Here is a 57,385-nt window from a genome sequence, read left to right as displayed (position 1 = left end):
ACCAGTCGATCCCCTTCAATGCCGGCCGCCCCTCAGACCCCGGCCGCCACGACCTCGCCGACGTCATGCAGAAGGTCGCCCACGGCGACAAAGAGGCCTTCTCCGCCCTCTACGACGCCCTCGCACCCATGGTCTTCGGAATCGTGGTCAAGGTCGTACGCGACCGGGCCCAGTCCGAGGAGGTCGCCCAAGAGGTCATGATCGACCTGTGGCGGCAGGCCGCCCGCTACCGCCCCGACGCCGGATCCGTCAGCACGTGGGCGGCGACGATCGCCCACCGGCGGGCCGTGGACCGGGTCCGCTCCGCCCAGGCCGCCATCGACCGTGAGCACGCCCAGGCCGCCCGCGAGCACACCACCGCCTTCGACGAGGTCGCCGAACAGGTCGAGACCCGCCTCGAGTCCGAGCAGGTACGCCGCTGCCTGCGCGGGCTGACCGAACTCCAGCGCCAGGCGGTGACCCTGGCCTACTACCGGGGGCTCACCTACCGTGAGGTCGCCGAAGCCCTGCGCACTCCTCTTCCCACCATCAAGACACGCATGCGCGACGGGCTCATCCGGCTCCGCGACTGCATGGGGGTGACCACATGAACCACCACGCCAACGACGCCCACACCCTCGCTGCCGCCTACGCCCTCGGCGCCCTCGATGATGGCGAGCGCCAAGCCTTCGCCGACCACCTTCAAGCCTGCGAGGCCTGCCGGCAGGAAGCCGCCGAGTTCGAGGCGACCGCCGCCCGCCTGGCCGCAGCCGTTTCCCAGCCACCGCCGCCCGCGGCCAAGGCGCAGGTCATGGCCGCCATCGACGAGGTGCGTCAACTGCCGCCGCGCGTTCCCGGCCCAGCCCCCGCCGCGCCTGCGCCCGGCGGCATCCTGCGTCGGCGGGCCGTGCCCTTGGCGCTGGCCGCCAGTGTGGCCGCCGCCGCGCTCGGCGGCGTCGCCGTGTGGCAGGCGCAGAACGGCCAGGACCTCAAGCAGCAGGCCCGCCAGGCCCAGCGGCAGCTCGACACGGTCAGCGCCGTCCTGGCCGCCCCGGACGCGCGCACCGTCCACGGACGGGCCGCCAACGGCGCGTTGACCACCGTCGTCGCCTCCGACCGGCAGAACAAGGCCGTCTTCACCGCCGCCGACCTTCCCGCCCCCGGAGCGGGCAAGACCTACCAGCTGTGGCTCGCCCACGGCGGCACCATGCGCCCCGCCGGCTTCATCGACCACGACGGCACGGTCGTCCTCACCGGCAACCCCGCCGACGCCGGCGCCGTGGGCCTCACCCTCGAACCCGCGGGAGGCTCCCCCCAGCCCACCACCGACCCCCTGCTCCTGATGACCCTTCCCGCCTGATCGGGGCACCCACCGCAACCACCGGCGGGGCTGCCCGCACCGACAGCTCGACGCGCTCACCCCCTGGACACGTCCCGACTCCCGAGGCGTGGCGCCACGCCGCTTCAGATCTCCTCCAATCCGGCCGCCGGTCCGCTGCGAAGTACAGGTGAAACGCAGCAGCCTGGCGGCGTGTCGAGTGGCGGGAGCGGTTGTGGTGCAAGACCGGACAGTGGCGGTCATCGGCGCGGGGGTGGCGGGCCTGACCGCTGCCTACATCCTGTCGTCCTCGTACGAGGTCACCCTGTACGAGGCGGACGGCCGGCTCGGCGGGCACGCCCACACGCGTGAACTGCCCGGCCCGGGCGGACGCGGGGTGGCTGTGGACTCGGGGTTCATCGTCCACAACGAGCGCACCTACCCCAATCTGCTGCGGCTGCTCCGGGAGCTGGGGATCGGCACGCAGGACGCCGAGATGAGCATGTCGGTGCGGTGCGACGGCTGCGGTCTGGAATACGCCGGGGCCCGCGGCCCGGCGGGGCTGTTCGCCTCCAGGGCCGGACTGCGGGGCCGCCACCTGCGGCTGCTGGCCGAGGTGCCGGTCTTCCACCGGGGTGCACGCCGCCTCCTGGCCCACGGAGCCCCCGCGCGTACGACGTTCGGGGACTTCCTGCGCGAAGGAGGGTTCTCCCGCTACTTCGTCAGCCACTTCGCCCTTCCGCTGGTCGCGGCGGTGTGGTCGTGCCCGGCGCGCACGGCGCTCTCCTACCCGGCCGCCTACCTCTTCGCCTTCCTCGACCACCACGGCCTGCTGTCCGTCACAGGCTCCCCACAGTGGAAGACCGTCACCGGCGGCTCGGCCGCGTACGTCGCAGCAGCCGCCAAACACGTGCAGCGCGTCCACACCTCCAACCCCGTCGATGCGGTCCGGCGCAGCGGCCGGGGCGTACGGATCACCACCCGGGAGGGCGGCACCGACACGTACGACGCCGTGGTCATCGCCACGCACCCCGACCAGGCGCTGCGCCTGCTCGCCGACCCCACCGCCGACGAGAAGCGGCTCCTGGGCGCGTTCACGTACTCGCGCAACCCCACCGTGCTGCACACCGATACCCGGATCCTGCCGCGCTCGCCACGCGCCCGCGCCTCCTGGAACTACCGCATGACCAGCTGCGCCCCCTCCGCGGACCCCGTCCGCGTCAGCTATGACATGCGGCGCCTGCAGCACCTGCCCGAGGGCGCCGACTACGTCGTCACTCTGGGCGGGGAGGACGGCATCGCCGCAGACCGGGTGCTGGAGCGGATGGTCTACGAACACCCGGTGTACACCCCCGCCTCCGTCGCCGCGCAGAAGCAGCTGCCCCGCCTGAACGACGGGGTGACCGCCTACGCCGGGGCCTGGCACGGCTGGGGCTTCCACGAGGACGGCTGCCGCTCCGGAGCCGCGGCCGCCCGGTCCCTGGGAGCGCGCTGGTGACCAGAACCGAAGGGCCTGCCGCCCGCACCGTGCCCGCACCACCCGCCGCCGCGCTCTACGAGTGCGTGATCACGCATGCCCGCACCACACCGCTGCGCCACTCCTTCCGGCACCGCACCTACCTGTGGTGCGTGGACCTCGACCGGCTGCCCGTCCTGCCCCTCCCGGTACGCCCGCTCGCCCGGTTCGACGCCCGCGACCACTTCACCGGGGACGCCGGATCCATCCGAGCCGGACTCGACGCCTACCTCGCCACCTGCGGCATCGACCTGGCCGGCGGGCGCGTGACCATGCTGGCGCACGCCCGCGTCTTCGGGTTCGTCTTCAACCCGCTCAGCGTGTACTGGTGCCACAACCCTTCCGGCGCGCTGGTGTGCGTGGTCGCCGAGGTCCACAACACCTACGGGCAGCGCCACTGCTACCTGCTGTGCACCGACGGGGCCGGCGAGGCGGAGGTGGACAAGGACTTCTACGTCTCGCCGTTCTTCGCGGTCGAAGGCCGCTACCGGATGCGGCTGCCGCTGCCGGGGGAGCGGCTGGCGCTGACCGTTCACCTGGAGAACGAGAACGGCCGCGCCTTCACCGCAGTCGTGCGGGGCCGTCGCCGCCCCGCAACCCTGCCGGCGCTGCTCTCCGCCGCCGCCCGCAGGCCGTGGTCGACCCTCGCCGTCTGGGCCGGCATCCGCAGTCAGGGCATCCGCCTGCTCCTGCGCGGCCTGCCCGTACACCCCCGTCCCCAGCCCGACCTGCAGGAAGGCCCGCTGTCATGACCCAGCCCGCCACCACGTCCCACGGCCGCGTCCGGACGTCCGGCCGCGCCGCCGGGATTCCCCCGCAGACCCGGACGCAGAGGCGCACACAGCCGGCCCGTGGCGCCGGTCCCGGCGTGCCAGGCGTGCCCGCCGTGCCCGGCCTCCGCCGTACCGATGTCGATGCAGGCCGCTGGCCGGACGTGGCACGACTCCCGTCCGCCGGGCCCGCCCGGACCGCCGTCGCCGGACACCTGGTGGACCGGGCCCTGGAGCGGCTCGGCCTGACCGCATCCCCCACCGGCGCCCCCGCAGGTGCCCCAGGCCCGATGCTGACCGTCCACGATCCCGAAGCCTTCCACCGGCGCATCGGCCGCCACGGCCTGATCGGCTTCGGCGAGTCGTACATGGCCGGCGAATGGGACAGCGACGACCTGGCCGGCGTACTGACGGTTCTGGCCGAGCACGTCGACGACCTGGTGCCCGCCCCGCTGCGCCGGCTCCGCAGCCTGTGGGTGTCCCGCCGCCCGGCCAGTGACGGCAACACCCGCGCCGGCGCCCGCGACAACATCCAGCGCCACTACGACCTGTCCAACGACCTGTTCTCCGCGTTCCTCGACCCCACCCTGACCTACTCCTCCGCGGTCTTCGACGCCTTCCCCGCCCGGTTCGAATCCCTGGCGTCCGCTCAGCACCGCAAGATCGACCGGCTCCTGGACCTCGCCCGCGTCGGTGAGGGCACACGCCTGCTGGAGATCGGCACCGGCTGGGGCGAGCTCGCCCTGCGGGCCGCCGCACGCGGTGCCCGGGTCACCACCCTGACCCTCTCCGCCGAGCAGGCCGCCCTCGCCCGCGAACGCATCGCCGCCGCCGGACTTACCGAGCGGGTGGACGTCCAGCTGCGCGACTACCGCGACGCAGAAGGCCGCCACGACGCCGTGATCAGCGTCGAGATGATCGAAGCGGTCGGCGCCGAGTACTGGCCCGCCTACTTCACGGCCCTGCGCCGCGCGCTCGCGCCCGGCGGCAGGATCGCCCTGCAAGCCATCACCATGGGCCACCAGCAGATGCTCCACACCGCCGCCACCCACACCTTCATCAGCAAGTACGTCTTCCCCGGCGGCCTGATCCCGTCCCGCAGGGCCATCGCCGAGCACTCCGCCGCCGCCGGCCTGTGCACACGCGCCGACCACGGCTGCGGCGCGCACTACGCCGAGACCCTCCGCCTGTGGCGGGAACGGTTCACCGCCCACCGGGAAGCCGTCACCGGCCTCGGCTTCGACCCGGTCTTCCAGCGCATGTGGGAGTTCTACCTCGCCTACTCCGAAGCCGGCTTCCGCTCCCGCTACCTCGACGTACGCCAGCTCCTCCTCACCGAAGGGACCCACCGATGAAGGCCGCCGCCGACCGACTCGCACGGCTCCTCGGCCACTTCCTGCCCGGCCCGCTGCCCGTGCGCATCCGGGCCTGGGACGGCAGCCGTACGGGCCCCGCGGACGCGCCCGAGGTGCACCTCCGCTCGCCCGGCGCCCTGCGCCGCCTGCTGTGGCAGCCTGGCGAACTCGGGCTCGCCGAGGCGTACGTCACCGGGGACCTCGATGTCGAGGGCGACCTGGCCGACGCGCTGTCGCGAGCCGGCCGGGCCGTCCGCGACCGGCCCGCCGTACGCCCGGGACCGGCGGGCATGGCCGCGGCCGCCACCCTCGCGGTACGCCTGGGTGTCGCCGGCCCACCCCCCAAGCGCCCCGACGGGCGGGCACGCCTGACCGGCAGCCTGCACAGCGCCTCACGGGACCGAGCCGCGATCAGCCACCACTACGACCTCTCCAACGACTTCTACGCCCTCCTCCTCGACGAATCGATGGCCTACTCCTGCGCCTACTGGACCCGGCCCGACGACCCCGCGTACACACTGGCCGACGCCCAGCGCGACAAACTCGACCTGATCTGCCGCAAACTCGCCCTGCGCCCCGGGGACCGGCTGCTCGACGTCGGCTGTGGCTGGGGATCCCTCACCCTGCACGCGGCAAGGGAGCACAAGGCCCGCGTCACCGCGGTCACCCTCTCCCGCGCCCAGCACGACGCCGTCACCGAGCGCGCCGTACGCGAGGGGGTGGCCGATCTCGTGGACGTCCAGTTGCGGCACTGGCGGGACATCGACGGCGGCGGCTACGACGCGGCCGCCGCGATCGAGATGGGCGAACACGTCGGCGACGCCGAATACCCGGCATTCGCCACGAAGCTTCACAACGCCCTGCGCCCCGAGGGCCGGCTGCTGATCCAGCAGATGTCCCGCGGCGCACACGCACCCGGCGGAGGCGCCTTCATCGAGACATACATCGCCCCCGACATGCACATGCGCCCCGTCGGCCGCACCGTCGACCACCTGGAGACCGCAGGCCTGGAGACGCGCTCCGTCGAAGCGCTCCGCGAGCACTACACGACCACCATCGACGCCTGGCGCGCCACCCTCGAACAGCGCTGGAACGACTTCGAGGCCCTCGTCGGAACGACAACTGCGCGGGTCTGGCGCCTGTACCTCGCCGGCGCCTCACTCGCCTTCGCCGAACGCCGCATGGGCGTCGACCAGATCCTCTCCGTGCGGCCCAGCCGTGAGGGGGCCTCGGCCATGGCGTCCACCCCCGCAGACTGGTACGGCCCGGCGAGCACGCCGTGAACGGAACCGACTGGGGCGCCCTCGCCGTGAACCTCGCCGTCACCGCGGCCACGGCGGGGGCGGTACTGATCGCCACCTTCGCCGTCGCCGTACGCTGCGGCCTGCACCGGATCGTCGACATCGCGTGGGGCATCGCCTTCAGTGCCGTCGCCGCCGTCACCTGGCTGCTCTCCGCCGGACACGGCGACGACGGCCGGCGCCTGCTCGTGGCGGCGGCAACCGTCGTCTGGGGGCTGCGCCTGTCCGTACACATCGCGCGGCGCTCCCGCGGCCACGGCGAGGACCCGCGCTACACAGCCCTCCTCGACAAGGCACCCGGCAACCGGACCCGGTACGCGCTGCGCACCGTCTACCTCGGCCAGGCCGCCCTCGTCTGGCTGATCTCCCTGCCCGTCCAGGCCGCTTCGTACAGCTCCGAACCCTTGGGCGCCCTCGCCTTCTGCGGGATCGCGGTGTGGGCGCTCGGGCTCGGTTTCGAGGCCGTCGGCGACCACCAACTCGCCCGCTTCAAGGAGGATCCGGCCAACCGGGGACGGATCATGGACCGGGGCCTGTGGTCCTGGACCCGCCACCCCAACTACTTCGGGGACAGCCTCGTCTGGTGGGGCCTCTACCTGCTCGCCTGCACCGCCTGGCAGCCCGCCCTCGCCGTCCTGGTCTCCCCGGTCCTGATGACCCTGCTGCTCACCGTCGGCAGCGGCAAGCGCCTCCTGGAGAAGCACATGGCAGACCGCCCCGGCTACGCTGAGTACGCCGCCCGCACCAGCGGCTTCCTGCCGCTGCCACCCCGTCAGCGCGGCGCCGCGCAGCGGAGGTGGTGAATGAACGGGACACCGGACGATGGCGCAGGGGTGGTGGGGCGTGCCCTCGTACCCGTCCCAGGCGGCCAGCCGCCACACGGAGCGAAGGCCGCCGTCCTGCTGCTGCACGGAGGCCGTGCGGACGACCTGGAACCGCCTACGCGCCTGAACCTTCCCGCCCGGCGCATGCGGCCCTTCGCGGCCGCGCTCGTGCGGTCGACCGCCGCCGACGGCGTGCTGGTCGCCCACGTCCGCTACCGCCACCGGGGCTGGAACGGCCACCACGCCCATCCCGTCACCGACGCACACCGTGCCCTGGACGAACTGCGCGCACTCACCGGCCCCGTGCCCGTCGTACTGGTGGGCCACTCCCTCGGCGGCCGGGCCGCGCTCCGCGCCGCAGCGGACCCCCAGGTCACCGGAGTGGTAGCCCTCGCCCCCTGGTGCCCACCCGACGAACCCACGGCGCACCTGCACGGCCGTAGGGTCGTCGCGCTCCACGACGAAACCGACCGGGTCACCCGGGCGGGGGACACCTGGGCCTTCCTCACCCGCGCCCAGCGCGCGGGCGCCTCGGTCTCCGGCCTCGCCATGCCCAAGGGCGGCCACACCATGATCCGCGATGCCTTTCGGTGGCACCGCTTCACCACGGAGGCCGCCGCGGCACTGCTCGGGCTGCAACCCGGCTCTGCCGCGCCGGCCCAAGGCGTTCACCGGGACGTCCGCCCGCGCCCGCCCGCAGGCTGAGCCACCGACCGGAGGACGGGCGGCTCGCCGAAGCGGCGTGGTCCTCATGCGTGATGCGGTCGACGGCTGCGCGGAATTCCTCGACGAGCCTGCGGGCGGACGCCGGGTCGACTTCGCTGCCGCCGCGGCGCGCGGCGGTGATGCGCCGTCACGCAATCGGCGCGGAGTTCCCTGACGGTGGCCAGGGCGACCGCTTCCGGCGAGAGCCTGTACCGCCTGGTGGTCCAGGCGAAGGCGGCCGCCGGCGGGACGGCGCTCACCGTGGCAGCTCCGCTCGTGCTCATGGCCGTGGCAGGGGTCCTGGTGCGCCTGTCGGCACTGGAACTGGCACGCCCGAACGGTTTGCTGCCCGTCCTCACGACCGGTGAAGTCGATCGCCTCCTGAGCGCGGCACACCGGATTCACCGGTTGGGCGACGGCGTCATGGTCGACAGCCGCACCACGGACGTGACGATCGACATGGCCCGCACCAAGGACGGCTCCCTGGTCGTCTTCCCCGCACTGCCCGCTTAGGCACGGGCACGCCGACTACTCGGTTCGTCCGGCCTCCTTCTCCGGCTCGCCCCCACGGCCCGGGAGCCTCGGGCGGCGGTCGCCGGCGGTGGCCTTGGCCACCATGTCGGCCAGCAGCCCGCAGGCTCGGGCGATCTCGTCCTGGGTCTGGTTGCGCTGGCTGACGGCAGCCGCGACCAGCAGCGCGGTCAGGGAGGACGAACCGTTGAACGCCTGGAGGGTGATCATGTTGGTGAGCAGGTCATGACCGGCGAACGGGCCTGAGCCGCGGGCAGCGGCGACGATGGCGAAGGTCGACACGGACAGGGCGCAGAGCGCCGCCCCGGCCAGCTGGAAGCGGAAGGCCGCCCAGATCAGCAGCGGGAAGCCGAGGAAGAGGAGAGGCGCGTTGCTGATCTCGAGGAAGCCCACGAAGACGGTGGCGGCCGCGAGGAGCAGCCCCTCCGCCCAACGGGACGGCGGCGCGCCCTTCGGCCAGCGTGCGAAGCGGAGCACGAGCAGGACGGGCGTCACCACCAGTACGCCCATCGCGTCGCCGGTCCACCAGACCGACCACGTCGGCCAGAATTCCCCGGCGCTCAGCTCACCGGAGACGGCCAGGGTCCCGCTGCCCACCGTCGCGCTGACCAGCATCCCGGTGAGCGCACCGAGGAAGATCAGCCCCAGCGCGTCCTGCAAGCGGTCCAGTTCCGGGCGGAACCGCGTACGCCGGAGCAGCGCGTACGAGCAGACGGGCGCGAGGGTGTTCCCCGCCGTGATCGCGAGGACGGCCAGGAGCGACGGGCCGAGCGGGACGTTGACCAGGAACGCGCCCAGCGCGATCCCGGGCCAGACCCGCAGACCGAGCAGGAGCAGGCTCGCCACGGCGATGCCGGTCGGCGGCCACAGCGGGGTGACCTGGCCTCCCACGAGCTGCTGGACCAGGCCCAGCGTGGCCGAGCCGTAGTACAGCGCGGCAACGACGCAGATCTGCAGGACGGCCGGGCCGGCCTGCCGGAGACGTCCGGGCCGCGCGACACCCATCAGGCGATACCTCCACATCGATATCGCCCCGAACTCCATCATCCCTCGGATCCCTCGGATCCTCCATGCCGCCGTCGGCCGGGCTACGCGCCACGGGCATCCGGGCGCGGGGTGCGCAGGGCGAGGATGGCGAGGTCGTCGTGACCGTCGCTGGGGTGGTGATCGGCCAGGGCCTGGACGAACTCCTGCAGGGGCAGGCCGGCATGGACGGTGGCGAGCTCGGCGAGCCGGTCGAGACTCTCGTCGATGGAGTACCCAGGGTGTTCGACCAGCCCGTCCGTGAAGAACACCACGGTGGACTCCGGCGGCAGGAAGCGGGAATGGTCGGGGCGCGGCTCGTCGGGGTCGACGCCGAGCGGCAGCCCGGGCTCGGCGAAGAGGTACTCCGCCGGGCGCCCGGGGGCGATCAGCAGCGGTGGTACGTGGCCCGCGGTGCTCCAGCGCAGTCGCCAGCCCGGTTCCTCGGGTTCGATGCGTGCCAGGGTCGTGGTGGTGACGGGGTTGCTCGTGATGGCGTGCAGGGTGCGGTCGAGCTGGGCGAGGACGGTGCTGGGCGGACGGGTCTGCTCGAACAGCAGAGCCCGCAGCATGTTGCGGGTGGAGGCCATGGAGGCCGCGGCCTTCAGATCGTGACCGACCACATCGCCGATGACCACCGCCACGGTGTCGTCGGCCAGCGGGATGGCGTCGTACCAGTCCCCGCCGAGCTGGCTGGGCTCGGCCGCGGGCCGGTAGATGGCGGCGGCGGTGAAAGGCCGCAGGTCCGGCAGGGTGGGCAGCAGCAGCCGCTGGAATTGCTCGGCCCCGAGGCGCACCCGTTCGAACAGGCGGACCTTCTCGATCGCGATTCCGGCGGCACTGGCCAGGGCGAGGACGACGTTCTCGTCGTGGACGTCGAACGGCTGCCCGTCACGCCGCTCGGAGAGGTAGAGGTCACCGTAGATCTCGCCGCGGACGCTGATGGCGACGCCGAGCAGGGTGTGCATGTGCGGGTGGCCGGACGGGAACCCGACGGACGACGGATGGTCCGAGATGCTGTCGACCCGCAGGGGTTCGGGGTGGTGGATCAGGTGCCCGAGGACACCCCGGCCGCGGGGCAGACCGGTCGCGGCCAGATCGGCGCGTTCCTGCTCGGACAGGCCGGCGGTGATGAACTGCTCCAAGTGCTCGCCGGACTCGCCGAGTACGCCCATGGCCCCGTAGCGGGCGCCGACCAGGTCCATGGCGGTGGTCACGATGCGCAGGAGGACGTCGTGCAGCTCCACCTCCTGGCTGATGGACACCACCGCATCGAGGAGGCCCTGCAGCCGGTCCATGGCGGCCAGCAGGGAGAGGAGTTGCTCGTCGATCCTGGCCAACTCGGTACGCAGGCGCAGGTGCAGGTCGGGAACGTGCGGCTGCCCCGGGTGGTTCCCCTCCTCGCTTCCCGCCATTACGGGCGCCCGGCGCCAGGACTGCGCCGCGTCCGCACCGATGCCTTCGGTTCTGCCCGCAGGGCAGGACGGATCCGCTCACCCAACCCCTCACCCGAGCGGTGCATTCGGTCTCCTGACACGACCCTGATCAATCGGGACCACAGCGTGGCACGGCCGAACAGGGAGAACGGTCATTACTCCGAAGGCGGCATGCCCATCCGGGCCGCCCCCCCGGCACCCGCCACGGCGCGCAAGTCCGGCGGCCGCCGGACGACCCTCTGCCGACCTGCAGCCGCGCGGCGATACTGAAGAGGAGCCGACTGCTCGAGCCCTGAACTCCGGTCACTGCGAGTAGTCGCCGCGGCATTGCCCGCCGTGCGGTCCGCTGGGAAGGCAGAGCAGGTCGAGCAGGTCGAAGGGTGGCAGTCATGGACGCACCGGCGCCGGGATCGGGTGAGCTGCCCGAGGACCCGTTCGCGCTGCACAACTCTGCCTCGGCGGTCCTGGACGACCACGGCAGGGTCGTCGGCTGGAGCGGGCGCGCACAGGAGCACCTCGGCTACCCGCCCGACGAGGTGCTGGGCCGCACGGCCCTGGAGCTCCTGGTCGACCCCCGTGACCACGAGGCGGTCCGGGACGCGGCGGCCGCGTGCGAGCGCGACGGGGGCTGGTCCGGCGTTCTGCACGTCCGGCACCGCAGCGGGCGACGGGTGGAGCTGGGATTCCGGGCGCGCGCCGTCATCCGCGCAGGACCGTCCCGTGAGTGGTTCCTCGTCATCGCCCCGGCAGAGGAGGTGCTCCAGTGGGAGACCGACCGATCGGTCCTGGACGGTCTGTTCCGGCGCTCCCCGATCGGTCTGTCCGTCCACGCCCCCGACCTGAGCATCCTGCGCATCAACCGGGCGCTGGCCCGGTTCACACAGCTCTCCACGGCGGAGATCCGCAGCCGGCGCATCGGCGACTTCCTCATCGGTCCGGACCTGCAGACGATCGAATCCCGTCTGCGGCGGGTGCTGGAGACGGGCGTCCCCCTGATCTTCACCGAACAGCCCTGTCGCCTGCGGAGCGACCCCGGCCGCGAGCGGGTCGTCTCGGTGTCGGCGTTCCGGATGGAGGCCCTCTCCGGCGAGATCCTCGGAGTCACCCAACTGGTGGAGGACGTCACCGACCGCTACCGGGCCCGGCGGCGGCTCGCCCTGCTCAACCGGGCGAGCGCCCTCATCGGGACCACACTGGACCTCGGCCGGACCACCCGGGAGCTGGCCGACGTCGCCGTCCCCGACCTCGCGGACGCCGTCTCGGTGGATCTGCTGGAGTCGGTCGCCCGGGACGACGAGACCGCCGAGGAGGGGAGCGGAGCCGTCCGCAGAATGGCCGTCCACTCGGTCATGGCGGAGGCGCTGCAGGTGATGTACTCCGCCGGAGAGGTCTTCCACTTCGACCCCCGTACCCCGCAGGCCAAGTGCCTCGCCGAGCAGCAGCCCATCCTCGAACCGGTGCTCCGGAGCAGCCCCGGCTGGTACTTCCAGGATCCGGAGCGCACCCGGCGCGCCTTCGGGCTGCGCGCCCACTCGCTGATCGTCGTACCGCTGACGGCCCGCGGCCTGCTCCTCGGCCTGCTCAGCCTGTGGCGGGCCGAGCGGCCCGAGCCGTTCGAGGAGGACGACCTCACGCTCGCAGAGGAATTCGCCGCGCGGGCCGCCCTGTGCATCGACAACGCACGCCGCTACGCCCAGCAGCACCAGGCCGCGCTGACCCTGCAGCGCAGCCTGCTTCCGCAGGAGCTGCCCGAATACAGCGCCGTCGAGGTCGCGCACCTCTATCTGCCTGCGGATCCCGCCACCGGCGTCGGCGGCGACTGGTTCGACGTCATCCCGCTCTCCGGAGCACGTGTCGCCCTCGTCGTCGGCGACGTCGTCGGTCACGGTCTGCACGCCGCGGCCACCATGGGCCGCCTGCGCACGGCCGTGCACACCCTGGCCGGCCTCGACTACGCCCCGGACGAGGTCCTCTCCCACCTGGACGACCTGGTCAACCGCCTGGCAGCCGAGCAGGAGCCGGCCGGCGGACGCCCGCCGGGCCGGCAGATCGTCGGCGCGACGTGCCTCTACGCGGTCTACGATCCCACCTCCCGGCGCTGCACCCTGGCCCGGGCAGGTCACCTGCCGCCCGCCGTGGTGACCTCCGACGGGGCGGTGAGCATGCCCGACCTTCCCGAGGGGCCGCCGCTGGGGCTGGGCGGACTTCCGTTCGAGTCCGCCGAGCTGGAACTCGCCGAGGGAAGCCTGCTGGCGCTGTACACGAACGGCCTGGTGGAGGCTCGCGGCCTCGAACTCGACGAGGGACTCGAACGGCTGCGAGAGGCCCTGTCCCGGCCCGGCCGCTCCCTGAAGGAGACGTGTACGGACGTGCAGACCGCCCTGCTGCCGGATCACCCGCCGGACGACGTCGCGCTGCTCCTCGCCCGCACCCGCGTGCTGGCGCCGGAGCAGGTCGCCTCCTGGGAACTGCCCGCGGAGCCGACCGCCGCCGCACGGGCACGGCAGCTGACGGAGGCCACGCTGACGCGGTGGGGGCTGGGGGAGCTGGCCTTCACCGCCGAACTGGTCGTCAGTGAACTGGCCACGAACGCCTACCGGTACGGCGGCGGCGCGCTGCTGACCCTGCGCCTCATCCGCGACCGCAGCCTGATCTGCGAGGTCTCCGACAGCAGCAGCACGGCTCCGCACCTGCGACGGGCCCGCACCACCGATGAGGGCGGCCGCGGCCTCTTCCTGGTGGCCCAGCTCACCGAACGGTGGGGCACCCGCTACACCCGGGACGGCAAGACCGTCTGGACGGAGTTCCCCCTCGCCGCAGGCGAGTCGTAGCCGCGGGGATCGGCGCGGTTGGCGTAGCGGAGGGCTTGCTGCCAGGGGTTTCCTCGACCACCGGACTCCCCTCCTTCCTCCTGTCGGTGCTGTGCGCCCGGGCGCCCGGCCGACGGGCGCGTCAGTGGTGCCGCGGCCGGAACTCGGCCGTCCGCCCGCTCGGGGCGTGGCCGGTCAGGACGACGTCGGGGACCTCCGTCGGGACGGGCGGTAGTGGGGCTCGAGGTTCACCATGGTGTGCGCCGCCACCGGGCACCGAGTAGGGCGTGGTCCCCGGACTTCTCGTCGACCGGACGGTCGACGAGAAGTCCGGGAGGCCCTGTACGGACGTGCCGTCACGGGCGGGGCGGCACGCCGGTCACAGCTGCCCCTGGTCCTTCAGGACCCGGCGGGCCTGGGCGAAGAGCATGCCCACGTTCACCGTCTTGCGGCAGACCACGACGGCCACGACCTCGTCGTCGCTCTCCACCCTGAGGAAGAGGTGCGTGAGGTTGTCGCTGTTGACGAGGATCTCCTGGAAGTAGTGGCGGTCGCTGACGACCCCGCGGCGCTCCTTGAAGATGCCTTCGATCATCAGCACGTTGCGGCCCTGGAACAGGTCGAGGGTGGCCGCCGCCAGCATGTCGAGCACCTCCGGCGGATGCGAGTCGACCGTCTCCACCGACAGCAGCATGCCCGTGGACATGTCGATGACTCCCGCGGCCACACAGTCCGGTACGTCGGCGCGCAGGGCCTTGACGATGCTCGAGACCCGCCCCGCCATGGTCTGCGGTCCTCGCGGTTCCGACCCGCTCATCGTGCTCCTTCTTCGGTGCCGTCGGTCTGTCCCGCTGCTCCGCGTCGCGGAGCGTCCGCGTCCGCGGCGGGTTCGGTGAGCAAGGTGGTGATGCGCTGCGCGGAGGCCTGCGTCTCGGTGTGCAGGCGGGTGATGTCCATGCCCGCGTCGCCGAGCACCCCGATCAGCGCCATCTCGCCGAGGGCGTGGGTGACGAGGTAGCCGTCGGTGAACCGCGACACCGTGTGGTGGAGCATGCCCCTGCTGGTCATGGAGCCTGCCCGGCGGGCGATGTTGAGGGTCGCCGCGGTGAGGGCGGCCAGGCTCTCGGGTTCCGCGGTGTCGTCGGTCTCCGCGGTGATCAGCAGGCCGTCGACGGAGGCCACCACGACGTCGGTGACGCCGACGACCTGGTCCCTCAGTGTCCTCACCTCTGCTGCCAGCTGGGCTTTCCTGGTTGTCACTGCTCTCCTGTCGTGTTCGTTCATGTGCGTGTGCCGCCGACGGCGCGCGAAGGTGTCCGCCGCCGGTACGTCCTGCGCGCCGCCCCGTCGGAGGCCCTAGTGACCGGCCGCCGGCCTGAGCGGCAGGATGTCGTTGACGCCGCTCGCCCCCGGCAGCCGGCGCGGCAGGCCGCCCGCAGTGGTGGCGGGTCCGAAGAGGTGGTCCTTGGCCCGGGCGGGTACCACCGCTTCGACCAGCCCCTCCACCAGCAGCCGGGACACCTCCACCGTGACGGCGTACAGGCTCCGGCCGAGGAGGAACGCGATGTCCCGGGCGCTGCGCCGGCCGTTGAGCCGGAGCAGGATCTCCCGACGCTCACCGGCGGCTGCGGCGTCCAGGGCCGCGGTGCCGGCCTCGGTCCGGCCGAGCCGGGTGCGGAAGGGCGAGAAGGGGTGCCGGCGCGAGACGAGGGCCCGGATCCGCCGTTCCGCCTCACGTACCAGCCAGTCGGGTTCGATGGCCTCGGGCGCGGCCAGTCGACAGCCGTATGCATCCCGCTCCAGGTTGAAACCGTCGATCCTGCCCATTCCGACTGCGAGGGCTCCATCCAGCGCGGCCGCCACGCATATCAGCTGTAATTCCGCGGCGCCGACCAGTTTCCGGGCGACGAGCTCGGCTCCGATGGGACGTCCTGCGGTACTGGACTCCGAGGCGGAGGCCCAGTCCGCCTCACGGATACGGCCGGATCGCAGGAGCAGGGTCTCCGCCCCGGGCGCACCCGGAGAGACCACCTCGACGATTGCACCGCCGCTGAGGTGGAAGGATCCGCCGGGATCCCCGGCCACCAGCAGTGTTCCGGAGATCCGGTCCAGCGGTGCCTCGGTCAAAGCCCTGGCGAGTTCCAGCCCCATCACCTGCGACGGTTTCCTGAAGGCCGGTACATCAATTTCTGACATTCCCCTGCAATCGGCCGCGCTTTCCATGGATTCCCGTAACTGAAAATCCTGATTCGTCAGCCCGGGATGAGATGGTCAGCCTAAAGGATTAACGGACAGCGGGCGGCTTGACGTCCGTTTATTCGCGGCAATTGAACTGTTGTGATCTGTTCGAATCCCCTTGGTTTCGGATGTGTCTGATTTGATCGGAGGCGGTGATCACCGAGCGCGGTATGAACCGCATCAGCCTGCCCACGCCCAGCGCGCCCCGTGGGCTTACGGCGTACGGCGGAGTCCGTCAGCCGGCGTATGCGCGCGCGGTGAGCCGCTGCTCGGCCCGGGGGCCGATGACCAGGGCGAAGCCGTGGTTGGCGGCGATGGCCCGGGTGTGGTCGGCGGAGAGGGAGCCGTGCCGTTCGAGGGTCAGGGCGGGCAGGGCCGAACGGTCGTGGCCGGTGGCGCGGTGGAAGGAGAGCACCGTGGTCGACATCGGCTCGTGATGGGGGTGCCGGCGGCGCGCGGCGGCCTCGTCGTCGTGGATGAGGGTGGTGACCCCGGGCTCGTGGCCGAACTCCGCGATCAGGCCCGAGGCCTGCCAGTGGGCGGGTTCGTGGGCCGCTCCGGTCCGGTGACGGGAGCGGCTGACCGAGGTGACGGACAGAAAGTCCGAGTCCGTCGCCTCGAGCGCCGCGGCGAGGAAGGCGTTGGAGGGGCAGCGGTAGCCGGGCCCGATGAGCTGCACGGTCGGGATTCCGTCCTGGACCGCCGTCAGGTGTGCGGGGACGTGCTGGGCGGCGGGGCCCCGGAACCCGAACGGGCCGAGGGCGAAAAGCTCTTCGACCAGGTCCCCGATCTGCCGCCGCCGGAACTCCGCCGGCAGCCGGCACCAGTCGAACAGGGACGGCACGTGCGCGCCGACGGTGGTGACGCTGCCGACCTGGCCCGCGGGGCGGCCCTTCATCAGGTTCACGCGCTCGACGGCGCCGCGGTCGGGGCGTGCCGTGAGGGCGTAGAAATTGCCGAACCCGTGCGCCACCGCGTGACCCCGGGCCAGGGCCTCCGCGGTGTGCGTCACGTCCTCGGCGTTCCCGAGGAACAACTGCCCGGCGGCCTTGGCTCGTCCAGTCATCTCCGGCCCCTCCGCGTGATCGTTTGGGACGTCCAACGATTCGTGTGTCCGACGGTCACCTGTCCCGCCGGGCAAGCCGGAAAATGCGCGGGCCCGGAGGTACACCCCGCCCTACGATGGGCGGATGTCGACGATCAAGAAGTTCCAGGTCACCTTCGACTGCGCGGAACCCGAGCGCGTCGCCCGTTTCTGGTGCGAGGTGCTGGGGTACGTCGTACCGCCGCCCCCGGAGGGGTTCGACACCTGGGACGACCACCACCGGTCCCTGCCGCCCGAGCGCCAGGGCGCGGGGTTCGTCTGCATGGACCCGACGGGTGTGGGGCCGCGCATGTACTTCCAGCGCGTTCCCGAGGGCAAGGCCGTCAAGAACCGGGTGCACCTCGACGTGCGGGTCGGCACCGGTCTGGTGGGGGAGGAGCGCGTCGCCGTGCTCGAGGCCGAGTGCGCCCGGCTGGTCGCACTCGGCGGCGTGCGCGTGAGGCTGCTGCGTGCCGACGGCTTCGACGAGTCCTGCCTCGTGATGCAGGACGTCGAGGGCAACGAGTTCTGTCTCGACTGAGCCCGCCGGCACGGCCTCAAGGACTCGGGCTTCCGGGGGCGATCTCGAACTCGGGCGGCTTCAGGCCGCTCAGGCACGCGGTGTCCGGGGCGGACGGGTCGTCGAAGAAGGAGACGGTGATCTCCTGCGCGCACTTCGACGTCGCGAACACCACGTGGGGTTCGTAGGGAACCGTCACCACGGTGGCGTTGCCCAGCGTGCGGGCGACGTAGGGGCCGTTGTCCGCGCCGGTCTGGGAGTCGAACCCGCCCGAGATGGCGAGCGTCGGGATGTCGCTGCGGGTGACGTCCCGGACCGAGCGAGCCGCCGCGGGCACCTTCCAGGCGTCACAGTCCTCGTGGAGGAAGTTGAGCTGCGGCGACTGGGCCTGTACCGAGCGGGGGTAGGACGGGAAGGCCGCCTGCCCGCCCCGGACCGCCGCGCCCCGGTCCTCGTACGGAGTCCACTGGCTGCAGAAGACGCCGTAGACCAGCCCGTGGGCCACGCGTCCCATGGCGGCGGGGCTGAGCTTGCCACCCGCGTACTGCTCGGCGATCCGCTGCGGCTTGCCGTGGGCGAGCTCGTCGATTTCCGCGGGCACCAGGGGCGCCACGTGCGTGGCGGAGGTCATCCAGTTCACCAGCGCTCCGCCGTCCAGGACCACCTTCACCGGCTTCGGCTGACCGGGGACGGTGACCGTGGTCGTGATCGGCTTGGCCTCCAGCTCGCGTACGAGGCGGTCGAAGGTGGCCGACAGGTTCGGATAGCGGCGGTTGCACGCGGGCTGCTCGGCGCAGGCCTTGAACAGGCCGTCGAAGCCCTGTCTGGCACTGCTCCAGGTCGCGGCCGAACCCGACCTGGACGGCGGCAGGATGCCGTCGATGCCGACCGACCGGAGTCCTTCCGGGTGCAGGCGCATGTAGTTGAGCGCCAGGTGGGTGCCGTAGGAGATGCCGTACACGTTCCAGTTCTTGACGCCCAGCGCCTTCCTCAGGTCGGCGTAGTCGGCGGCGCTCTCGATGTCGTTGTAGGCGCTGAGGTCGATCCCGCGGGCCGCCAGCTTGTCGCGGCAGGCCTTCGTGGCCGCGACGTGCAGCCGTCCGGTGGAGGGTGCGTCGTAGACGAGGCCGACCGCACGGGCGTTGAACTCGTCGATGTTGGGGCAGAGGACGTTCGGCTCGGCCGAGTACGTGCCCCTCTGGGACATGAGGATCAGGTCCCGGTCGCGGTTCAGGCCGCCGTCGACGGCCATCTTCGCCTCCCCGACCGCGTCGTCGCCGGGTCCGCCGGCCAGCCACACGATCGGGTCGGGTTCGGGTTCGGCAGCCCGTGCCGGCACGATCGCCACGCCCAGCTTGATGGTCCGGCCGTTCGGCTTCGCGCGGTTCTCGGGCACCGTGAGCGTCCCGCAGCGGGCCCCCTTGAGCTCGGGGACCGGCTCCGCCGTCTTCGGGCAGGCGCCCGGCTCGTAGGTCGCGTCGCCCGCCTTCCCGGCGGTCGTACCGATCGGCGTTCCGCCGTCGTCCTCCGCCTGGGCGGGCGCGGCGAGCAGGCCGGTGATGAGGAGTCCGGCCGCCGCACCGGCCGCGGTCGCGCGGATCCGTCGTGCGGTGCGCCGGTGGCGGGGCATGGGGTGGGAAGCCATCTGTCCTCCCGGTCACTTCGGGGTGATCGTGAACGGTGCGGGCTCGAGACCGGCCACGCAACTCGTGTCGGGCGCGGTCGGATCGGCCAGGAACGAGGCCAGAACGCTCTGCGCGCACGGTGACTGCGGGACGACCCAGTGCCCGATCCCGGGGATCAGCACGGAGGTGGAGTGGGACAGGGTGCGGGAGGCGTCCTTCGCGTAACTCGCCCCGGTCTTCATGTCGAACGTCCCGGAGACGACGAGCGCCGGCACCGGACTGACGGTGGCGATCCGGTGCTCGGCCGCACGGTCCGCGACCTTCCAGACCCCGCACACGTCGTACTGGAAAGGCAGTTGCGGCGTCTGTGCCAGGACCGTCGCGGGCCAAGTGGGGAAGGACGCGCGCCCCGCCTCCAGCACGTCGGACTCCGTGGTGCCCGGTACCCACTCGCTGCACGCCACCGACTGCGTCAGGCCGTGCGCGGTCATGCCGATGGGCTGGACGGAGTCCTTGGCGCGGCCCTGCGCGAAGCGCTCCGGGTTGCCCCGGCTCAGCTCTTCCAGTGCCGCGGGGAGGTCGGCCGGCTTGACGTTGAAGCCGACCGTCATGTTCAGCAGGGTGCCTCCGTCGAGGACGACCTTCACCGGCTTCCCGCCTCCGGGCGGAGTCGCGTTCAGGGTCAGGGGCTTCGCCTCGAGCCTGCGCACCTGCTCGTTCAGGGTCTTGCGGAGGTCCGGGTAGCGGCTCTTGCAGGCGGGCTCGGCCGCGCACGCGTCGAAGGTGTTGTCGATCCCTTCCTTGGCGCTGCTCCAGCCCCACGGCAGGATCGTGACCTGCGGTGGGCTGAGCGAGTCGAGTGCCACCGAGCGGATGCCCTCGGGGTGCAGGCGCAGGTAGGTGAGGCCGAGGTTGGTGCCGTACGAATACCCGTAGACGTTCCACTGCTTGATGCCGAGAGCCGTGCGCAGGTCGGCGAAGTCCGCTGCGTTCTCGGTGCTGTTGTAGGCGCTCAGGTCGGTCCCGTCGGCCGTCAGGCGGTCCCGGCACTCCTGGAACGCCTTGAGCATCAGCTGCTTCGCCGCCGCCGAGTCCCAACCGAAGCCGACGGCCTTCTCGTTGAACCGGTCGACCTCCGGGCAGGCCAGGTTCGGCCGGTCGTACAGGTTTCCGCGCTGGGCCATGACGATCAGCTCGCGGTCCTTGTTCAGGCCGGAGCCGATCAGGAAGGGGATGTCGTCGAAGGTGTCGGCGCCGGGGCCGCCCGCCATGAACACCACCGGGTCGGGGGCGGGCTTCGCCGAGACGGGCTTGATGACCGCCACGGCCAGCTCGATGGTCCTCCCGCCGGGGCGGGAGCGGTTCTCGGGGACCTCCAGGACCCCGCACCGTGCCGTGCTCAGCGCTTCGATCGGCTCGGGCGTCCTGGGACAGGCGCCCGGCACGAACCGCGGCGGAGCCGCCGGGCTGGGCCCGGCGGCATCGGCGGACGGTGAGGCGGCACTGCTCGGGAGCGGGCCGAACGCCGCCAGGCAGGCCAGAGCGGCCGCCGCTGCCGCCGCGTTGACTCGGTGCAGTGTCATGGGAGTCCGTTCCTGTGCCGGCGTCCTGCGGCTGCCCAGTGGGGCCACGCCGCAGCGGTGTGGGCGGAACGCGCGCATTTCGACGGTACCGGCAGGTACAGGAGCGCGCACTCCGGGCAGCCGCAGAGTGGATGTAGGACGCAATCACATGGCGGACGGCAGGGGCGTCAGAGGTCCTGGATGCGCCGGAACGGGCGGTCGGCCTCCAGCTCGAACGCGATCTCCAGCAGCTTGCGCTCACTGCCGGGGCGGCCGGAGAACATGACGCCGATGGGCAGGCCCTCCTCGGTCGAGCTCGCAGTGGGCAGCGACACCGACGGCGTGCCGACGACGTTGTCGACCGGGGTGAACGCCACGTACCCGACGATCCGCTCGATCAGCGTGGCGTAGGGGACGGTCGGGCTGAGGTGGCCGATCCGCGGCGTGGTGTGGGCGAGCACGGGCGACATCACGAGGTCGAGCCCGCGGAACGATGCCGCGTACGCCTCCTTCGTGCGCTTCAGCCGCCGCACGACGCCCGGGGTCCGCCGCCAGTTCCTGAGGTAGTCCTCGCGGAGCCCGAGGCTGAGGCTGTCCATGCGGCGCCGGTCGAAGTCCTCACCGAGGCTCCGGCCGGTGACGCCGAGGAGGAAGGACAGCATCCCCCAGTACGTGCGGAAGTCGTCGGCGAAGACCGGGTCGATGCGCAGCTCCACCGGCTCCACGGTGTGGCCGAGGCGTCCGAGCGTCGCCGCGGTCTTCTCGACCGCTTCCCGGGTGGCGGTGTCGGTGCGCACGCCGTGCACCGAGTCGATGAGGAACCCGATGCGCAGCCGCCGGGACGAGGGGCCTTCGACCAGCCCCACGGGCGGGAGCTTGCGGCTGGGCCGGTACGTCTCGGCGGCGGCGAGGAACGCGGCGGCGTCGCGTACGGAACGGCTCACGATCCCGTCGGAGACGATGTCGAGCGGCAGTTGGCGGCTCAGGGCGCTCGGCACGACCCGGCCGCGGCTCGGCTTGAGGCCGACGAGCCCGCAGCAGGCGGAGGGTATCCGGATCGAGCCGCCGCCGTCGTTGGCGTGCGCGATGGGCACCGCACCGGCGGCGACGAGGGCCGCACTGCCGCCCGACGAACCACCGGCCGAGCAGTCCGTGTGCCACGGGTTGCGCACCGGTTCGGCACCCACGTACTCGGTGGTCGGACTGAAGCCGAACTCGGGCAGCCGGGTCTTGCCCAGCACCGTGACGCCGGTGCTGAGGAACTGCCGCGCGAACGGCGCGTGCTGCCGGGCCGCGCGGGGGCGGAAAGCTGCACTGCCGTGGCCCGTGGGCAGCCCCTCGTAGTCGGTGTTGTCCTTGACGAAGGTCGGCACGCCGGCGAACGCGCCGCCCGTCGAGGCGGCGGGCACGGGGTTTTCGACGTACGTCTGGACCGCGCCCAGCCGCGCCTCGACCGCACGCACCCGGTCCTGCGCGGCCCGGACGGCCTCGGCGGCGGACACCTCGCCCCGCCGGATCGCCGCCGCGAGACCGACGGCGTCGTGCTCTCCCAGGGCGTCGTCCCGGAAGGCGTGCACCGTGGTCAGTTCGTCGAAAGTCGTCACCGCTGCTCAGCCCCCGGCCGTGTGGATGGTCGCCTGCCATCATTCCCTACCGTCGGGTAACCCGCGAGCGGTTCCGGCGGATGCCGACCGTCTTTTCGAGTCCCGGTCAGGAGTTCGGGATGCCGTCGGTGCGGATGGCGCTGCGGACGCCCGTGAGTACCGTGACGGTCAGGCAGAGGGCTCCGACCGGAACACCTCCAGCGCCACGACGGCGCCCCGCCGGGAGGGCACGGGTGTCGCGTCCGTCGCGAAGAGGGTGTCGTTGTTGGAGAACAGCATCCGCACCGGCACTTCCCTGCCGCCCACCAGCGCCCCGAACCCGACGTCGGTCTCATAGGTGTCGAACGGGTAGTCGCTGATCGACCCACCCGTCATCGCGATCTGTACGTCCTTGGTCGCGAGCCGCTCGTGCGCCTTGTAGGCCAGGTCGCCGAGGGTGGCCTCGGTCGTCTGGAGGGTGAGGTCGGACACCGGGGCGATGCCCCCCTCCTCACCGAGGGTCCCGCGCGGGATGACGCGGACCCGCAGGACCAGCTCCCTGGCGGCCGCGTCGACGCGCTGGACGGTGGCCTCGACGTCCACCTGGTCGGCGGCCCGGGACCCGACGGTGTGGACCGTGTCGTTTGTCTGCCGCTCGGAGAACTGCAGCCACGACCACAGGCCGACCGCCGCCACGATCAGGGCCGCGATGGGAAGCAGGACGGGCAGGAGCGAGGTCCGGAAGCGCCGTGGGCGGGCGGGGTCCGTGGGTGGGCCATGGTGACTCCGGCGGGGTGCGAAGGACGACGGGCCCGTCCGGCCCGGAGCCGGCCGCAGTGCGATCCTCGTCGACCGGGCCGGCGATCCGCCGCATCCGGCGGGCGTGTCGGCCCGGTGTGCCGGCCGTGGCGCGTCCGCCGCGGTCTGTCGGCCCGGGTGTGCCACGGCCCGGGTGCGCCGCCCCGCGCGGGTCAGCCGGAGTCGGGCTCTCCCCGCCGTACGGCGTCGTGGGCGGCCAGCGCGGCGTGCAGGGTCAGCAGGTCGGCGCCCCGGGCCGCGTCCAGTCCGGTCAGCTCCGTCGCCCTGCGCAGGCGGTAGTCCACCGTGTTGGGGTGGACCTGGAGCCGGGCGGCGGCCCGGCGCCGGTCGAGGCCGCAGGCGAGGAAGGTGCGCAGGGTCTCGAGCAGCTCCGGGCGCGCGGACAGGGGGCCGAGCAGCGCGGCGAGCCCGTCCCTGGCCGGGCTCGGGCGGCTCAGCTGGTACTCCAGCAGCACGTCGTCGAGCAGGTACAGTCCGGGACCCCGCCCGGACGCCTCCACGACCCTGCGCACCTCGCCGGCCATCCGCGCGGCGTCCGCGACGCCGTCCGGTGCGGCCGCGGCCGCGGCCACCGTCAGCTCGGCGCCGCACATCCGGCCGAGCTGCTCGACCAGCCGGGTGAGCCGCTCCCGGTCCGTGGCGGCGAACTCCGCGGCCGGCTTCCCGTACGGGATCAGCACCAGCCCGCCGTCGCCGGACAGCACGGACAGCGGGACGCCCGGTGTCTGGCGCTGCAGTTCGTTGCGCAGCCGCCGGAGTTTGCGGCGGGCGGCGACGGAGTGGTTGACGCCGGGCCGCAGTTCGTCCGGGTGCGGTCCCATGGCGATGCCGAGGACGAGGTACGAGGGAGGCAGCCGGATCCCGGCGCGGGCGGCCGCCGCCTGCGGGTTGCCGCCCTCCAGCAGCCGGGACAGCAGGGCCTGCCGTGCGACCTGCTCGTCGCCGAGCGCCGCCTGCCGCTCCTGTACGTAGCCTGCCGCGACCGCGCAGCTCACCAGCCGCAGGTAGCCGAGGAGCCGCCGCTGGACCAGCAGCACGTCCGCCAGGTCGCCCGGCTCGGCCGTCGCGAGGACCTGCGCCGCGCACTCCTCCGCGCCGAAGTGGTAGGCGCCGACGACGGCTTCCAGCGGTACGCCCTCGTCGGCGCGCCGGGCCGAGGACTCGCTGATCCGCGCCAGCTCGGCCTCCTCGGGCAGTTCGCCGCCGCGCAGCACCTGGATGAAGGCCCGGATCCCGCGGTCCACTTCCTTGGTGATCTCGCCGCGGAGCTGTTCCGAGGGCAGCGCTCCGTAGGCGGGCAGCTGCTCGACCAGCCGGGCCGTCACCGCGGGCGCGAGGGCCGGCGCGGCGGCGAGGAGCCGCTTGTGGACCGGGACTCCGCCGAACTGGGGCTCGTCATCGCCTTCCACGGGTTTGGATCCGGTCACAATTCACCTCGCGATTCTCTGTAGTACAACCCGGAGACACATCCCCGGATCGCCCGCATTCTGGTTTCCGGGACGTTACTTACCAGTTGGTAACACGTTCTCCCGGTGGATCGCCAGCCGCGTTCGTCCCCCGACCGCAACCTCCACCGGATCCCCACGCCCCCACCCGCAGCGGAGGACCGCCGTGCTTGCGCCCAGAAACGCTGTCCGTCTCCTGGCCACCGCCGTCGTCGTCGCGATGGCCGTGACCGCCGCTCCGGCAGCCACGGCCGCCGAGCTCACCACGCCGAACGCCGCCATGTCGAGCACCACCGCGTCGAGCGCCACCGCGAGCGACCCGTTCTACACGTACACCGGCAGCGAGCCCCTGTCCTCGCTCGCGCCGGGCACCGTGCTGAAGACGCGGACCCTCCAGTACCACCTCGTGGGCCTCCCCACCCCGGTGAAGGCGATCCAGCTGCTCTACCGCACGACCGACGCCCAGGGCCGGCCGTCCGCCAACGTGACCACCGTGGTGCGCAGTCTGAGCGGCGACGGCGGCAAGGCGGTGTCCTACCAGTCGTTCTACGACTCGCTCAACCCGGAGGACGGCCCCTCCCGGGCCATCGCCGGCGGCCTCACCCTGGGCGGCGCCATCGCCAACGCCGAGGCCCTCTTCCTGGCACCGCTGCTGCTCCAGGGCTACAACCTCGTCATCCCGGACACCGAGGGACAGACCTCGAACTTCGCGGCCGGCCCGGAGTACGCGACCAACACGCTGGACTCGATCCGCGCCGCCACCAGGTCCGCGGAGACCGGAATGAACCAGGACACCCGGTTCGGGCTCATGGGGTATTCGGGCGGCGCCATCGCCACCAACTGGGCCGCCGCGCTCGCGCCTTCCTACGCGCCCGAGGTCAACGACAAGCTCGTGGGCTTCGCCGAGGGCGGCCTCCTCGTGGACCCGGCGCACAACCTCAAGTACGTGGACGGCTCCCTCGTGTGGACGGGTGTCATCCCCATGGCGCTCATCGGGGTCTCCCGGTCGTACGGCATCGACCTCAAGCCCTACCTGAACAGCTACGGGCTGGAGGTCTACCAGAAGCTGGAGCGCGGGTCGATCGTCGACGCGCTGGGCCGCTACCCCGGGCTGACCTGGAAGAAGATGGCGAAGCCGCAGTACGCCGACCCCAATTCGGTGCCCGCCTTCGTCGACGCGGTGAACCGGATCAACCTCGGTTCGGCGCCCACCCCGGCCGTCCCGGGGTTCATCGCCCAGGGCAACGGGGGTGTCTTCGAGGGCACCTTCGGCAACCGCCCGGGCATCGGCACCGGTGACGGGGTCATGGTCGCCGGAGACGTCCGGGCGCTCGCCCGCCAGTACTGCTCGACCGGCAACGGATCGATCGAGTACAAGCAGTTCGACCTGCTCAGCCACGTCGGCGTGCCCGTCGTCTGGGCGCCCCTCGCGATGAGCTGGATGGACGACCGGTTTGCGGGCAGGAACGCCCCGTCCGACTGCGGCCGCATCCCCGCGGGCAACTCCCTGGCGCCGGAGAAGCCGGTGCCGGCGTCCTGACGCCCCTGACGCCGCGCGCACCCCGTGGGCCCCGCTGCATACGATTCCGCGGCGGGGCCCCGAGCGCAGGGGTCAGGACACCATGGCGGATTCGGCCACTTCGGTCAGCCTGACCGTGCACAGCCCGCCGCGCTCGCTCTTCACGTCCGTCACCTTGAGCTGCGTGCCCGGCGCCAGGATGTACTCCTCCTCGCCGGTGAAGGCGGAGAAGTTCCTGATCCCGACCGCCTGGGCCGGCGTCACCTCGAAGAGCGTCCGCTTGCCGCGGCTGCCCAGGAAGGACCGGGCCACCTTCAGCTCGGAGGTGCAGGAGGAGACGCCCCACCAGGTCACCGTCCGGCCCACCGGGTACTGCGCCCGCAGGTCCAGCGACACACCGCGCCACAGCGGCTGCGTGTGGGCGGGCAGCCCCGAGACCGCCGAGAACAGCAGCCGCAGGTACGGCAGGTAGGGAGTGACCCTGGTCCGGTCCGGCGAGCGCAGGACGGCGTTGATCTCCCGGTAGAAGGCGGACTCGCAGGTGTAGAGGTAGAGCGCGGCTATCGCGTCGGCGGACAGGCCGGTGGCCGTCTCGTCCGCCCTCCGCTTGCCGAAGTCCCGCGACCGGTCGACGTGTCCGGTGATGCCGGACAGCGTCGCGGCGACCGGCGCGACGGCCTCCTGGAAGTCCATCAGCGGGGTGTCGAACACACCGGTGATCGCGGGGAGGACCAGGCCCTCGTCCTTGACGCTGGTGAGGCGCTCCAGGTACAGCTGGTGCAGGTTCATGGTCGACTCGATGAAGGCGCCCATGCGGGCCGCGACACCCCCGTCCCCGCCGCCCGCCCCGGCCGCGCCCTCGTTCCACCCCTTGCTGGGCAGCCAGTCGACGCCGTCGGCGCCCAGCGAGGCGAGGGCCTCGTTCACCAGGGCGAAGTGGTCGCCCTCGCAGAAGATGTCGCCCTGCGCCGCCGGGTTCGCGTGGTCGATGTGGCGGACCTCGACGTCCGGGTACTTCTCCTGGAGCCGCAGGACGACCTTCTTCAGGCTGCGGGCGTGCGCACCCCACCAGGCGAACACGACCCCTCGGTCCTCCTCGTCGGCCTCCTGCTTGGCCTTGAGGATCTCCTCGACGATCCGTTCGGCGACGGGCCGCCAGAACGCCGTGTGCTGGTCGGCGCCCATCGCGCCGTCCCCGCTGGCGGTGAGCGAGGCGTTCAGCAGGAGCACGCCCTGGGTGAGCATCGCCTGGAACCACTCGGGCGGCTGGACCGTCTCCCGCTCCTTCAACAGCGCGCGGACGTCGGCGATGGGCGTCTTCTTGGCGATGCCGTACTTCCACATCGCCGCAGCCTTGATGATGCAGCGGATGCTGACGACCCTGCCGAACTGGCTGTCCTTCCAGTCGTTGAAGGTGTTGTCGAACATGGCGATGCCGGTCGCGCTCTCCGGGCGCGGGTACGGGTTCTGGCCGAAGACGACGACCTTCCACTTGTGCGGCGGGTTGGGCTTGAGCGCCTGGAAGGTCAGCTCGCGGACCGGGACGACCTCGGGGCTGCGGCCCTTCCCGATGAACCGGGCGGCATCCGGCTGCGCCTCGATGACGGGCTTCAGCAGCGGGATCCACGGCTCACCGCCCCCGTCGAAGAGCTCCGCCAGGGCCAGGGGGTCGTCCGCGGAGGGCTGCTCCGCCGCCGGAGCCGCAGCCGGCGCGTCCGCTGCGGCAGCGCCAGCGGCGGCGGCAGGGGCGGCGGCCGTCGGCGGCACGATGCGCACCCGCTGCTCGACCGGGGCGCTCTCGATGCCGTCCAGCTGCGCGGTGATCGTGGCGCGCAGCTCGTCGTCGTCCTCGAACCAGTGGTCGTGGAAGAGGGTGTAGCCGGTCCACATCAGGTTCGCGCACACCCGGGCCGGGACCCGGCCGGTCTGCGCACCCATGCCGACCAGCGCCACGGAGCGGATGCTGCCCGGCTCCTTCCGGTTCTGCCGGTGGACGGCCTGGAACGCGGCGGCGCACGCCAGGGCCACGTTCAGCGTGGCACTCACGTTCTGCGAGGAGCGCACCATGGTCGGCGTCGATATCAGGTAGCGGGGGACGGTCGCCCCCGACGGGACGCAGACCGCGCTGCCCACCGGGAGGGTGCCGGCGAACCGGTCGCGGATCGCCCGCTGCACCCGCAGCTGGATGCCGGATCCGAGGTACCGCTTGATGACGGCGTCGACCCCGCCGTCCATCCGGCCCCGGGAGTTCGTCGGGGTGACCCAGGCGTCGACGTCCTCGTCCAGGATCGAGCCCCGGCGGATCTCGATGCCGGGGGTGTCCGCGAACGCCGCCCGCCACGCCTCCACCACACGCTCGTTGACGTCTGTCAGCACAACCCTGAGCGCGGGCTGAACACTGCTCTCGGTCATCGTCCACTCCTGTCGGAATACGGCCCTTGCAACACCTCCAACGTAGTGGCCACCACTGACAACGCCGCTGCGGGAAAGGGACGGTGACCTGCCGTCATGCCCGGTTCAAAGCCGCCAGTACGTGCCCTCGCGGAAATCGACGTGCACCACGTGGCGGCCGACGCGCACCACGTGGTGGTCCCGGCCGGACCAGGAGCCGGCGGCACCGTCCACGCCCGGCAGCGGGGTCCAGATCTCCAGGAAGGTGCTGCCGTCCGGGTTGGTGCCGCGCTCGACGAGGTCCGCCCCCTCCCACCGGAAGGTGCCCGCGTCCTCGCCGGGCTCGCCGGTGAGGTGGTGGAAGTGCACCGCGGAGCCGTCGAAGGTGGTCGTACCCGCGAAGCCCCGGCTGTCGGCGTAGTACGGACCGGCCTGCAGCCACACCACCTCGCGGTCCTCCACCAGGGGCCCGCCGTTGCGGCTGATGCCGCGGCGCAGCCAGGCGCCGTGCTCCGGCACGGGGACGCCGGGGCCGTCCGGGACGAGGTCCGCGGGTCCGGGCCCGGACTCAGGCCCGGTCATCTGCGGCGGGTCCGTCCACGGCCAGGAGTGTCAGCGGTACGTTGCCGCGTACGGCCTGCGAGTACGGGCAGACCGCGTCCGCCCGGTGCAGCAGGGGCTGGAGGTCCGCGGCCCGCCACCCCGGCAGGCTCACGGTGAGGGCCACCGCGAGGCCGTAGCCCGCGGGCGTGTCCGTGGTGCCGAGCTGCACTTCACAGGCCACGTGGGCGGCGGAGGCGTCCGCCCCGAACTCGGCGGCGACCTCCGCGAGCGCGGACGTGAAGCAGGCGGCGAAACCGGCCGCGAACAGCTGCTCGGGATTGGTGGTGCCGGGCACCTTCTTGCGCGGCGGGGCGAGGCGGACGTCCAGGCGCCCGTCGTCCGTGCGGACGGATCCGGTGCGGCCCCCGGCGGCGTGCGCGGTCGTCCGGTACAGGCTGCGGGTGAGTGGCACGGTCATGGCGTACGGCCCATCTTGCTCGACGAGGACGCTGCCCGGGTGCGGACAGCGGTCGGCGCCGCTCGGGCGGCACCTCGCGCGTCGTCGTGCGTAACCGGGTACGGCGCATCTCGTCCGGGGCCCGCATCATCAGGCCGCCGGACAAGTTAGCAACGGAGCCGGCCGCCCGGGGAGCCGCCGGGCGGTGACCTTCCTCACCCGCTGCCGGCCTCCCCGGGATCCGGCGCCCCGCTCCGGGACCCGAGGCTGCGGTACGCCCCGGGAGGCATGCCCTCCCACCGGGTGAAGGCGCGGACCAGGGCCGTCGCACCGCTCAGGCCGACGAGCGGGGCGATCCGGTCCAGCGGCAGGGCCGTGGTCTCCAGCAGCCGCCTGGCCCGGCCGTGCCGGGCGGTGTCGAGGAGCGCCCGCCACGAGGTGCCCTCCGCCTGCAGTGCCCTGCGCAGCGTCCGGATGCTGAGGTTCAGCTCCTTGGCGGGGCCCTCCGGGCCCGCGTCCCCGAGCGCCGCCTGCTCCAGCCACTGCCGGACCCGCTCGGCCACGGCAGGGGGCTCGGACAGCCGGTGCAGGAGCCGGTCGGCATACGCCTGGTGCAGGGCGTTGAGCGCCGGATCGTGGAGCGGGCGGCGCCGGTCGAGGTCCTCGTTGGCGACCGTGATCGCGTTCTCCGGGGCGTCGAAGACGACCGGGCAGCCGAGGACGCGGGCGTACGGCTCGGCCGACCCCGCACGCGGGTGCGCGAACGACACGGACAGGGGCGCCCAGCCGTCACCGGCGATCCAGCGCCCCGCCCGCACCATGCTGCTGACGACGGCCTCCACCTGCTGGGGGTGCATGTCCGCCGGGTCGACGGTCGGCCGGTAGCAGACCCGGCCGACGTCCCTGCGGCGGTCCACGGTCACCCGGCCCGCCTGGCTCACCAGGGGGTGGTAGCGCTCGGCCGCCAGCGCGGCGTCCGCGAGGCTGGCGCTCGTGAGGACGAGGTGGCCCAGGATGTGCAGGCCCGTGGGCCGGATGCGGTCGCCCACGAGGAGCCCGGTGTGCGGGCCGGCGTCCCGGGCGCCGAGGACCTCGTCCCACACGACGCGCATCTCCGAGAACGTCAGCCGGTCCGCGGGCAGGGACCGGAAACCGGACCCGCCCGTGCCGTCCGCCGCGGCGCTCAGCACGGCGAGGGCGTAGCACGAGGTGACGGAGGGCGGCTCGGTGGTGGACACGGCCGCCAGTCAATGCGGGCGCACCGGCCGCGTCAACACCGTCTCCCGCCGACGCGGCCTGCCGTCGGCGGGAGACGGCGGGCGGAGCGGCCGGCGGGCCTGCGGGCGGGGCGCCGCGGCGAACGGGTCCGGGGAGTCAACGGGTTGGCCGCCGGGGTGAATGACGGAGCCGCGGGGCGCTCCTAAGGTCGCCTTCGGACACCGAGGGGATCCGGGCCCGCGGAGCGCCGGGGCGGCGTACGGCCCTTGCCGCGGCCCCGGTCCGCACCGCTCAGAGGAGTACGCGTGATTCTCTTCCTGCTGCCCGCAGGCGACTACGACCCGACCGAGGCGGCGGTGCCCTGGGCGGCACTGCGGGACGCGGGCTTCGAGGTGCGGTTCGCCACCCCCGCGGGGCAGGCCGCGTACGCCGACCCCAGGCTCACGGACCTCGGCTTCTCCTGGCTGTCGCCCTGGCTGATGACCCGCCGCGCCGAACTCGCCGCCTACCGGCGCCTCACCGAGGACCCCTGGTTCCGCGCCCCCTCCTCGTACGCGGACGTCGATCCGGACGGCGTCACGGGCCTGTTCGTACCCGGCGGCCACGCCGCGGGCATGCGGACCCTCCTCGAGGACGCCACCGCCCAGCGGCTGTTCGCCCGGTTCTTCACCCAGGGGCTGCCGGTGGGCGCCGTCTGCCACGGCGTGCTGCTCGCCGCCCGGGCCGAGGATCCCGCCACCGGGCGCTCGGTCCTGCACGGCCGGCGGACCACGGCCCTGACCTCCCTGCTGGAGCTGACCGGGTGGAACCTCACCCGGCTCTGGCTGGGGCGCTACTACCGCACGTACCGCACCACCGTGCAGCAGGAAGTCACTGCGGCCCTCGCCGATCCCGGGCACTTCCTGGCCGGCCCGCCGCTGCCCGTCCGCGACACCGCCGCCCGGCCCGGACGCGGCTTCACCGTCAAGGACGGCAACTACGTCTCCGCCCGGTGGCCCGGCGACTGCCACCGGCTGGCGGCGGACTACCTGGCCCTGGTCCGCGCCCACGAGGCGGCCAGATCGTCATGAACTCATCGTGAAAGGGTTCGGGATGAATCGACGAAGAGTCCTCGCACGACGCCGGTACCTGTTACTCGGCCTGGTCCTCGCGATGGTCACGCTGGTGCTCGGCCCTGCCGCCGGCGGCGCGTCGGCGGGCCCGCAGTGGTGGGAGCCCGTGGCGCGCCCGGCCCCGGACTCCCAAGTGGGCGTCACAGGCGAGCCGTTCACCGGGACCGACGCCCAGGGCCGGGTCCGGGGCTGGGTCGACGCGCACGTCCACCTGATGTCGAACGAAGGCTTCGGAGGACGGCTGGTCTGCGGAAGGACCTTCTCCCCGGCAGGGGTGGCGGACGCCCTCAAGGACTGCCCCGAGCACTACCCGAACGGCGTCCTCGCCCTCTTCGACATGATCACCAAGGGCGGTGACGGCCGGCACGACCCCAACGGCTGGCCCACGTTCCGCGACTGGCCGGCCCACGACTCCTCCACCCACCAGCAGACCTACTACGCCTGGGTCGAGCGGGCCTGGCGGGGCGGCCAGCGGGTCCTGGTGAACGACATGGTCACCAACGGGGTCATCTGCTCGCTGTACTTCTTCAAGGACCGCGGCTGCGACGAGATGACCGCGATCAGGCTCCAGATCCAGAAGACGTACGAACTCCAGGACTACGTCGACGCCATGTACGGCGGCCCCGGCAAGGGCTGGTTCCGGGTCGTCACCGAGCCCGACCAGGCCCGCAAGGTCGTCCAGGCGGGCAAACTCGCCGTCGTCCTCGGGGTGGAGACCTCCGAACCCTTCGGCTGCAAACAGGTGCTGGACGGCGCCCGCTGCACCATGGCCGACATCGACCGGGGCCTGGACGAACTGCACCGGCTCGGCGTGCGCAGCATGTTCCTGTGCCACAAGTTCGACAACGCCCTGTGCGGCGTCCGGTTCGACACGGGCACCACGGGCATGGCGGTCAACGTCGGCCAGTTCCTGTCGACCGGCACCTTCTGGAGCACCGAGCCCTGCGCCGGCCCCGAGCACGACAACCCGATCGGCTTCGGGCTCGCCGCCGGACTGTCCGCCGAGGAGCCGGGCACCTCCCGGGCCGAGGCGGAGGCCAGGATCCGCTCCGCGCTGCCCGAAGGGGTCGAACTGCCCCGGTACGGCGCCTCCTTGCAGGCGGCGCAGTGCAACCGGCGGGGCCTGACCGCACTGGGCGAGTACGCGGTGCTGGGCATGACGAAACGCAACATGATGCTCGAGCTCGACCACATGAGCGTCAAGGCGGCGAACCAGGCGCTGCGCGTGCTCGAAGCCGAGCAGTACTCCGGCGTCCTGTCCACGCACGGCTGGACGGACGACAACTGGACCGAGCGGGTCTACCGCCTGGGCGGCCTCATCACCGGCCACATGTACGAGGCGACCGCGTTCACCGCCGAGGCGCGCCGGCACGCGGACCTGCGGGCCGAGTACGGAGCCGGGTACGGGATCGGCACCGACATGAACGGCTTCGCCTGGCTCCCCGGCCCCCGGGCCGCGGCCGGGAACCCCGTCCACTACCCCTTCCGCAGCCCCGACGGCGGCTCGGTCCTCGACCGGCAGGTCACCGGCTCCCGCGTCTGGGACGTCAACACCGACGGAGGCGGCACCCACTACGGCCTCGTACCGGACTGGATCGAGGACATCCGGGTCACCGGCGGACAGGACGTGGTGGACGAACTCATGCGGGGCGCCGAGGGCTATCTGCGCACCTGGGAGCGCAGCAGCGGCCACACCACCCCCTACGCGCCACTGGTGCGCGGCTACCGCCCCCACGCCGGGCACCTCGCCTCTTCGCGCCCCCTGCCCGCCGGGTTCACCCACGAAGGGGTCTGGAAGGTGCTCCGGGACCCCGCGCCCGGCACGGTCCGGCTCTACGAGTGCAAGGTGGCCGAGCACTCGCTGCTGACCCCCGACCCGGGGTGCGAGGGCCAGCAGCCCCTCGGAGCGGTCGGATACGTGTACACCAAGCCGGTGCCGGGCTCCGTGCCCCTCTACCGGTGCTACATCCCGTCCGTGTTCGACCACTTCGTCAGCGGCAGGGCCGACTGCGAAGGGCCCTACACGAGGGAGGGCCTCCTCGGCTACGCGATGCCGGCGGCCGCGCCGTAGCCACCCGGTGCGAGGGGTGCCCCGGCACGTGCGGCCCGGGGCACCCCTCGCACCGGCCGGCCGGCCGGCCCGTCCGGAACGAACCGGTCACACCCGTGCTGATGCGCACGTACAAACGGGCCGGGGTCGCGGAGCCGATGCCCGCCGGCCCCGTGTGACCCCCCGCTCACGGCGACTCGTCGCCCGTCGCGGGGCCGGTGCGGCGCAGATCGGAATCGGTGAGGGGCTCCAGCTCGCCGTGGGTGTCCAGCCAGTACAGGAAGAAGACGGCCGGGGCGACGAGCAGCAGGGAGACCAGGCTGACCACCGTCAGCCAGACCAGGGTCTCGGAATCCCCCGCCGCCTCCGCCACGGACAGCGAGGTGGGGATGAGGTAGGGGCGCTGCGCGAACCCCCAGGCGAGGACGGCCGCGACGACGGTGCCGACGGCGCCGAAACGGGCCGGATGCGTCCGCAGCCGCACCACGAACAGCCCCGTCGCGGCGAAGCACACCAGGGAAACGACGGCCAGGGCGAGCCCCACGCCGTGGGTCAGCCCGTGCCAGACGTGGGGGGAGTCGCCCCGGGTCACCACGAGCACCCACACCGCCGCCAGGGCGGCCGCGACGAGGGCGGCGAGGGCGCGGAGCCTGAAGTAGCCGACCAGGTCGGGCGCGTCGAAGCGCGCGGCGTCGGCGGTCAGGAACACGGCGCCGAGGAGCGCGGTCGCGGCGACGGTGAGCAGCCCGAACGCGAGGGACGCGTGGTTGGCCCACGCGTCGGCCGAGGCCTCGACGCCCGGCGCGATCCGGCCGGTGGCGACGGCGCCGGCCGCCGCCCCGAGGAAGAACGGGGTGAGCAGGGAGGAGACGGCGAAGACGGTGCCGTAGAGCCGTCGCCGGGCCAGCCGCCGGGCGGGTTTGCGCAGGGCGAATCCGGCGCCGCGCAGGACCATGCCGAGGGCGGCGAGCGCCAGGGGGAGCCACAGTGCGGTGAACACGGTCTGGAACATCACGGGGAACCCGGTCCACATCAGGACCAGGACGAAGATCAGCCAGACGTTGTTGACCTCCCACACGGGCGCCATCGCGTGGTCGATCAGCCACCGCGGGCGCTTGCCGCGCTCGGGCCCGCCGGCCGTCAGGTCCCAGAAGCCGGCCCCGTAGTCGGTGCCGCCGCCACAGGCGTACGCGGCCACCGCGAGCAGCAGCACGAAGGCGACGAAGCCGGCCATCACCCGTCACCTCCCGCGGGCGGGCGCGGACCGTACGGGGTGACCGCCTCCGGCTCCTCCGCGGGAGGCCCGCCCGTCACCCGCCCGGCCGCCCGTCCGTCGGCCAGGCGCCACCCGTCGCGCATCTTCAGCAGGATCCCGAGGAACACCCCGAAGACGCACACGTACACGACGATCACCAGACCGAACATGATCCAGAGGGTGGTGGAGCGGGTAGAGGTCACGGCCTCCGCGACGCGCATGTTCTGGTAGACGATCCAGGGCTGGCGCCCCACCTCGGTGGTGATCCAGCCGCACTCGACGGCGATGACGGAGGCGACGCCGGCGCAGGCGGCTCCGCGGTAGAACCACTTGGAGGCGGGCAGCCGCCGGTGGCGCAGCCGGACGAAGCCGTAGCAGAGGGCGAGGAGCAGGAGCAGGCTCCCGATCCCGACCATGGTGTCGAAGGCCCAGTGCGCGATCGTGGCCTGAGTGGCGTTCGGCCGGTCGCCCGCCGGGACGGAGCTGAGCCCGGTCACCTGCGTGTCCGGTGTGAACCCGGCCAGGATGGAGTCGAGCTGGGGGATCCTGATGCCACCGGAGACGGTCCCGTCCGGATGGAGCCGGCCGTACAGGTACTCCGGTACGTGGGTGCCGGTGTCCCAGACGAGCTCCGTCGCCGCGAACTTCACGGGCTGCTTGTGGAACACCTGCCGGGCGATCGAGTCGCCCAGGACGAACTGCACCGGGGTGGCCGCCGCGGCGAGGGTGAAGGGGACCGCGAAGCCGAGCCGGTGGTAGTGGTCCCGGCGCCCGCGCAGCCACCCGACGGCGTACACGCCCGCCACGACGTAGCCCGCGGTCACCAGCATCGCCATCACGAAGTGCCAGTACTCGGGCCCGAACATCGGGGTGAAGACCGCCTTCCGGACGTCCACGTCGACCGGGTTGCCGGCGGAGTCGAGGGTGAACCCCTGGGGGGTGTTCATCCACGAGTTGGCGGCCAGGATGCCGAAGGCCCCCAGCAGCGCGGTGGCCGGCAGGGGCAGGCCGAGCAGGAAATGGGTGCGGGGCTTCAGCCTGCGCCAGCCGTACAGGTAGATGGCGATGAGCACCGCTTCGAGGAAGAACGCCCATGCCTCGACGCCGAAACCGATGCCGAAGACGTCACCCCACCGGCCCATCAGCCCCGGCCAGAGCAGGCCGAACTCGAACGACAGCACGGTGCCGGTGACCACGCCGATCGCGAACTGCACGGCCATCACGGCCGACCAGCGCCGGGCCAGCAGCAGGGCCGTGGGGTCGTTCCTGCGCAGGCCGCGGTAGTGCATGACCAGGGTGATGAGCGGCAGCGCCACGCCCATCGGCACCAGGATGATGTGAGAGGCGAGGGTGAACGCCATCAGCTCCCTGGCCGGGAGCAGCTGCGCGGGGCTGTCCGCCGCCAGCAGGTGGACCGTGGTGTGCATGCGTTCCTTTGCCGCTCGGGATCACGGGCCGGACGGGGTTCGGCGCCGGGCTCGGGTGCCGGGCCGGGCCGCCGGCCTCAGCCGCCGGTGGCGAAGCCGGGGAAGAGGGTCATCCCGCCGTCCACGTAGAGCGTGGCGCCGACGACGTAGTCCATGAGGTCGGAGGCGAGGCCCACCGCCGCGTGGGCGATGTCCTCGGGGTCGCCGATGCGGTCGTACGGGATCAGCTTGAGCAGGTCCTCCCGGGCCTCTTCGGTCTCCCACGCGCTCCGGTTGATCGGCGTCCGGATGGCGCCCGGGGCGATCGCGTTGACGCGGATCCGCTTGGGCGCGAGCTCCTGGGCCAGGGTCTCCATCAGCATCTGCACGCCGCCCTTGGAGGCGGCGTAGTTCACGTGCCCCGCCCAGGGGATGATCTGGTGCACGGAGCTCATGCAGATGATCTTCCCGGCCGCGTGGGACACCTCCGGGACCACGCCGCGCCGCAGGAACTCCTTCGTCGCCTCCCGCGCGCACAGGAACTGGCCCGTGAGATTGACGTCGATCACCTTCTGCCACTGGGCGAGCGTCATCTCCTCGAAGGGGGCGTCGCGCTGCAGTCCGGCGTTGGCGACCAGGATGTCGATCGTGCCGAACTCCTGGACCATCCGGTCCATCATGGCGACGACCTGGTCCTCCTGCGACACGTCCGCCTCGTACGCGGCGGCGCGCACGCCGAACGACCTGATCTCCTCGGCCACCTTCTCGGCTTCCTCCGCACCGGCCACGTAGTTCACCACCACGTCGGCGCCGGCCCGGCCCAGGCCGATGGCCGTGGCCTTCCCGATCCCGCTGTTGGCGCCGGTGACCAAGGCCCTCTGACCCTTGAGCAGGTGGGCGGGGATCACTCCCCGCGGTCCTTTCCGGTGGGAACTCAACGTAGACCGCCTCCTCGAATGCCCGGCGCGGGCCGCCGGACCGCGGCCCGGCAGCGTCCGAACGCCACCCAAGCACCCCCTCCGCGGACCGGCGTCCCGTGCGGGGCGGTCTTGGGCCACGCGGCCGAGCACCGCCCCCCGGTCGGAGGAAACAGGGGGGCGGGTGACGGGGCCGGGGTCAGCCGAGCCGTTCCAGCAGGTGGTCGCCCACCCGCAGGGCGTTCGCGATCGCCGTGAGCGACGGATTGACCGCGCCGATGCTCGGGAAGAAGCTCGTGTCGACCACGTACAGGTTGTCGAGATCGTGCGCCTTGCAGTTCACGTCCAGGGCGGAGGTGGCCGGGTCGTCGCCGAACCGCACGGTGCCGGCCTGGTGCGCCGTCGCGCCGATCGGCATGCCCTTGTGGAGGTAGATGCTGCGCGTCAGGAGACGGTGCTCGTGCATCCCCAGATGGCTGAGGATCCCCTGGAGCTTGTGCCGCAGGCGGGTCAGCCCCGCGATGTTGTTCTTCTCGTCGAGCACGAGACGGATGGTGCCGTCGCCGTCGACGGTGACCCGGTTGTCGGGCAGGGGGAGGTCCTCGCCGCACAGCCAGAAGTCGACCGCGTGGTGGGCCATGACCTCGAAGGGCATGTCGGGGGTCACGGCACCCGCCCAGCGGGGCGCCTCGCCGTGGATCTGGTCGGCGTCCGACTTGCCGAGCATCTGGATGCCGCCCAGCGGGTAGTCCCAGTCGTCGGCGCCGAGGTACCAGTCGTGCAGGGCCAGGGTCTTCTGGAACCTGGTGTCGTTCGGCTCCCTCGAAATCGCCATCAGCGCAAGGTTGTTGTGGCGCATGTAGTACCGGCCGACCACGCCCGAGCTGTTCGCCAGCCCCTGGGGGTGGCGGTCGCCGGCCGAAGCCAGGAGGAGCACCGCCGAATTGACGGCTCCACAGGCCACGACCACGATGTCCGCGGTGTACGAGGCCTCCGCACCGTCCTCGCCGCGGGTCACGACGCTGCTGACGCTGCGTCCGGCCGGGTCCGTCTCCAGCCGGACCACCCGCGCGTTGGTGACCATCTCGACGTTCGGGTGCCGCAGGGCCGGCTCCACGCAGATCACCTGGGCGTCCGACTTGCCGCGCACCAGGCAGGGGAAGCCGTCCACCCGGTCGCAGCGGATGCAGACGCTGGAGCTGGTCGCCCGCCCGTGCTCGTCCTGCACCAGATCGACCCCGATGGGCAGGTGGAAGGGGTGCAGCCCGCGCTTCTCCAGGTCGTCGCTCAACTGCTGGATCCGCGGCTCGTGTTCGACCGGCGGACGGGCGTACTGGGCACTGCACGGCCCCTCCCACGGGTCCTCCCCGTGGCGGCCGTGGACCAGGTAGAGGTGCTCGGCCTGCGTGTAGTACGGCTCGAGGTCCTCGTACCGGATCGGCCAGGCCGGGGACACGCCGTCGTGGTGGCGCAGCTCCCCGAAGTCCTCGGGCCGCAGCCGGAAGAGGGCCGCGCCGTAGAACTTCGTGTTGCCCCCGACGTAGTAGTTGACCTCGGGCGGGAACCGGTCGCCGTGCTTGTCCAGCCAGAACTCCGGGGCACGGTACTTGCCCTTCACGAACACGGCGGTGGAGTCCCAGTTGTCCCGCTCGCGGGGGAGGTAGTCACCGCGTTCGAGGATGAGCACCCGTTTCCCGGACGGGGCGAGCCGGTGGGCGAGCGTACCGCCGCCGGCGCCCGAACCGATGATGACGACGTCGTAGTGCGGGGAGTCGCCCACGGCGACCACCGTCCTTGCGCTCGTGGGGCCGCCCTGTCACCGGCCCGCTCGCTGCGCGCTGCCGCGACACGGCAGCCACCCCACCTCTTCGAACGTATCCCTCCTCCCCGGGAACGGCGACCGCGGGGATCGCGCCGTCACAGCACGGCGATCGGGTTCACCGGCGAGCCGGTGCCCGAAGGGAGCCTGAGCGGCGCCACCACGCACAGGAAGGACCACCGGCCCGCGTCCGCGCACGCCGGGGCCAGCTCCTCGAACTGCAGGTAGTCCATCAGGTGCAGCCCCATGGCGTGCACCGCCAGCACGTGCACGGGGAAGTCCACCCCGGCCACCGCACTGGGCGCGGTGTCGTTGTTGCCGTCCGAGCCCAGCGCGGCGATCTGCCGCTCGGCCAGGAACCGCACGGCCGTGGGGTGGAGACCGGCCCGGGCCCCCGCGGCGTTCCACGCCCCGAGCTCCCGGCGCCGCAGGCGGTGCCCCACCCGTACGAACAGCACGTCCCCCGGCCCGGCCCGGACCCCTTGGGCCGCCTCGGCCCCGGCCAGGTCGGCGGCCGTCACGTGGTCCCCGGGCTCCAGCCACGGCACGCCGCGCAGCCGCGGAACGTCCAGGAGCACGCCACGGCCGACGATGCCGTCCCGGACGGTGTCGACGGAGAGCGCGCCCGCGCCCCGGGAGGTGACGCTGCTCGCCGGTACGCCGTTGTAGAGCTCCCCGTCGAAGAACACGTGGCACAGCGCGTCGAGATGACTGTCCGCGTCCCCGTGCACGTTCATCGCGAACCGGTCGAGCGCGAAGTGGAGCCCGTCGCCGCCCGTCGCACCGGTCTCACCCCCGGCGGGCGCGATCATCCGGTGCCGCGCCGGTTCGGGATCGTCCGGCCCGGCCCGGGTCTCGACGGGCGCGGCGAGGGACACCGTACGCCCGGAGCGGACCTCGGCCGCGGCGGCGACGACCCGCCCGGGCGTCAGGTGCCCGAGCGCCCCGCGCCGGTCGTCCGGCGCACGCGGAGTCCGCTCGCGCAGTTCCCCGTACAGCGCGCGGAACTCGGCGCCGGTCATGCGCCCCGGCGCCGGGGGCCCGGTGTCCGGGGTCACCAGGATCCCCACGGGGCCAGGCCCCACCGGAAGACGTGGCTGCCGCCCGGTTGCAGGACGGTGAGCGCCGTACCGCTGCGGAAGGAGTCCGCCGGGCAGGACATCGGCTCGACGGCGACACCGCGCCGCCGCCGCCCGGGCTCCGACAGCGTGTCCCCGGTGTACACCTGCACGTAACGCACGCCCTCGAGGAGCCGTACGTCGATGCCGCGGTCGCCGGAGGGGTGCGCCAGCCGCACCGCGCAGTGGCCGGCGGGATCCAGGTCGAGCCCCGTGAAGGCGGTGTCCAGGTGCTGCTCGCCGAGGGGGCGGGCGGTGCGGAAGTCGTACGGCGTGCCCTCGACCGGCTCCTGACCGGCCGGCACGCCGTGTTCGTCGGTGCCGAGCCGGAAGCGGGCCGGCACGGTCAGCAGCGCGTCGTCCACCAGGCCGGTGCCCACGGTCAGATAGGGGTGCTGGCCCACGCCGTAGGGCGCGGCGGTGTCGCCCGGGTTGGCGGCGGTGACGGTGATCTCGAGCCCGTCCGGGCCCAGCCGGTACGCGGCGGAGACCTCCAGCCGGTGCGGGTACCCCGGCTGCGGGAAGAGGGTGGTGCCCACCGTGACCTCGTCCTCGCTCCGCGCCAGCAGCCGCCAGGGGACCCACCTCAGGAGGCCGTGGATCGCATTGCCGTTCTCCGGTTCGGTCAGCGGGAGTTGCCGTTCCCCGCCGCCGAATCCGTAGCGCCCGCCGGCCACCCGGTTCGGCCACGGTACGAGGAGCTGCCCGCGGCCGCCGGTGATCGGCTCGTCGGCGGCGAACCCGTCGAGGAGCGGCCGCCCGTCCACCTCGTACTCGCGCAGGGCGCCGCCCAGCTCGACCACCACCGCGGTCTGCGCACCGCGGCGCAGCAGCCACTGTTCGCCCGATGCAGTGGGGGGCATGCGCGGCTCCTCGGTGTGCGGCGGAGGTACGGCGGAGAGCTCAGGCGGAGCCGGCCGCCCCCGGTGCACCAGGGGCCGGGGGAGGGGTGGCCGGCGCCTGCGCGGGCCGGCCCGCGGGGCGGTGTGCGGAGCGGACCGTCAGCAGCTGGGTCGTCACGAACGACACGACGGCCGCCAGGACGATCACCGGGGTCATGGCGGCGCTGTCGAGCACCAGGACGACGAGCACGATGGTGCTGACGGGCAGCCGCAGGGCACTGGCGGTCGCGGCCGCCATCCCGGCGGCCATGGCCGGTACGACGCCCAGGCCCGGCAGGGGGGCCAGCAGTACGCCCGCCGCACCACCGAGGAACAGCGAGGGGAAGACCGGGCCGCCGCGCAGGCTGCCCAGGCACAGGGTGTAGGCGGCGCCCGCGCACAGCAGAACGGCGATCAGGGCTCCGACCCCCCAGCTGTGCGGATCGGCGGCCAGCCGGCCCAGCGTGGCCTGGCCTGAGGACGCCACGTCGGCTGGCGTCCGGCCGGTGGTGAGCGCGTACACGGCGCCGCAGACGCCGGCGGCCGCGGCGCACAGCGTGGTGTGGAGGACGGTGCGCTTCGCGACGAACCGCGCGGTGAGCTGCCCCCCGCGCATGATCAGATGGATGGCGCCACCGATGGCCACGGCCATCAGGACCGCCCAGATCACGTCGCCGGCGTCGAGGTGCGGAGCCGGGGCGCCCACCTTCATGGAGAGGCTGGGCGCATCGAGCCCCGTCCAGCGGCCGAAGCCGGTGAACACGAGGGCGCCCACCCCGCTCGACAGCAGGGCGGGCAGCATGACGGCGAACAGCTGTGGGCCGCCCACCCCTGCCACCTCGATCAGCAGTACCGCCGCGACCAGCGGACTTCCGAAGATCACCGCGATCGCCGAGGCCGCTCCCGCTGCACCCAGGAGCGCCGCGCTCTGGGGATTCGCCGGGATCCGCGCCAGGTCCCTGAAGAGGAGGGCCAGGCCGCCGCCGAGGGCGATCAGAGGGGCCTCGGGGCCGAGCGTGGCACCGAGGGGAAGGCTGAGCACGGCGGCGAGCACCACGCCGGGCAGGGCTCCGGGCGATGCGCCGCCCGTGTGCAGTCCCCCGGCGGGGATGTGGCCGCCCCCGCCGGGCATACGGCTGACCACGAGCCCGACGGTCACGCCGGCGACGAGCAGCAGCGGCAGCGGCCACCACCACGGGGGGACGCTCCAGCCCAGCGCATCCGGCAGGCTGTCCCACATCAGCTTTTCCAGCTCGTGGAGTCCGACCAGGAACCAGAACGCGACGAGCGACACCGGAACGCCGATGAGGGCGCAGAACACGAGGGTCTTCAAATAGCCGGGACTGCGCAGCAGTTCACCCAGCAGGTTCGCCTCTTCGGGCTGGGTCGCTTCGGAAGGGCCAGGCTTGGTTCCGGACAACCGCAACCACTCCTCACGAGCGGACTTGTGGACGCACGGCGGGGGTCAGCCCGCCACAGCCATTGCAGCATCCGATCGTGGGCTCCGCATGTCCGGAGCGTCAGGACCCGTCAGGCGGGCTGCCACAGCTCGACGCGGTGGCCCTCGGGATCGGTGACCCAGCCGAACCGGCCCACGCCGTCCATGTCCTGGGTCCCGGCGGCCACGTCCGCGCCCTTGGCGCGCAGCTGCGCGAGCATCGCGTCCAGGTCCCGGACGCGGAAGTCAGGCACCACGGCCCGTCCGCGCAGGGCTGCGCGGACGGGCCGTGGCCACCCTGACGGTGGCGGGGTGCCGGCCGGGCGACGGGCCCGGCCGGACACTCACACGCTGTTGGCGGCGGGCGCGTTCGGCACCACGGAGGGAACCGCGTTCGACACGGCCCACTGCCGGTCCTGCTCGAAGGTCCGGAGCAGGTCCGCCGCGACGCTGACCGCGATCACCGCGGGTTCCTTGCCGGTGATCTCGGTCAGCCCGATCGGGGTCTTGATCCGGTCGATGGTGGCCGCGTCGTGGCCGCCCTCGTTGGCCAGGCGCTGCCGGAACCGCGCCCATTTGGCCGAAGACCCGATCAGGCCGACCGAGCCGAGACCGCTGGTGCGCAGAGCGGCGTCGCACAGCGCGGCGTCCTCGGCGTGATCATGAGTCATGATCAGGACGTGCGTGCCGGGCGGCAGCTCCGAGAGCACCTCCTCGGGAAGCAGCAACGTGTGGTGCACGTTGACGTCCGCCACCGCGTCCGAGAGCACGCCGAGCCGTTCGTCGGAGAGCATCTCGGGACGGGTGTCGATCAAGTGCAGATCGAGGTTGTGGCGGGCCAGGATCCGGGCCAGCTCCAACCCCACATGCCCCACACCGAAGATCGCGACCGCTTCGACCACCGGCAGCGGCTCGACGAGCACGCTGACGGCCCCACCGCAGCACTGGACTCCGTGCCGGCTGGTGACCTTGTCGTTGAGGGCGAACTCCATGAGTTCCGGTTCCGGATCGGGCGTGCCGATCAGCTCGCGGGCCCGGTCGATGGCAACGGCTTCGATGTTGCCGCCACCGATCGAGCCCCAGGTCTCATTGCGACCCACGACGAGCTTGGCGCCGGCCTTGCGGGGCGCGTGGCCGCGCACGGTCGCGACGGTCACGAGCGCTCCGGCTTCCCGGTTCGCCCGCAACCGCGCGACCGCGGCCACCCACGTCATGTCAGACATTGCTCAAAGCGGCCGTGTCAGCGGAGATCTCGCTGACGTCCAGCTTCGCGCCGGCTGCACGCGCGTTCTGGATCGCCCAGAACACCGCCTCAGGCGTCGCAGGGGCACCGAGCTCCAGGCTGAGACCGCTCGGCCCGAACGCCGCGGCGGCCTGCCGCAGCGCCTCGCGGACCGAGAACGCCAGCATCAGCGGAGGCTCACCGACCGCCTTGGAGCCGTAGACCGCACCCTCTTCGGAGGCGTTCTGCAGCAGCGAGACGTTGAACTCCTCGGGCATCTCCGAGAAGCTCGGCAGCTTGTAGGTGCTCGCCGCCTGCGTCAGCAGACGACCGCGGTTCGGACCCTCGCTGGTGTCCCAGCGCATGTCCTCCAGCGTCAGCCAGCCCGCACCCTGCACGAAGCCGCCCTCGACCTGACCGATGTCGATCAGCGGGGAGAGGCTGTCGCCGACGTCGTGGATGATGTCCACGCGACGGATGCGGTACTTGCCGGTGAAGCCGTCCACCTCGACCTCGGCCGCCGCGGCGCCGTAGGAGAAGTACTTGAACGGGGAGCCGCGGAACGTCTGGGCGTTCCAGTGCAGACCCTCGGTGCGGTAGTAGCCCGCCGCCGAGAGCTGGACGCGCTGGAAGTACGCGGTGTGGACCAGGTCGTCCCAGGCCAGTTCCTTGTCGCTGCCGAGGACGCGTGCGACGCCGTCGACGATGCGCACGTCCGAGGCGTTGCCGCCCAGCTGGCCGGCGGCCACCTGCTGCAGCCGCTCGCGCAGCTGCTCACAGGCGTTCTTGATCGCACCACCGTTGAGGTCCGCGCCGGAGCTGGCCGCGGTGGCGGAGGTGTTGGGAACCTTGTCGGTCCGCGTCGGGGCGAGGCGCACCTTGTGCAGCGGGATGCCCAGCGAGGTCGCGGCCACCTGCATCATCTTGGTGTGCAGGCCCTGGCCCATCTCGGTGCCACCGTGGTTGATCAGGACGGAGCCGTCCTTGTAGATCAGCACGAGAGCGCCGCCCTGGTTGAAGGCGGTGAGGTTGAACGAGATGCCGAACTTGATGTTCGTGATCGCGAGCGCCCGCTTGGTGTGCGGGTGCGCGGCATTGAAGGCCGCGATCTCGCGCTTGCGGTCGGCGATGCCGGCGTTCTGCTGGATCTGGTCCCAGATGAGGGAGATCCGCTCGGCCTGCGTGACCGGCTGACCGTACGGCGTCGTCTGGCCCTGGCCCGGCTGGTAGAAGTTGCGCTCGCGCAGCTCCATCGGGTCCAGGCCCAGCTGCGGCGCGCAGCGGCCGAGGATGTCCTCCATCACCAGCATGCCCTGAGGGCCGCCGAAGCCGCGGAAGGCGGTGTTGGAGACCTTGTTGGTCTTGGCGATGCGGCCGGCGACACGCGCGTTGGGGATCCAGTACGTGTTGTCGATGTGGCACAGCGCGCGAGCCGTGACGGGCTCGGACAGGTCCAGGCTCCAGCCGCCGTCGGAGGTCAGCGTGGCGTCCAGGGCCTGGATGCGGCCCTGGGCATCGAAGCCGATCTTCCACTTGGCGTGGAAGCCGTGGCGCTTGCCCGACATGGTCAGGTCCTGGGTGCGGTTGAGCCGCAGGCGGACCGGACGGCCGGTGAGCTTGGCGCCGAGCGCGGCGACGGCCGCGAACCCGTGCGGCTGCATCTCCTTGCCGCCGAAGCCGCCACCCATGCGCAGGCACTGCACAGTCACTTCGTGGCTGTGGATGCCGAGCACGTGCGCGACGATCTCCTGCGTCTCCGAGGGGTGCTGGGTGCTGCTCTGGATGAACAGCTGACCGTTCTCGTCGATCTGGGCGAGAGCCGCGTGGGTCTCGAGGTAGAAGTGCTCCTGGTCCTGGAACTGGAACTCGCCCTCGAAGACGTGGGCGGACTCCTCGAAGCCGGCGTCGATGTCGCCGGTCACCATCAGGGGGCGGGCGCCGTGGAAGGCCTCGGCCGCGATGGCTTCCTTGAGCGTCATGATCGAGGGCAGCTCCTCGAGCTCCACCTCGACGGCGGCCGCACCGAGACGGGCGGCCTCCAGGGTCTCGCCGAGCACCCAGGCCACCGAGTGGCCGTAGTACTGGACCTCGTCCGGGAAGAGCGGCTCGTCGTGCTTCATGCCGGCGTCGTTCACGCCGGGCACGTCGGCGACGGTGAGCACGCGGACCACACCGGGCACCGCGAGGGCGGCCTCGGTGCGCAGCGCCGTCACCTTGGCACGGGCCTTCATGACCTGGACCGGGTAGGCGTGCAGGACGTCCTTGGTGCGGTACACGAGGTCGTCCGTGTAGAGCGCGGCACCGGTGACGTGCAGGTTCGCGCTCTCGTGCGGCATGGATACGCCGACTACGGGCTTCTCGGGGATCTCGGACAGATGGCTCATGACGACACCGCCTCAGGGGTCTCTGCGAACAGCTTCAACAGGCTCTGACCGAGCATCGCGGAGCGGTATTCGGCGCTGGCGCGGTGGTCGTTCATCGGGGTGCCTTCGGCCTGCAGCAGCTGGGCCGCGGCCTCCACGGTCTCGGACGTCCACGGCTTGCCCTCGAGGGCGGCCTCGGTGGTGAGAGCGCGGATCGGGGTGGCGGCGACGCCGCCGAGGCCGATGCGGGCCTTGGTGACGATGCCGTCCTGGATCTCGAGCGCGAAACCGACGGCCACGCTGGAGATGTCGTCGAAGCGGCGCTTGGCGATCTTGTGGAAGGCCGTGACGGGCGACAGCGGAAGCGGGATGCGGATCGCGCGGATCAGCTCGTCGGGACGGCGCACGGTCTGGCGGTAACCGGTGAAGTACTCCGCCAGCGGGACCACGCGCTCGCCGTCGGCGTCGGCGAGGACCAGCGACGCCTCCAGCGCGAGCAGGACCGGCGGGCTGTCACCGATCGGGGAGCCGGTACCGAGGTTGCCGCCGAGGGTGCCGCTGTTGCGGATGAGGCGGGAGGCGAACTGCGGGAACAGCTCGGCCAGCAGCGGGACGCTGCCGTCGAGGCGGCGCTCGATCTCGGTGAGCGTCACCGCCGCGCCGATCTCGAGGTAGTCGTCCTCGAACTTCAGCTCACGCAGCTCGGGCAGGCGGTCGATCGCGACCACGAGGTCGTCCCGGCGGGAGCGGATGTTGATCTCGACGCCGTAGTCGGTGCTGCCGGCGACGAGGACCGCCTTCGGCTGCTCGCGGAGCAGCCGGGTCACCTCGGCCAGGGTGGCCGGGCGCACGAAGGTGCGGCCGTCCTGGGTGTACTCGGTGACGGCGGGCTCGGGAGCGGGCTGCTCGCGGCGCTGGGCCAGCGGGTCGTCCTCGGTGGGCTCACCGACGGCGTACGCGGCGTCGCGGATCGGGCGGTATCCGGTGCAACGGCACAGGTTTCCGCTCAGCGAGTGCAGGTCGAAGCCGTTCGGGCCGTGCTCGGCGTCGCCCTCGGCGTGCGAGTCGGCGGCCTGATCCCCGCAGGTCTGGGCGCAGCGGCCCGGACGGTAGTACTCGGAGGCCATGCTGCAGATGAAGCCCGGCGTGCAGTAACCGCACTGCGAGCCACCGCGGACGGCCATCTCCTGCTGCACCGGGTGCAGCGTGGGGGCCTCGCCGGCCTCGCCGGGGGTGGCGAGACCCTCGGAGGTGATGACCTCCTGGCCGTCGAGTGCCGCGGCCGGGACCAGGCACGCGTTGACCGCGACCCAGTCGGTGGGCTTGTCCACGCCGGGACGGGCGACCAGGATGGAACATGCGCCGCATTCACCCTCGGCGCAGCCCTCCTTGGTACCGGTCAGGCCGCGCTCGCGCAGGAAATCGAGCACCGTGGTGTGGGGTGCGGAAGGGGAAAGCGGTGTCTCTTTCCCGTTAACCGTGATGCGCGCCTCTACCATGGCACGTCCTCATTTCGGGGCGCGGTCGATCGGACTACCCTAGTCGCCATTTTAGGAGCTTTCTTTTTCGTCGGCGCAGCTCAGAACCAGGAGTGCGCCGAATCGGCACGCAAGGCGCGCCGCAGGTGGTGACAGAGATGGAAACGTCCCGGGGCCCTGAGAACGGGCACGCCGGAGAGGTGGCTGCTAAGCGCCGTGTGCTACTCGACCCGGAGCCCAGGCGATCTGGTGAGCGAGACGAAGAAGTCCGGAGATGGTCGACATCCGGCTTCGCCTCCTTCCAGCGGCTCTCGAGTAGGTACGGTCGAAAGTACGTGCCCGCAGGACCATCGGTCAAGCCGCCGTCGGTTGATTCCCTGAAGACAAACGGCCTTGTCCCGGGCTGTTTTGTACGACCGGCCAATCCGGTTAGTCGCGTTCCGTCGATTCACTGACTTGCGCCTGGTGGCGGGTAACGGATTCTTCCGTTCCGGCTCCTCGGCCCCCGACCGTGTTCAGGGCCCCGTCGGCGGCGCTCGACCCTCTTGACCAGCGGGTTTGTCGTTCAGTGGGGCTGACTGGGCCGGTCGGCGGCCGGTACGCGGCCGCCGCGGAGCCCAGGCGGCTGACGAGCGGGCCGCAAGAGGCGGATTCAAGCCACCTTCGGGGCCCTCCTAAAAGAAGTGGAGCAATGCACACCTCGGGGACACCTCCGGGACACCACCGGGTGGCTCCGCGGATGCCATGACGTGCCGGCTGCGGCAGCCGCCCGGGGGCCGGACGCTCCCCCGGGGGCCGGTGCACCGAGGAGTGGCGGCCGTACGCCCCGGCGGGGCAGGCTGTACACATGAGAGCGCCCTTGCGCTCGCCCCCGGAAGCGGGAGCCGGCGGTCACCACCACGTCCTCTTCACGCTCGCGGAGTGCGTACCCTTCGTGATCGCGCTCGTGGTGCTCGTCATCGAACTCACCCCCCTCCACTTCGTCTACACGGGCCCCCTGCTGGTCGCGACGCCCGCGCTGGCGGCCGTGACGATGGGGCCCAAGGGCACCCTCGCGGCGGCCGGGACGGCGCTGGTGGTCAGCGCGATCACCGTCACCCACAACCAGGCCTGGGGCGGCCAGCAGGTCTACACGAACCTCGTCGCCCTCTCCCTGGTGACGGCTGCGAGCGTCATGACGAGCCGCGCCGTGCTCACGCGCCGGGAGAACGAGCTCAACCAGGTCCGCCGGATCGCGGAGGCCGCCCAGGAGGTCCTGCTGAGACCCGTGCCGGACCGGCTGGGACCCGTACGCGCGTCCAGCATGTACCTGGCGGCCGAGACGGGTGCGCAGATCGGCGGCGATCTCTACGACGCGGTCCAGACCCGGTACGGGGTCCGGATGATCGTCGGGGACGTGCGGGGCAAGGGTCTGCCGGCCGTCCGGGCCGCCGCCGTCGTCCTCGGCGCGTTCCGGGAGTCCGTGCACTACGAGGACGACCTCGTCGAGGTCGTCAACCACTGCGGAGCGGCCCTGCGGCGGGACGCCGCCCTGGCGGGTGCGGGCGTCGGTGCGGCGGTGGCGGACGACGAGGAAGCGCTGCTGGAGGGCTTCGTCACCGCCGTCGTGGCCCAGATCCCGGACGGCCCCGTCATCGAGATCGTCAACCGGGGCCATCCGTCGCCCCTGCTGCTGAGCGACGGCAAGGTCCGGCCCCTGGTGCCCGCGGCCTCGCTGCCGCCGCTCGGCCTGGAGGAGTTCATCGTCGGCCCTCCCGGGCGGACGGAGGGCTATCCGTTCGAGCCGGGGGACCGGCTGCTCCTGCACACGGACGGGGTCATCGAGGCCCGCGACGGCTCCAACGCCTTCTTCGACCTCCCGGTGGCCCTTGCCGCGATGCGCGATTACACCAGACCCGCCTTCCTCGAGGGCCTGCGCCAGGCGCTGCTCAGGCACACGCAGGGTGCGCTGGCGGACGACGTGGCGGTCGTGGTCGTCGACCGGGTCGACCCCGATGACCTCCGGGACGGCGAGGCCGCGCCGTCCCGGAGGTGAGCCGGCCCTGGTTCAGGATGCGGCCGGGACGGGGTTTCGAACGGGTAGTGGTGGATGCGGTCGGGCGGTGCGCCGCCGAGCGTGAGCGTCTCCGGACGTGGGCGGGATTACGGGCGGCGCGGTCGGCGGCGCGGCCCCGGCGCGTGGTGCGGAACCTCAGCGGACCGGAGCTCCTCCGGCCGGTGTGCGGGACGGAGGGCCCGGAGTGGGCCGGGGGACGGTCGCGTGCACGGGGAGGCGCCCGTGACGGGCGCTGCGGGTGGGGACTTCACGAACGGGCATGGGTCCTCGAAGCGGGTCGACGGCAGGTGACCGGATCGAATGGCTCCGGACGGTACCCGACGGCGGGGAGACGCAGAAGCGGCCGAGGCCGTTTTTGAGACGGCGGCGGGCCGGGTCGTCCCGTCCGGTCCCAAATGGGGCCCGATTTCGCGGTGTTGTCCGCTGCGCCGGAGGCGGCCGACTGCGGGCGGGTTCCCCGCGAGTGGGTCGGGGCGTCGGTGGAACCGGTGCGTCCACAACCCTTGACGGGCCTCCGGGGCCCTCACATACTGGCGGCCAAATCGATTTGGCCAAATCGATTTGGCCCCTGCCTGGGGCCGGATCGCGGCCAGAGCCGGAGCGAGCCGAACGGAGCTCGAACGTGTCCAGTCCCAGCACTCTCCCCCACCCCGTGGACCAGTCCCGACCGCTGAGCAGGATCCTCCTGTTCGGCGTGCAGCACGTCCTCGTCATGGCGGCTACCCCCGTCTCGGCGATCTTCCTGATGAGCGCGACCCTCCACCTCGACCCCGGTCTCACCGTGAACCTGCTCTCGGCGGCCTTCGTGCTCTCCGGGGTCGGTTCCCTGATCCAGTCCCTGGGACCCTGGAAGTTCGGGCCCCGGCTGCCGTTCGTGATGCTGCCCGGCGGGGCGCCGCTGATCCTGTTCCTGGCCATCGCCGAACAGCACGGCGTGCGCACCGCCACCGGCGCGGTGATCATCAGCGCCGCCTTCTACTTCGTCGTACTGCCCGTCTTCTCGCGCCTGTTGAAGTTCTTCCCCACCCTGGTCATCGGCACGATGATCGTCATCGTCGGCGTCAACCTGGTGAAGGTCGGCGCGCTGCTCGTCACCGGCCGGCCCGGTACGCCCGGCTTCGCGAACACCACGAACCTGGCGCTCGGGATGGCCACGATCGGCTTCACCGTCGCCCTCTACTGGCTGTTCACCGGCATCGTGCGGCAACTCGCCGTGATGCTCGGCCTGATCGCCGGCGCCGCCCTGGCCTTCGCACTCGGCCGGTTCGACTTCGGCGGCGTCGCGGACGGCGGGATCCTGAGCGCTCCGCAGCTGATGCCCTTCGGCACGCCCGAGTTCCACCTGGTCGCCGCCCTGCCGCTGATGCTGTACGGACTCGCCTCCATGGCCGAGGCCACCGGGCAGACCGTCATCAACGCGGAGACGGTCGGCAAGGAGATCGACCAGCGGACGGTCGTCCCCCGCACCATCCGGGGCGACGCACTGGTCTCCCTCTTCGGCGGGTTCCTGGGACTGCCGCTGATGGTGACCAGCGGCGAGAACATCGGGATCGTCCGCGTCACGGGAGTGCGCAGCCGGTTCGTCACCGCGGCCGCGGGCGTCGTCCTCATCGCCATCGGCTTCCTCGCCCCCGTCATCCGCGCCATCAGCGTCATCCCGTCCGCCGTCGTCGGCGGCACGGCGATGGTGGTCTTCGCGGTGATCACCGTGCTCGGCGTCCAGATGCTCGGCAAGGCGGACCTGGAGCGGCACTCGAACGGGTTCATCTGCGCCGTCGCCATCGCGCTGGGCCTGCTGCCGATCCTCGTCCCCGGCCTCTACGCGGGCCTGCCGTCCGGGGCGCGGATCCTGCTCGAAAGCGGCGTCGCCGTCGGCGCGTTCACCGCCGCCGTCCTCAACGTCCTGTTCCACCACGTACGGCCCCGGCTCGCCCGGGCGCGCGCCGCCGAGCCCCTCGCCGGACTCGTCGACGCGGGCGAGTCCCGCGCCGTACCCCACGCATGACCCGTACGGAAAGAGTGAGATGACCGACCTGACGCAGTACGGCGTGAACGCGGCCGGCGGCCCCGCCCCGGAGGGCCTGCGCCCCGACCACCTCGCCGACGAGGTCCGACTCCTGGCCCCCGCCGTCGTGATGACCCCGGACGGCCCGAAGGAGCAGTACGCGGTCCTCGTGGCCGGCGGCTCCTTCCGCGCCGTCGGACCGGTCGCGCTCCTGGAGCGCGACCACCCGCACCTCACCCCCCTCCGGCTGCCCGGACACGTACTGATGCCGGGATTCGTCGACGCGCACCACCACCTGACGCAGAGCTTCGGCTCCGCACTCGCCTTCGGCGAGCCCTCCGAGATCTTCCGCCGCGTGTGGGTCCCGCTGGAGGGGGCGCTCGACGAGGAATCCGCCTACGTGGCGGCGAAACTGGCGGCGCTCGAATCGCTGCGCGGCGGATTCACCACCGTCGCCGATGCCGGCACCCGGGCCTCCGTGGACGTCGACGTCGTGGCCTCGGCCACCCGTGACGCCGGAATCCGCTGCGTGCTCGGACTCGTCTGCCACGACGCCGAGGACGCCGGGGACGCCGCGCGCCCCGCCCGTACGTCGGCCGACGTCCTGGTCCGCGCCGAGAAGCACCTCGCCCGCTACGAGGGGGAGGAACTGGTCCACCCCTCGCTGGCCGTCGCCGTCCCCGAGGCCGCGACCGCCCACACGCTCCGGGCCACCGCCCGGCTCGCCGCCGAAGCGGGCGCCGTCGTCCAGATCCACGTCAACGAGCACCTCGCCGGCGTGGAGCGCTCCCTCGTCCGGCACGGCCTGCGACCCCTGGAGTACCTGCGGGAAGTCGGGGCCCTGGGACCGCAGTTGCTTGCCGCCCACGTCACCCTGGTCACCCCCTCCGAGCTCACCCTGCTCGCCGACACGGGCGCCGCGGTGAGCTACAACCCCGTCGCCAGTGCCTGGAAGGGCAACGCCGTGGCACCCGCCACCACCATGGCCGAACGCGGGATCCGCTTCGGACTCGGTACGGACGGCACCCGGGGCGACGGCTTCCGCCTGGTCGAGGCCGCGGAGTTCGCGCAGCGCCTCACCTATGGCCTGGCCGCCGGGGACTCCTCCTGCGGCGCCGGCTGGACCTGGCTCGACCACGCGGGCCCGGGCGGCGCGGACGCGGTCGGCCTCGGAGCACTCACCGGCCGGATCGAGCCCGGGGCGGCGGCCGACTTCCTGCTCGTGGACGTGAGCGGGCCGGAGATGCGCCCGTCCTGGGACCTGACCTGGGAACTGGTCCGGCGCGCCAACCGCGACCAGATCACCGCCGTGGTCGTCGCCGGACGGCTGCGCATGTTCCAGGGGAGGCCCGTCGGCTGGGACGGCCCCGCGCTCGTGCGGCGGGCGGCCGAGCTGGCCGGGGACGTGGTCGCCCGGGCCGGGGTCCACCGGGTGCACCGCACGTCCGCGGAAGTCCGGGAGAGGAGCGCCGCACGGTGAGCGCCTCGACCCTGGCGGTCCTCGCCCTCGTGGTGGCCGCCGCCGCGTTCGTCCAGGGGACCAGCGGCCTCGGGTTCGCACTGGTCGTCGCACCCGTCGCCGGACTGCTGGCCCCCGCCCTGCTCCCGGTGTTCGTCCTCGCGTCGATGATCCCGCTGAACGTGTACGTGGCCTGGCGCGAGCGGCATTCCCTGGACCTGCGCGGCGCGGGCTGGATCACGGCGGCCCGGCTGGCGGCGACCCCGGGCGGACTCGTACTGCTCTGGGCGGTGCCGGAGCAGCGGCTCGGGCTGGTCGTCGGCGTGGCGACCGTACTGGCGGCGGTGGTGAGCCTGGCCGCACCGGCCTTCGTGCCCGGCCGGGCCGCCTACCTCGGGGCGGGGCTGGTCACGGGCCTCACCGAAACCGCGACCGGTGTGGGCGGCCCGCCGCTGGCCCTCGTCTACCAGCACCGTCCGCCGGCGGAGCTGCGGTCCACGGTCGCCGTGTGCTTCCTCATCGGCGAGGTCGTCTCCCTCGCCCTGCTGCTCGCGACCGGTCAGGGCAGCCCGGCGCAACTGGGCTGGGCCGCACTGCTGCTGCCCGCGCTGGCCCTCGGGGCGTGGCTGAGCCGGCTGGCCCACCACCGCATCGACGCCGCGAAGATGCGGCCCCTCGTCCTCGTCTTCGCCCTCGTCTCCGGGGCAGTGCTCATTCTGGCGCCGTGACGCGCAGGGACGAGGCCCGCGCGATGACGCGGGGCTCGGGTGCCGGCACCGCCGCCGAGGGGGCCGCCCCGGCGGCGGTGCCGTCCGTGCCGGCGGGGGCCCCGCCCCGCAGGCGGGCGAGGAGCAGTTCCACCGCCTCGGAGGCCGCCCGGTCCAGCTGGAGGTCGACGGCCGTGAGCGGGGGCTCGCAGGTGCGGGCCCGCGGCCCGTCGTACCGGGTGACCACCATGACGTCGTCCGGGATCCTCCGGCCGCTGTCCCGGATCGCGCGGACGGCGCCCACCGCGAAGGCGTCCACGAGTGCGCAGACGGCGTCGGTCTCGGGGTGCTCGGCCAGCAGGGCCGCACAGCGCTCGTAGCCGGCCTCCTCCCCGCCCTCCTCCGGAGCGGTGGCGACGACGGGGGTCCAGCCCTGCTCGGCGGCGGCGCGTTCGTACGCGGCGCGGGCGTCGACGGCCGAATGGCGCGTGCCCGCGCCGATGATGAGCGCCGGATGACGGGTCCCCTGGGCGCGCAGGTGCTCCAGGAGGAGCTCCGCGACCAGACCGCCGCGCAGGTCCACGTACGGGGCGTCCGTGCCCGAGGGCATCTCGCGGCCGAGCGCCACGTACGGCAGGCCCCGCTCGCGCAACTGCGCGACGGCCGCGTCGTCCTCGCCGGGCTCGACGACGATCGCGCCGTCGATGTCGAGGGAGTGCAGCGCCGATCCGGACTGCACGGGAGGCACCAGGACGAGCGCGTACCCGTGGAGCAGGGCGCGCTCGGCGGCGGCTGCCGCGACCTCCATGTAGAAGCCGAGCCGCGAGGGCCCGCCGGCCACCGCGAAGGGCATCGAGGAGGCGAGCGCGATGGCCTTCGCCTGCCCCTGGCGAAGGCGCTGCGCCCGCAGGTTGGGACGGTAACCGAGCTCGGCGGCCACCTGCTTGATGCGCTCGCGGGTCCGGGGGTCCACCTTGCCCAGCCCGTTGAGGGCGTGGGAGACGGTCGTCCGCGACACCGAGGCGGCCTGGGCGACATCGGCGATCGTCGGCGGCCGCCTGCGGGAACCGGAACCGGAACCGGGGCTGGACATCGGCAGGACGCTCCTCGATCGGCCAACGACTCGCGCGCGACGGTGGCGATGGTGACGGGTGACGATGCCATCTTCGCCGACCCGCCCCCCGCACTCCAGCCCCGTGGGCCTCAGGAGCCCCCGGGGCCGGTGGTGGGCGGCAGCGGGGGCCAGGGCACGGGGCTGCTGCCCGAAGGCACCGGCGGGGCGTAGTGGTAGGGCGGCGCGCTGGGCAGCACGGGCTCGGGCTCCGGTGCGAACGGTCCGGCCCGGTTGGCCACGAGGACCATCATCGTCCCGGCGAAGAGCAGCGAGATGACGATGAGGGCGAGCCCCACGGGGTTGCGGGGGTTGTAGTAATAGCGGTTCGTTCCCCACTTGCTCCGTTGGAAGACCGGTTCGTCGTCAGGCACAGGCTGCGTCCTCAGGCGGGGCGGCGGGCAGGGGCATGACCATGATCACCCACTCCCCGCCCCGTGTCAGGCGGACGTGAACAGGTCCTGCCGGGCCTCGTCCAGCACGAAGCCGTTGTCGAGGCGGACGCGTACCGTCACCCGGGGCTCCCGCTCCTGGTGGGCGATCCACTCGGGCTCCAGGGAGGCCACCTGCTCCTCGAGCTGCTTCCTGCTCCCCGGGGGCATCTGGTGGCCGAAGTCGTCCAGGAGCGACTTGAGGCGTACGTACTCCACGACTTCGGGGCTCGGCTGCTCCTGCCGGTCCGCGCCGTCGTACACCCGCTCCACGGTTCCCCCGGTGCCCGACGCGAGGGACAGGGAGCCGGCGACGGGGACCGTCCGCGCCGGGTCGTCCCCGGCCTGCGCAAGTGACCCGGTCAGTCTGAGGTCGGCCGCCAGCTCCACCCGCTGGCCTTCTTCGAGCGTCATCGCCCCATTATCCGAGGGCCGCGACGGCGGCGACCATCCGGTCCCAGAAGAGGTCGGTCTCCAGCCGCACGGCGACCCGGGCGTTCACGGGCCGGTCCACGTAGCGGTGGGGGTCCACCACGGTGGCGCCGCGCGTGTACCGGCCGTGCAGCTCCACGACGACGTTGGCGTCCACGCAGTGCACGAGACCCGGATCGATGACGCGGGCCACCGCGACGGGGTCGTGCAGCGGCGGGTGCGGGAACCCCCACAGCGTGCGGTACGCGGACCCGAAGAAGGTCAGCAGTTCGGCGCAGATGTGCCCGAGGGGCGTACCGAGCCCCTCGAAGCGGGCCACCACCTCGGGCGTGGCCAGCGCCTGGTGGGTCACGTTGAGACCGCACATGGTGACCGGCACGCCGCTGCGGAAGACGATGTCCGCGGCCTCCGGATCCGTGAGCACGTTGAACTCGGCCGCCGGCGTGCGGTTGCCCCGCTCCGTCGAGCCGCCCATGAGGACGATCTCGCGGATGAGGGCGGCGTCCTGCGGATAGCGCGTCAGCAGGAGGGCGATGTTGGTCAGCGGGGCCGTGGGCACGAGGGTGACCGGCTCGGGATGCCGGGTCAGCGTCCGGTGGATGAGGTCCACGGCGTGCTCCGGGACGACGTCCACGGTGGGTTCCGGGAACCTCGGCCCGTCCAGGCCGGAGGCTCCGTGCACGTCGGCGGCGACGCCGAGCGGCTGGACGAGCGGGCGGTCGCATCCGGCCGCGATGGGCACCCCGGTGATCCCGGCGACGGTGCAGACGCGCCGCGCGTTCAGGGTGGTCTTCTCCAGCGTCTGGTTCCCCGCGACCGTGGTGACGGCCAGCAGATCGACCGCCGGATCACCGGCCGCCAGCATGATCGCGAGGGCGTCGTCGTGTCCGGGATCGCAGTCGATGATGATCGGAACGGGCACGTTGCTCCTTCCGGTCGGCTCGTGGCCCCTCCAGTCTGCCGCCGCGCCGGTCCCGTGACCCGCAGGCACCCGCAGAACGGCTCGATCCCGCCGTAAGGTCGGAGCATGGTACGCAAGCGCGTGATCGTGTCGGGGACCGTGCAGGGGGTGTTCTTCCGGGACACCTGCCGCAGCGAGGCCGTGGCGCACGGGGTGTCGGGCTGGGTGCGGAACCTGCCCGACGGGGGTGTCGAGGCCCTGTTCGAGGGAGCCGAGGACGCCGTCGCGGAGATGGTGGCGTGGGCGCGTACGGGTCCGCCGGCGGCGGTGGTCCGCGCGGTCGAGGTCCACGACGAGCCGGCGGCGGGGGTCCGGCCGGGCGGCTTCGAAGTACGCCCCACCCCCTACCGGGGCTGACCCGCCGCCCTGCCGCGGGCGCGAGGCCGTCTGAGGTTGGCGCCCGGGCCGGGGCTGGTAGGCCCTGCGGCGCCCTGCCCCTTGGCCGGAGCTCGTGGGTGGGGGTGCCCTGCCCCGGCGTACCCCTTGGCCGGGGTCTTGTGTGCGGGGCGCGGCCCCGGCCGGGGCTGCCCTTCGCCGGGGGTGTGTGGGTGGGGCGGTGGTTGCGCGCTCGTCCTGCGGGGACACTCCGCCG

General features: G+C 72.5%; 48 protein-coding genes, 1 pseudogene and 1 riboswitch. Of the genes and pseudogenes, 19 read left to right on the top strand and 30 right to left on the bottom strand.

Annotated elements, in window-relative coordinates; translation table 11 throughout:
- The first annotated feature begins 65 nt into the window (after positions 1-65).
- The 9 genes and pseudogenes from sigK to ACIGFK_RS39780 all read left to right on the top strand — a co-directional run.
- Positions 66-590, top strand: coding sequence for an ECF RNA polymerase sigma factor SigK (gene sigK, locus ACIGFK_RS39820; RefSeq protein WP_376660342.1), 525 nt, complete (start codon positions 66-68; stop codon positions 588-590).
- The gene (locus ACIGFK_RS39815) at positions 587-1,339 is read left to right on the top strand and encodes an anti-sigma factor (RefSeq protein WP_376660336.1); all 753 of its coding nucleotides are present in this window, start codon (positions 587-589) and stop codon (positions 1,337-1,339) included. Before sigK ends, ACIGFK_RS39815 begins: the two co-directional genes overlap by 4 nt.
- Positions 1,340-1,535: 196 nt before the next feature.
- Positions 1,536-2,795, top strand: a complete 1,260-nt coding sequence (locus ACIGFK_RS39810) for an NAD(P)/FAD-dependent oxidoreductase (protein WP_400055789.1) — start codon at positions 1,536-1,538, stop codon at positions 2,793-2,795.
- Complete coding sequence (locus ACIGFK_RS39805) at positions 2,792-3,565, top strand: DUF1365 domain-containing protein (protein ID WP_386470713.1); 774 nt, start codon at positions 2,792-2,794, stop codon at positions 3,563-3,565. Before ACIGFK_RS39810 ends, ACIGFK_RS39805 begins: the two co-directional genes overlap by 4 nt.
- Entirely contained in the window at positions 3,562-4,938 is a 1,377-nt protein-coding gene (locus ACIGFK_RS39800) for a class I SAM-dependent methyltransferase (RefSeq protein ID WP_376660333.1), read from the top strand. Before ACIGFK_RS39805 ends, ACIGFK_RS39800 begins: the two co-directional genes overlap by 4 nt.
- Positions 4,935-6,221, top strand: coding sequence for a class I SAM-dependent methyltransferase (locus ACIGFK_RS39795; RefSeq protein ID WP_376660332.1), 1,287 nt, complete (start codon positions 4,935-4,937; stop codon positions 6,219-6,221). Before ACIGFK_RS39800 ends, ACIGFK_RS39795 begins: the two co-directional genes overlap by 4 nt.
- On the top strand, positions 6,218-7,042 hold the full coding sequence (locus tag ACIGFK_RS39790) for a DUF1295 domain-containing protein (RefSeq protein WP_376660331.1): 825 nt from the start codon (positions 6,218-6,220) through the stop codon (positions 7,040-7,042). Before ACIGFK_RS39795 ends, ACIGFK_RS39790 begins: the two co-directional genes overlap by 4 nt.
- Positions 7,043-7,768, top strand: coding sequence for an alpha/beta fold hydrolase (locus ACIGFK_RS39785; RefSeq protein WP_376660330.1), 726 nt, complete (start codon positions 7,043-7,045; stop codon positions 7,766-7,768).
- Between the two features lie 288 nt (positions 7,769-8,056).
- Positions 8,057-8,281, top strand: a pseudogene (locus ACIGFK_RS39780) (hypothetical protein); the annotation flags it as partial.
- Between the two features lie 15 nt (positions 8,282-8,296).
- Here the strand turns inward: ACIGFK_RS39780 and ACIGFK_RS39775 are convergent.
- Both ACIGFK_RS39775 and ACIGFK_RS39770 read right to left on the bottom strand, forming a co-directional pair.
- Positions 8,297-9,304 carry an MASE1 domain-containing protein gene (locus ACIGFK_RS39775; RefSeq protein WP_376660329.1) on the bottom strand — a complete coding sequence of 336 codons (1,008 nt, stop codon included), beginning with the start codon at positions 9,302-9,304 and terminating at the stop codon, positions 8,297-8,299.
- Positions 9,305-9,387: 83 nt separating this feature from the next.
- Positions 9,388-10,737 carry a PP2C family protein-serine/threonine phosphatase gene (locus tag ACIGFK_RS39770; protein ID WP_386470707.1) on the bottom strand — a complete coding sequence of 450 codons (1,350 nt, stop codon included), beginning with the start codon at positions 10,735-10,737 and terminating at the stop codon, positions 9,388-9,390.
- A 410-nt stretch (positions 10,738-11,147) separates the two neighbouring features.
- Here ACIGFK_RS39770 and ACIGFK_RS39765 point away from each other — a divergent pair, with 410 nt between their 5' ends.
- The gene (locus ACIGFK_RS39765) at positions 11,148-13,589 is read left to right on the top strand and encodes a SpoIIE family protein phosphatase (RefSeq protein ID WP_386470705.1); all 2,442 of its coding nucleotides are present in this window, start codon (positions 11,148-11,150) and stop codon (positions 13,587-13,589) included.
- Between the two features lie 358 nt (positions 13,590-13,947).
- On the opposite strand, the gene ACIGFK_RS39760 is transcribed toward ACIGFK_RS39765, so the two are convergent.
- From ACIGFK_RS39760 to ACIGFK_RS39745, 4 genes are all read right to left on the bottom strand, one after another.
- On the bottom strand, positions 13,948-14,352 hold the full coding sequence (locus ACIGFK_RS39760) for a hypothetical protein (RefSeq protein WP_376660107.1): 405 nt from the start codon (positions 14,350-14,352) through the stop codon (positions 13,948-13,950).
- Between the two features lie 29 nt (positions 14,353-14,381).
- On the bottom strand, positions 14,382-14,828 hold the full coding sequence (locus ACIGFK_RS39755) for a roadblock/LC7 domain-containing protein (protein ID WP_376660104.1): 447 nt from the start codon (positions 14,826-14,828) through the stop codon (positions 14,382-14,384).
- 96 nt (positions 14,829-14,924) lie between these two features.
- Positions 14,925-15,719, bottom strand: coding sequence for a MarR family transcriptional regulator (locus tag ACIGFK_RS39750; protein ID WP_386470702.1), 795 nt, complete (start codon positions 15,717-15,719; stop codon positions 14,925-14,927).
- Between the two features lie 322 nt (positions 15,720-16,041).
- Complete coding sequence (locus ACIGFK_RS39745) at positions 16,042-16,872, bottom strand: hypothetical protein (protein WP_400055785.1); 831 nt, start codon at positions 16,870-16,872, stop codon at positions 16,042-16,044.
- Positions 16,873-16,996: 124 nt separating this feature from the next.
- On the opposite strand from ACIGFK_RS39745, the gene ACIGFK_RS39740 reads away from it, so the two are divergent.
- Positions 16,997-17,431: a VOC family protein gene (locus ACIGFK_RS39740; RefSeq protein WP_376660101.1), complete on the top strand. Its 435-nt coding sequence runs from the start codon at positions 16,997-16,999 to the stop codon at positions 17,429-17,431.
- A gap of 16 nt (positions 17,432-17,447) precedes the next feature.
- Here the strand turns inward: ACIGFK_RS39740 and ACIGFK_RS39735 are convergent, their stop codons facing one another.
- The 5 genes from ACIGFK_RS39735 to ACIGFK_RS39715 form a co-directional block, all read right to left on the bottom strand.
- A complete protein-coding gene (locus ACIGFK_RS39735; RefSeq protein WP_400055783.1) occupies positions 17,448-19,055 on the bottom strand; it encodes an alpha/beta fold hydrolase in 1,608 nt (535 codons plus the stop codon).
- A 12-nt stretch (positions 19,056-19,067) separates the two neighbouring features.
- Positions 19,068-20,618 carry an alpha/beta fold hydrolase gene (locus tag ACIGFK_RS39730; protein ID WP_400055781.1) on the bottom strand — a complete coding sequence of 517 codons (1,551 nt, stop codon included), beginning with the start codon at positions 20,616-20,618 and terminating at the stop codon, positions 19,068-19,070.
- A gap of 167 nt (positions 20,619-20,785) precedes the next feature.
- Positions 20,786-22,201 carry an amidase gene (locus tag ACIGFK_RS39725; RefSeq protein WP_400055780.1) on the bottom strand — a complete coding sequence of 472 codons (1,416 nt, stop codon included), beginning with the start codon at positions 22,199-22,201 and terminating at the stop codon, positions 20,786-20,788.
- Positions 22,202-22,369: 168 nt separating this feature from the next.
- Entirely contained in the window at positions 22,370-22,876 is a 507-nt protein-coding gene (locus ACIGFK_RS39720; RefSeq protein ID WP_400055778.1) for a DUF4436 family protein, read from the bottom strand.
- A 275-nt stretch (positions 22,877-23,151) separates the two neighbouring features.
- Positions 23,152-24,408 (bottom strand): PucR family transcriptional regulator, encoded by a 1,257-nt coding sequence (locus tag ACIGFK_RS39715; protein ID WP_376660096.1) that lies wholly within the window; start codon positions 24,406-24,408, stop codon positions 23,152-23,154.
- A gap of 256 nt (positions 24,409-24,664) precedes the next feature.
- Between ACIGFK_RS39715 and ACIGFK_RS39710 the strand changes: the two genes are divergently transcribed.
- Positions 24,665-25,984, top strand: coding sequence for a lipase family protein (locus tag ACIGFK_RS39710; protein ID WP_400055794.1), 1,320 nt, complete (start codon positions 24,665-24,667; stop codon positions 25,982-25,984).
- Positions 25,985-26,056: 72 nt separating this feature from the next.
- On the opposite strand, the gene ACIGFK_RS39705 is transcribed toward ACIGFK_RS39710, so the two are convergent.
- From ACIGFK_RS39705 to ACIGFK_RS39690, 4 genes are all read right to left on the bottom strand, one after another.
- On the bottom strand, positions 26,057-28,375 hold the full coding sequence (locus tag ACIGFK_RS39705; RefSeq protein ID WP_376660095.1) for an ADP-ribosyltransferase domain-containing protein: 2,319 nt from the start codon (positions 28,373-28,375) through the stop codon (positions 26,057-26,059).
- A gap of 105 nt (positions 28,376-28,480) precedes the next feature.
- A complete protein-coding gene (locus ACIGFK_RS39700; protein WP_386470687.1) occupies positions 28,481-28,936 on the bottom strand; it encodes a hypothetical protein in 456 nt (151 codons plus the stop codon).
- Complete coding sequence (locus tag ACIGFK_RS39695) at positions 28,923-29,375, bottom strand: Ohr family peroxiredoxin (protein ID WP_376660093.1); 453 nt, start codon at positions 29,373-29,375, stop codon at positions 28,923-28,925. Before ACIGFK_RS39695 ends, ACIGFK_RS39700 begins: the two co-directional genes overlap by 14 nt.
- A 75-nt stretch (positions 29,376-29,450) precedes the next feature.
- A riboswitch (guanidine-III (ykkC-III) riboswitch) is annotated at positions 29,451-29,515 on the bottom strand.
- Between the two features lie 54 nt (positions 29,516-29,569).
- On the bottom strand, positions 29,570-30,592 hold the full coding sequence (locus tag ACIGFK_RS39690; RefSeq protein WP_376660092.1) for an AraC family transcriptional regulator ligand-binding domain-containing protein: 1,023 nt from the start codon (positions 30,590-30,592) through the stop codon (positions 29,570-29,572).
- A gap of 285 nt (positions 30,593-30,877) precedes the next feature.
- Between ACIGFK_RS39690 and ACIGFK_RS39685 the strand changes: the two genes are divergently transcribed.
- Together ACIGFK_RS39685 and ACIGFK_RS39680 are read left to right on the top strand one after the other, a co-directional pair.
- The gene (locus tag ACIGFK_RS39685) at positions 30,878-31,642 is read left to right on the top strand and encodes a type 1 glutamine amidotransferase domain-containing protein (RefSeq protein WP_376660091.1); all 765 of its coding nucleotides are present in this window, start codon (positions 30,878-30,880) and stop codon (positions 31,640-31,642) included.
- Positions 31,643-31,664: 22 nt separating this feature from the next.
- Positions 31,665-33,755 carry a hypothetical protein gene (locus ACIGFK_RS39680; RefSeq protein ID WP_400055774.1) on the top strand — a complete coding sequence of 697 codons (2,091 nt, stop codon included), beginning with the start codon at positions 31,665-31,667 and terminating at the stop codon, positions 33,753-33,755.
- A 166-nt stretch (positions 33,756-33,921) separates the two neighbouring features.
- Here ACIGFK_RS39680 and ACIGFK_RS39675 read toward each other — a convergent pair whose 3' ends face one another.
- The 11 genes from ACIGFK_RS39675 to ACIGFK_RS39625 form a co-directional block, all read right to left on the bottom strand.
- Positions 33,922-34,968, bottom strand: coding sequence for a cytochrome d ubiquinol oxidase subunit II (locus ACIGFK_RS39675; protein ID WP_400055772.1), 1,047 nt, complete (start codon positions 34,966-34,968; stop codon positions 33,922-33,924).
- Positions 34,968-36,416: a cytochrome ubiquinol oxidase subunit I gene (locus ACIGFK_RS39670; protein WP_400055770.1), complete on the bottom strand. Its 1,449-nt coding sequence runs from the start codon at positions 36,414-36,416 to the stop codon at positions 34,968-34,970. The genes ACIGFK_RS39675 and ACIGFK_RS39670 overlap by 1 nt, the downstream gene beginning before the upstream one ends.
- A 77-nt stretch (positions 36,417-36,493) precedes the next feature.
- On the bottom strand, positions 36,494-37,300 hold the full coding sequence (locus tag ACIGFK_RS39665) for an SDR family oxidoreductase (protein ID WP_376661766.1): 807 nt from the start codon (positions 37,298-37,300) through the stop codon (positions 36,494-36,496).
- 211 nt (positions 37,301-37,511) lie between these two features.
- Entirely contained in the window at positions 37,512-39,092 is a 1,581-nt protein-coding gene (locus ACIGFK_RS39660; RefSeq protein WP_400055768.1) for a GMC oxidoreductase, read from the bottom strand.
- 137 nt (positions 39,093-39,229) lie between these two features.
- Positions 39,230-40,153, bottom strand: a complete 924-nt coding sequence (locus ACIGFK_RS39655; protein WP_376661765.1) for a cyclase family protein — start codon at positions 40,151-40,153, stop codon at positions 39,230-39,232.
- Positions 40,154-40,185: 32 nt separating this feature from the next.
- Complete coding sequence (locus ACIGFK_RS39650; protein ID WP_400055766.1) at positions 40,186-41,112, bottom strand: aldose 1-epimerase family protein; 927 nt, start codon at positions 41,110-41,112, stop codon at positions 40,186-40,188.
- A 40-nt stretch (positions 41,113-41,152) separates the two neighbouring features.
- Entirely contained in the window at positions 41,153-42,550 is a 1,398-nt protein-coding gene (locus ACIGFK_RS39645; RefSeq protein WP_386470671.1) for a chloride channel protein, read from the bottom strand.
- Between the two features lie 110 nt (positions 42,551-42,660).
- A complete protein-coding gene (locus ACIGFK_RS39640; protein ID WP_386470668.1) occupies positions 42,661-42,912 on the bottom strand; it encodes a VOC family protein in 252 nt (83 codons plus the stop codon).
- The gene (gene xdhC / locus ACIGFK_RS39635; RefSeq protein WP_376660939.1) at positions 42,913-43,782 is read right to left on the bottom strand and encodes a xanthine dehydrogenase accessory protein XdhC; all 870 of its coding nucleotides are present in this window, start codon (positions 43,780-43,782) and stop codon (positions 42,913-42,915) included.
- Position 43,783: 1 nt separating this feature from the next.
- Positions 43,784-46,174, bottom strand: coding sequence for a xanthine dehydrogenase molybdopterin binding subunit (xdhB, locus tag ACIGFK_RS39630; RefSeq protein WP_376660938.1), 2,391 nt, complete (start codon positions 46,172-46,174; stop codon positions 43,784-43,786).
- Positions 46,171-47,652, bottom strand: a complete 1,482-nt coding sequence (locus ACIGFK_RS39625; protein WP_376660937.1) for a xanthine dehydrogenase small subunit — start codon at positions 47,650-47,652, stop codon at positions 46,171-46,173. The genes xdhB and ACIGFK_RS39625 overlap by 4 nt, the downstream gene beginning before the upstream one ends.
- A gap of 826 nt (positions 47,653-48,478) precedes the next feature.
- Between ACIGFK_RS39625 and ACIGFK_RS39620 the strand changes: the two genes are divergently transcribed.
- The 4 genes from ACIGFK_RS39620 (at position 48,479) to ACIGFK_RS39605 (ending at position 53,879) form a co-directional block, all read left to right on the top strand.
- Positions 48,479-49,666 carry a PP2C family protein-serine/threonine phosphatase gene (locus ACIGFK_RS39620; RefSeq protein ID WP_376660936.1) on the top strand — a complete coding sequence of 396 codons (1,188 nt, stop codon included), beginning with the start codon at positions 48,479-48,481 and terminating at the stop codon, positions 49,664-49,666.
- A gap of 643 nt (positions 49,667-50,309) precedes the next feature.
- On the top strand, positions 50,310-51,692 hold the full coding sequence (locus ACIGFK_RS39615) for a uracil-xanthine permease family protein (protein WP_400055764.1): 1,383 nt from the start codon (positions 50,310-50,312) through the stop codon (positions 51,690-51,692).
- 19 nt (positions 51,693-51,711) lie between these two features.
- Complete coding sequence (locus ACIGFK_RS39610; protein ID WP_400055763.1) at positions 51,712-53,172, top strand: amidohydrolase family protein; 1,461 nt, start codon at positions 51,712-51,714, stop codon at positions 53,170-53,172.
- Positions 53,169-53,879: a sulfite exporter TauE/SafE family protein gene (locus tag ACIGFK_RS39605; RefSeq protein ID WP_376660933.1), complete on the top strand. Its 711-nt coding sequence runs from the start codon at positions 53,169-53,171 to the stop codon at positions 53,877-53,879. The genes ACIGFK_RS39610 and ACIGFK_RS39605 overlap by 4 nt, the downstream gene beginning before the upstream one ends.
- Here the strand turns inward: ACIGFK_RS39605 and ACIGFK_RS39600 are convergent.
- The 4 genes from ACIGFK_RS39600 to ACIGFK_RS39585 form a co-directional block, all read right to left on the bottom strand.
- A complete protein-coding gene (locus ACIGFK_RS39600; RefSeq protein WP_376660932.1) occupies positions 53,863-54,951 on the bottom strand; it encodes a LacI family DNA-binding transcriptional regulator in 1,089 nt (362 codons plus the stop codon). The two genes, ACIGFK_RS39605 and ACIGFK_RS39600, sit on opposite strands and share 17 nt — an antisense overlap.
- A gap of 110 nt (positions 54,952-55,061) precedes the next feature.
- Positions 55,062-55,343, bottom strand: a complete 282-nt coding sequence (locus tag ACIGFK_RS39595) for a hypothetical protein (RefSeq protein ID WP_376660931.1) — start codon at positions 55,341-55,343, stop codon at positions 55,062-55,064.
- A gap of 66 nt (positions 55,344-55,409) precedes the next feature.
- The gene (locus tag ACIGFK_RS39590) at positions 55,410-55,814 is read right to left on the bottom strand and encodes a hypothetical protein (protein WP_376660930.1); all 405 of its coding nucleotides are present in this window, start codon (positions 55,812-55,814) and stop codon (positions 55,410-55,412) included.
- Between the two features lie 7 nt (positions 55,815-55,821).
- Positions 55,822-56,754 (bottom strand): nucleoside hydrolase, encoded by a 933-nt coding sequence (locus ACIGFK_RS39585; protein WP_386470655.1) that lies wholly within the window; start codon positions 56,752-56,754, stop codon positions 55,822-55,824.
- Between the two features lie 105 nt (positions 56,755-56,859).
- Between ACIGFK_RS39585 and ACIGFK_RS39580 the strand changes: the two genes are divergently transcribed.
- Positions 56,860-57,150: an acylphosphatase gene (locus ACIGFK_RS39580; RefSeq protein ID WP_400055759.1), complete on the top strand. Its 291-nt coding sequence runs from the start codon at positions 56,860-56,862 to the stop codon at positions 57,148-57,150.
- The last annotated feature ends 235 nt before the right edge of the window (positions 57,151-57,385 follow it).

Origin of the sequence: Streptomyces sp. NPDC085524 (assembly GCF_044541755.1) — a bacterium.
Classification (GTDB): Bacteria; Actinomycetota; Actinomycetes; order Streptomycetales; family Streptomycetaceae; genus Streptomyces.
Note: the sequence above shows the minus strand (reverse complement) of the source record. Positions and strands in the feature narration are given on the sequence as shown.

Excerpts from the sequence above, each read along its gene's own strand:
- sigK (WP_376660342.1), top strand. The coding sequence starts at position 66 with ATGCAGAAGGTCGCCCACGGCGACAAAGAGGCCTTCTCCGCCCTCTAC.
- ACIGFK_RS39815 (WP_376660336.1), top strand. The coding sequence starts at position 587 with ATGAACCACCACGCCAACGACGCCCACACCCTCGCTGCCGCCTACGCC.
- ACIGFK_RS39800 (WP_376660333.1), top strand. The coding sequence starts at position 3,562 with ATGACCCAGCCCGCCACCACGTCCCACGGCCGCGTCCGGACGTCCGGC.
- ACIGFK_RS39795 (WP_376660332.1), top strand. The coding sequence starts at position 4,935 with ATGAAGGCCGCCGCCGACCGACTCGCACGGCTCCTCGGCCACTTCCTG.
- ACIGFK_RS39785 (WP_376660330.1), top strand. The coding sequence starts at position 7,043 with ATGAACGGGACACCGGACGATGGCGCAGGGGTGGTGGGGCGTGCCCTC.
- ACIGFK_RS39775 (WP_376660329.1), bottom strand. The coding sequence starts at position 9,304 with ATGGGTGTCGCGCGGCCCGGACGTCTCCGGCAGGCCGGCCCGGCCGTC.
- ACIGFK_RS39770 (WP_386470707.1), bottom strand. The coding sequence starts at position 10,737 with ATGGCGGGAAGCGAGGAGGGGAACCACCCGGGGCAGCCGCACGTTCCC.
- ACIGFK_RS39765 (WP_386470705.1), top strand. The coding sequence starts at position 11,148 with ATGGACGCACCGGCGCCGGGATCGGGTGAGCTGCCCGAGGACCCGTTC.
- ACIGFK_RS39760 (WP_376660107.1), bottom strand. The coding sequence starts at position 14,352 with ATGGCGGGGCGGGTCTCGAGCATCGTCAAGGCCCTGCGCGCCGACGTA.
- ACIGFK_RS39750 (WP_386470702.1), bottom strand. The coding sequence starts at position 15,719 with ATGGGGCTGGAACTCGCCAGGGCTTTGACCGAGGCACCGCTGGACCGG.
- ACIGFK_RS39745 (WP_400055785.1), bottom strand. The coding sequence starts at position 16,872 with ATGACTGGACGAGCCAAGGCCGCCGGGCAGTTGTTCCTCGGGAACGCC.
- ACIGFK_RS39740 (WP_376660101.1), top strand. The coding sequence starts at position 16,997 with ATGTCGACGATCAAGAAGTTCCAGGTCACCTTCGACTGCGCGGAACCC.
- ACIGFK_RS39735 (WP_400055783.1), bottom strand. The coding sequence starts at position 19,055 with ATGGCTTCCCACCCCATGCCCCGCCACCGGCGCACCGCACGACGGATC.
- ACIGFK_RS39730 (WP_400055781.1), bottom strand. The coding sequence starts at position 20,618 with ATGACACTGCACCGAGTCAACGCGGCGGCAGCGGCGGCCGCTCTGGCC.
- ACIGFK_RS39710 (WP_400055794.1), top strand. The coding sequence starts at position 24,665 with ATGGCCGTGACCGCCGCTCCGGCAGCCACGGCCGCCGAGCTCACCACG.
- ACIGFK_RS39705 (WP_376660095.1), bottom strand. The coding sequence starts at position 28,375 with ATGACCGAGAGCAGTGTTCAGCCCGCGCTCAGGGTTGTGCTGACAGAC.
- ACIGFK_RS39700 (WP_386470687.1), bottom strand. The coding sequence starts at position 28,936 with ATGACCGGGCCTGAGTCCGGGCCCGGACCCGCGGACCTCGTCCCGGAC.
- ACIGFK_RS39695 (WP_376660093.1), bottom strand. The coding sequence starts at position 29,375 with ATGACCGTGCCACTCACCCGCAGCCTGTACCGGACGACCGCGCACGCC.
- ACIGFK_RS39680 (WP_400055774.1), top strand. The coding sequence starts at position 31,665 with ATGAATCGACGAAGAGTCCTCGCACGACGCCGGTACCTGTTACTCGGC.
- ACIGFK_RS39675 (WP_400055772.1), bottom strand. The coding sequence starts at position 34,968 with ATGGCCGGCTTCGTCGCCTTCGTGCTGCTGCTCGCGGTGGCCGCGTAC.
- ACIGFK_RS39670 (WP_400055770.1), bottom strand. The coding sequence starts at position 36,416 with ATGCACACCACGGTCCACCTGCTGGCGGCGGACAGCCCCGCGCAGCTG.
- ACIGFK_RS39655 (WP_376661765.1), bottom strand. The coding sequence starts at position 40,153 with ATGACCGGCGCCGAGTTCCGCGCGCTGTACGGGGAACTGCGCGAGCGG.
- ACIGFK_RS39650 (WP_400055766.1), bottom strand. The coding sequence starts at position 41,112 with ATGCCCCCCACTGCATCGGGCGAACAGTGGCTGCTGCGCCGCGGTGCG.
- xdhC (WP_376660939.1), bottom strand. The coding sequence starts at position 43,782 with ATGACGTGGGTGGCCGCGGTCGCGCGGTTGCGGGCGAACCGGGAAGCC.
- xdhB (WP_376660938.1), bottom strand. The coding sequence starts at position 46,174 with ATGAGCCATCTGTCCGAGATCCCCGAGAAGCCCGTAGTCGGCGTATCC.
- ACIGFK_RS39625 (WP_376660937.1), bottom strand. The coding sequence starts at position 47,652 with ATGGTAGAGGCGCGCATCACGGTTAACGGGAAAGAGACACCGCTTTCC.
- ACIGFK_RS39620 (WP_376660936.1), top strand. The coding sequence starts at position 48,479 with ATGAGAGCGCCCTTGCGCTCGCCCCCGGAAGCGGGAGCCGGCGGTCAC.
- ACIGFK_RS39610 (WP_400055763.1), top strand. The coding sequence starts at position 51,712 with ATGACCGACCTGACGCAGTACGGCGTGAACGCGGCCGGCGGCCCCGCC.
- ACIGFK_RS39600 (WP_376660932.1), bottom strand. The coding sequence starts at position 54,951 with ATGTCCAGCCCCGGTTCCGGTTCCGGTTCCCGCAGGCGGCCGCCGACG.
- ACIGFK_RS39590 (WP_376660930.1), bottom strand. The coding sequence starts at position 55,814 with ATGACGCTCGAAGAAGGCCAGCGGGTGGAGCTGGCGGCCGACCTCAGA.
- ACIGFK_RS39580 (WP_400055759.1), top strand. The coding sequence starts at position 56,860 with ATGGTACGCAAGCGCGTGATCGTGTCGGGGACCGTGCAGGGGGTGTTC.